Genomic DNA, 55,492 nt, shown 5'->3' on the forward strand with positions numbered 1-55,492 from the left:
TTTCGTGCTGTTCATGGGTGGCCTGCGCTGGCGCTGGATCCTCAGCGTGCTGGCAGCGGCAGTGCCGGTGGCGGTGGCGATGTGGTTCTTCGTGATGCACGACTACCAGAAGCAGCGGGTACTGACCTTCCTCGACCCGGAGAGCGACCCGTTGGGCACGGGCTGGAACATCATCCAGTCGAAGGCTGCAATCGGTTCGGGGGGAGTGTTCGGCAAGGGCTGGCTGCTCGGTACCCAGTCGCACCTGGACTTTTTGCCCGAAAGCCACACCGACTTCATCATCGCCGTACTGGGCGAGGAATTCGGCCTGGTCGGCATCTGCCTGTTGCTGATTGTCTATCTGTTGCTGATCGGCCGTGGCCTGATGATCACGGCCCAGGCGCAGACCCTGTTCGGCAAGCTGCTCGCGGGCAGCCTGACCATGACCTTTTTTGTATACGTGTTCGTCAATATCGGAATGGTCAGCGGCCTTCTCCCCGTGGTGGGCGTGCCGCTGCCGTTTATCAGCTATGGCGGAACATCGTTGGTGACGCTGCTGTCAGCGTTTGGCGTTCTGATGTCGATCCACACGCACCGCAAATGGATCGCACAGGTTTGAATAAGGTGAAGAATTTCATGCAAGCAGTGCGTAACTGGGCTGCCCGTTGTGCGCCGTGGATCGGCGCGGTGGGCCTGTTCGGCGCTGTACAGCTGGCCCATGCCGGCGATTACCAAGGCTCGCCGCAGGTGGCCCAGTTTGTCGGCGAAATGAGCCGCGACTATGGCTTTGCCCCTGAGCAGCTGATGGGCGTGTTCGCTGACGTGCAGCGAAAGCAGTCGATCCTCGACGCGATCTCGCGCCCGGCCGAACGGGTCAAACCGTGGAAGGACTACCGGCCGATGTTCCTCACCGACGCGCGTATCGCCCGTGGTGTGGACTTCTGGCGCCAGCACGAGGCGGTATTGGCCCGTGCCGAGCAGGAATACGGCGTGCCGGCACAGTACATCGTCGCCATCATCGGTGTGGAAACGTTCTTTGGCCGCAACACCGGCAACTACCGGGTGATCGATGCCCTGTCGACCCTGGGCTTCGACTACCCGCCTCGGGCTGAATTCTTCCGCAAGGAACTGCGCGAATTCCTGTTGCTGGCCCGCGATGAACAGCTCGACCCGCTCACGCTCAAAGGCTCCTACGCCGGCGCCATGGGCCTGCCGCAGTTCATGCCGAGCAGCTTCCGTAACTTTGCGGTGGACTTCGACGGCGACGGTCACATCAACATCTGGAACAACCCGGACGATGCCATCGGCAGCGTCGCCAGCTACTTCAAGCGTCATGGCTGGGTGGCCGGTGGGGGCGTGGTCAGCCGCGCCTGGGTGGATGGCGCACGCGCCGACGAAGGCCTGACCACAGGCATCGAGCCTGTGAAAACCGTCGGGGAGTTGCGCGCGCTCGGCTGGTCGGTTCATGATTCGCTGCGCGATGATCTGCCGGTTACCGCTTTCCGCCTTGAGGGTGACAATGGCCCCGAGTACTGGGTGGGCCTGAAGAACTTCTACGCGATCACGCGTTACAACCGCAGCGTGATGTATGCCATGGCGGTGCATCAGCTTGCGGAACAGCTGGTTCAAGTACGGGGCGTCAAGTAATGCGCGCAATCATCTCTGCCAACTCTTTCAAGCTGCTCACCTGCCTCGCCGTTGGCGTGGTGCTGGCCAGTTGCTCCTCCAATCGCCCGGCCCAGCAAAGCAGTGGCAACGTCGTTCGCAGCCAGCCAGGCCTGGACATCAACCGGGCACACAAGGACGGCGCACCGTGGTGGGACGTGGATGTGAACAAGATCCCCGATGCCACGCCGACCGTGCATACGGGCAACTACAAGGCCAACCCGTACACGGTGCTGGGCAAGACCTACTACCCGATGCAGGACTCGCGCAACTACCGCGCCGAGGGCACCGCGTCGTGGTATGGCACCAAGTTCCATGGGCAGAACACCGCCAACGGCGAGCTGTATGACCTGTACGGCATGAGTGCAGCGCACAAGACGCTGCCGCTGCCGGCCTATGTGCGGGTGACCAACCTGGCCAACGGTCGCAGCGTGATCCTGCGGGTGAACGACCGTGGTCCGTTCTATTCCGACCGTATCATCGACCTGTCCTATGCGGCGGCGAAAAAGCTGGGTTACGCCGAGATCGGCACCGCGCATGTGCGCGTCGAGGGTATCGACCCGCAGCAGTGGTGGGCCCAGCGTGGCCAGACGCCGCCGATGGTGCTCAAAGAACCGCAGGTAGCCCAGACCCAGGCGATCCCGGCCAACACCGGGCGTGTCGAGCAATGGACCCCGCCGCCGCAGCAGCACGCAGCGCCGGTGGTGCCGGTGCAGGTGGGAGGCAACAACGTGCCGGCGGGCAACGGCGGCAGCTTCCTGCAGGTAGGCGCCTTTGCCAACCCGGACGCAGCCGAGCTGCTGCGCTCCAAGCTCAGCACCATGGTCAATGCGCCGGTGTTCATCAGCTCGATCGTGCGTAACCAGCAGACCCTGCACCGCGTACGCCTGGGGCCGATCGGCAGCCAGGGCGAGATCCAGCAGGCACAAGACAGCATCCGCCTGGCGAACTTGGGGCAGGCCAAGCTGGTCACAGCAGACTGACCGTTTATATGGGGCGGCCATCAGCGTGGCCGCAACCAAACTGTCGGTTTTGTCATGAATTGCCGGGCGCGCCCATGTACAATGACGGCTTTTGCCCGCAGCGACATAAAGCCGCACGTTCGTGGGCCAGGCCGACGGCCACAAAACTAGACTGACTGGCGCTGGGCACACGATCTTGCCCAGGGAACATCTCAGACCATTAGCGATTTTCGAGAGACGGATGAACATCACCAACCTTGCCAAACGACTTTGCCTGCCTGTACTGCTGATGATCACGCCTGCCGCCTTCGCGGCTGAGCAGATGACGCCGGCACCACCTCAATTGGCAGCCAAGTCCTACGTACTCATGGACGCGTCCAGCGGCAACGTGCTGGTCGAGAACAACGGTGACGAGCGCCTGCCGCCGGCCAGCCTGACCAAGCTGATGACCGCCTACATCGCCACCCTGGACATCCGCCGTGGCCAGATCGGTGAAAACGACCCGGTCACCGTCAGCGAAAACGCCTGGCGTACTGGCGGTTCGCGCATGTTCATCAAGGTGGGCAGCCAGGTGACCGTCAGCGATCTGCTGCACGGCATCATCATCCAGTCCGGCAACGACGCTTCGGTCGCCCTGGCCGAGCACATCGCCGGCAGCGAAGATGCCTTCGCCGACATGATGAACAAGACGGCTGCCGACCTGGGCATGACCAACAGCCACTTCATGAACCCGACCGGCCTGCCGCACCCGGACCACTATTCGTCGGCGCACGACATGGCCACCCTGGCCCGTGCGATCATCACCGTCGACCCGGCCCACTACGCCATCTATTCGCAGAAGGAATTCTTCTGGAACAACATCAAGCAGCCGAACCGCAACCTGCTGTTGTGGCGTGACAAGACCGTCGATGGCCTGAAAACCGGCCACACTGACGAAGCTGGCTACTGCATGGTGGCTTCGGCCGTTCGCGACGGCCAGCGCCTGATCGCCGTGGTGTTCGGTACCAACAGCGAGCAATCGCGTGCTGCCGAAACCCAGAAGCTGCTGACCTATGGCTTCCGCTTCTTCGAAACCCAGACCTTCTACCAGAAGGGCACCGAGCTGACCCAGGCTCCTGTCTGGAAGGGCGCCACCGGCCAGATCAAGGCTGGCCTGGCCGACGACCTGACCATGACTATGCCTAAAGGCCAATTGAAGCGTCTGCAGGCTTCGATGACCATGAACCCGCAGCTCACCGCACCCATCGCCAAAGGTGACGTGATCGGCAAAGTGGAAGTCAAACTGGACGAGAAAGTGGTTCACAGTGCCGACCTGATCGCCCTCGATGGCGTCGAGGAAGGTGGTTTCTTCCGCCGTATGTGGGATAGCATCCGTCTATTCTTCTACGGGTTGTTCAACTGATACGTGACCTGCATGCCCCCGCGTATCTCGCGGGGGCGTTGTTGTTGCCACGGCTTACGAGGCCGTTTCCGCCATGAGCGAACCAGACGTCAAGTCGCATAAAATCGAATTCCCTTGCGACGATTACCCGATCAAGGTAATCGGCGATACCGTTGTCGGCTTCAAGGACACCGTGATCGAAATCCTCAGCAAGCACGCCAAAGTCGACCTTTCCACCCTGGCCGAGCGCCAGAGCAAGGAAGGCAAGTACACCACCGTGCAATTGCACATCGTTGCCGAAAGCGAGAACCAGCTGCACGATATCAACAGCGCCCTGCGCGCTACTGGCATCGTGAAAATGGTGCTTTGATGTCCGCCTGCCTCGGTTTTCGCGAGCTTGGTCTGCAGCCCTACGAACCGGTGCTGGAGGCCATGCGTCGCTTCACCGAGCAGCGCACCCCGGACAGTCAGGATGAAATCTGGCTGGTCGAGCATCCTGCGGTCTTCACCCAGGGCCAGGCTGGCAAGGCCGAGCACCTGCTGGTGCCGGGCGACATCCCGGTGGTGCAGACCGACCGCGGCGGCCAGGTGACCTACCATGGCCCCGGGCAGTTGGTGGCCTACCTACTGCTGGATGTGCGCCGGCTGGGCTTTGGGGTGCGCGAGCTGGTCAGCCGTATCGAGCAGACGCTGGTCGAGCTGCTCGCCAGTTACGACGTGCAGGCTTCTGCCAAGCCCGACGCCCCGGGCGTCTATGTCGATGGAGCGAAAATCGCCTCCCTCGGCCTGCGAATTCGCAACGGCCGTTCGTTCCACGGCCTTGCCCTGAACGTGGACATGGACCTTGCGCCATTCCGCCGAATCAACCCCTGCGGCTATGCGGGGCTGGCGATGACCCAGCTGCGCGACCTGGCAGGTCCGATCGAACTCGACGAGGTCAGGACAAGGCTGCGCGGACAGCTGGTCAAGCACCTCGACTACGCTGAGCAGACGACCCTCACGGGCGGAATCGACTGAATATGACAACTGTGCAAGAAGCCGTGCCGAACCTGATACCCACCCAGGATGTCACCCCGCGCCCAGCGCCGAAGAAGGTGGAAGCTGGGGTAAAACTGCGTGGCGCCGAAAAGGTGGCGCGCATCCCGGTGAAGATCATCCCCACCGAAGAGCTGCCTAAAAAGCCTGACTGGATTCGCGTGCGTATTCCGGTATCGCCCGAGGTAGACCGCATCAAGCAACTGCTGCGCAAGCACAAGCTGCACAGCGTGTGTGAAGAGGCTTCCTGCCCGAACCTGGGCGAGTGCTTCTCGGGTGGTACCGCCACCTTCATGATCATGGGTGACATCTGCACCCGTCGTTGCCCGTTCTGTGACGTGGGCCACGGCCGGCCGAAGCCGCTGGACCTGGACGAGCCGAAAAACCTGGCGGTCGCCATTGCCGACCTGCGCCTGAAGTACGTGGTGATCACCTCGGTGGACCGCGACGACCTGCGTGACGGTGGTGCCCAGCACTTTGCCGACTGCATCCGCGAGATCCGCGCGCTGTCGCCGGGCGTGCAGTTGGAAACCCTGGTGCCGGACTACCGTGGCCGTATGGACGTCGCGCTGGAAATCACCGCGCAAGAGCCGCCAGATGTGTTTAACCACAACCTCGAAACCGTACCGCGCCTGTACAAGGCCGCGCGCCCGGGCTCGGACTACGACTGGTCGCTGGACCTGCTGCAGAAGTTCAAGCAGATGGTCCCGCATGTACCTACCAAGTCGGGCCTGATGCTCGGCCTGGGCGAGACCGACGAGGAAGTGATCGAAGTGATGCACCGCATGCGCGAGCATGACATCGACATGCTCACCCTCGGCCAGTACCTGCAGCCGTCGCGCAGCCACCTGCCGGTGCAGCGTTTCGTGCACCCGGACACCTTTGCCTGGTTCGCCGAGGAAGGTTACAAGATGGGCTTCAAGAACGTCGCCTCCGGCCCGCTGGTGCGTTCTTCGTACCACGCTGACCAGCAGGCCCACGAAGCCAAGATCAAGCTCTGAGCCTGGTCTGAGGCACGCATGCCGATGCACGCCGAAGGGCGGCATCGGCATTTTTGTTTGTGTACCAAGCGCTGCAAGGAGCCGCAATGAACTGCGCCGAAACCTTACTACCGAGCCTGCCAGCCGCGTTGCCGGCTAACGCCTGCTTTGCCATTGTCGCCCCGGCAGGCGCGGCGCGGCTGGATACGCACAAGGTCAGCCAGTGGTTTGCCGACCGTGGCTACAGCTGCCGCCTGTACCCCGCTGTTAACCAGGCCCAGGGCTACCTGGCAGGCTCCGACCAGCAGCGCTTGCAAGACTTGCACGATGCCTTTGCCGATCCGGCCATCGACGCCATCCTGTGCATGCGCGGTGGTTACGGCAGTATGCGCCTGCTCGACCGGCTGGATTTTGACCTGATTCGGCGCAACCCCAAGCCGTTGATCGGCTACAGCGACATTACCGCACTGCACACGGCGATCTATCGGCATAGCGGGCTGGTTACCTTCCATGGTGGGATGCTCAATGCCGACCTTTTGGGGGCGAAGTTGCCTCCAACTGAGTCGTCGTTGCTGGCGCAGCTGGCAGGGCATGTGCGGGCAGGCGAGCAGATCGTGCACCCGACGGACTATCCCTTGAGCAGTGTATTGGCGGGTGTGGCCAGTGGTCCGCTGCTGGGCGGCAACCTGTCGATGCTGGGTGCGACCATGGGGACGCTGGCCGAACTGGATACGCAGGGGTGCATTCTGTTTATCGAGGACGTCAACGAGCCGTTGTACCGGGTGGACCGGCTGCTGACCCAGTTGCGTCTGGCGGGCAAGCTGGAAGGGGTTAAGGGCGTGCTGGTTGGGGATTTTGCCGGGATTACCACGGCGGCGCTTGCACCGTTGCTGGAGGAAACCTTTGCGCCTCTGGGGATACCGGTGCTGGCGGGGTGGCGCAGTGGGCATTGTGACCCGAATGTGTGCTTGCCGTTGGGGGCGCGGGTGAGGCTGGACAGTGATCGGCAGCGTCTGGTGTTGGAGCAGGATCTGTTCAAGGCTTGAGATTGCCGGGGCTGCAAAGCAGCCCCAGAAATTTCATTGGCCACGCAGGCTCTCAAGCAGCTTGTGGGTCGGATACCCATCCGCCGGCCACCCCAGCCCCTGCTGGGCATTGCGAATGGCCTTGCGGGTATTGGCGCCGATAATGCCATCAGCATTCCCGGCCTCATGCCCGTTGCTGTTCAGCAGGTTCTGCAATTCCATACGCTCGCTGCGGCTCAGCGGCAGGTCTTCCTTCGGCCAGCTGCCGGCAATGAAGCCCCAGCCGCTGAAGCGATCCCCCAGCAAGCTCACCGCCAGCGCGTAGGACGACGAGTTGTTGTACTTGAGGATGGCGCGGAAGTTGTCCAGCACCAGGAACGCCGGCCCACGCGCACCCGCCGGCAGCAGCAGGGCGGCAGACAACTGGTTGCTGTTGGCCGGCAGTTGCGTGCCTGCAGGCAGTTTCACGCCCATCGCCAGCCATTCGCTCACCGGTTTGCGCAGCACGCCATCGGCTTGCCAGAAATCGAAACCAGCCGGCACCTGTACCTCGAAGCCCCACGGTTGGCCACGTTTCCAGCCCGAGCTCTGCAGGTAGTGCGCGGTCGAAGCCAGGGCATCCGGTGTGCTGTTCCAGATGTCGCGGCGGCCATCGCCGTCGAAGTCCACGGCATGGGTGTTGTAGGTGGTCGGGATGAACTGGGTCTGGCCCATGGCGCCGGCCCACGAGCCGCGCATGGCTTCAGGCTGGATATCACCATGCTGGATGATTTGCAGCGCAGCGATCAGCTGGTCCTGGGCGAACTGTGGGCGGCGGCCTTCGTAGGCCAGGGTGGCCAGTGAGCGGATCACCGACTTGTTGCCCTGGAATTGACCGAAGTTGCTTTCCATGCCCCACACCGCGACCAGCACCTGGCGGTCCACGCCATAGCGTTGTTCGATACGTGTCAGCAGCTCGGCATTCTGCTCCAGCAGCTTCTTGCCATTGCGCACGCGCAGGGGCGACAGGGCGCCTTCGAGGTATTCCCACACCGGGCGGGTGAACTCCGGCTGGCTGCGGTCGGCCTTGATCACGTCCATGTCAGGGGTGACGCCGAGGAACGCGCGGTCGAAGGTGCTGGGTGAAATCCCGGCTTGCAAGGCCTGTTGGCGGAAGCCGGCCTGCCACTGGGCGAAGGTTTGCAGAGGCTGGATTTCAGTGCTGACGTCAGGCGTCGCGCCGGGCACGGTTACCACGGGAGCGGGTTGCGCAGGGGCCAGCGGCAGTGCGTCGGCGGCGGTGGGTTTTTCCGCGCAGGCCACAAGCAGGATGAAGCTGGAGGCCGCGATCAGCTGGCGGGTTTCCCAACGGGGGAGAAGACGGAAGAGCATGCACAGATCCAGAATTGCAGGTCAGGTGACGACCATACCATGCCTGCGCTTGCGATGCTTTCATGCAGCCAAAAAGTAGGAAGCCTCCCAATCTCTCGATTGGAAGGCTTCGCGGCGGTAGCTGCCTTTGCCCTTGGCCGGTTGTTCCTGGCGGCAGCGGAACAGCGGTTGGGCGATGATGGACTTGGCCTTGTTGGGGCCGTGCTTTTTCGGCTTTTTGCTCATAGTGCAGGTTCCCGGTGGGTGGTTTTGGGACGCACTGTAGGGCTTGGGGCGGGGGCGGGCCAATTGATTGTGTTTATGGTCGATCGCAGTCCTGTGGGAGCGGGCATGCCCGCTCCCACAGCGACCCCAGTTATTCCGGAGGTAGCGCCAGACGCTGGCCAGCCATCAGCAGCGACAGCCGCGCCAAACCCGTCCAAGGAGAGCCCTCGGCCTGCCCCTTGATCTGCGCGTCGATACGCTGGGCATCCTGCAGCAACTGCGCCCAGCGTTGCGCCGACAAGCGCTGCAGGGCTTTGCTGACCAACGGTCGGCGTTTGTCCCAGATCGGCGGGCGGGCCTGGCTGAAGGCCTTGTCCAGCGGTACACCCTGGCTGAACTGTTGGGCTAGCCCAGCCAGCTGGCGCAGCTCACGGGCCAGGGCCCAGAGGATGACCGGTGGTTCTACACCCTCACCACGCAATCCTTCGAGCATGCGCAGGGCATGCGCGGCTTCGCCATTGAGAATGGCGTCCACCAGGCCGAAGACATCGAAGCGGGCGCTATCAGCAACAGCGGCCTGCACGGTTTCCACGGTGATCTGGTTGCCGTCGGCCAGCAGCTTGAGCTTTTCGATTTCCTGCGCCGCTGCCAGCAAGTTGCCTTCCACGCGCGCGGCAATCAGGTCGATAGCGTCACGCTGTGCCGACAGGCCGGCCTGTTGCAGGCGCTGGTTGATCCACTGCGGCAGCTGGTGCACGTCCACCGGCCAGATCTGGATGAACTGGCAATGCGCGCCTTCGATCAACGCCTTGCCCCACTTGGTCTTTTGCGCACTACCGTCGAGCTTGGGCAGGCTGACCAGCAGCAGGGTGTCTTCGGCGGGGTTGGCGCAGTATTCCATCAGCGCCGCGGCGCCTTTGTCACCAGGTTTGCCCGAAGGCAGGCGCAGCTCCAGCAGGCGGCGTTGTGCGAACAGGGAAAGGCTGGCGCCAGCCTGGAGCAGGGTGCCCCAGTCGAAGTTGGCGTCGGCACTGAACACCTGGCGCTCGTCGAAACCTTGTTGACGCGCGGCATTACGAATGGCGTCTGCGGCTTCCTGGCATAGCAACGGGTCGTCACCGCTGACCACGTAGACCGGTGCCAAGGTACCTTGCAGGTGCTTGTTGAGTTGGGCGGGGGCGAGTTTCATGGGAAACAGGGGGGCACCCGAAGGTGCCCCACACGGGCTTAGTTGCCCGGTACTTCCAGCGGCGACTGCTGAGGCGTTTCGGCCTGCTGACGGCGGGCAGCTTCCAGCGCGGCGGCTTCGGCCTGGGCGCGTTCGTCGGCTTTGCGCTGCAGCTCGTCCAGTTGGGACGGGCTCAGCATCTGCAGGCGCACGACCATGGCGTTGACCAGATCGCGGCGCATTTCTTCACGGGCGCGGTTGGCTTCCTGCTCGGAACCGGTGATGTTCGAGCCGTCACGCAGGTAGATTTTGCGCACTTCCAGCTTGTCGCTCATCAGCTCCAGGTTGTTCAGGCCCTGAATGCTGTAGTTCAACACCGTGGTCAGCTCGTACTCGGCGGTACGGTTACCACTGTTGTAGGTGGCCGCGCGCTCGCGCTCCTGTTCGTTGGTCAGTACCAGGCGATACGGTGCGCCAGCATGTACGTTGACGCCGCTACGCTCCAGTACTTCACGCAGCTGGACCACGGTCGGGCCATAGGCGTTGCGCGCGCTGACGTCCATTTCCTTCACGCTCAGCTCGGTAGAGCCGGTGCCGCGCAGCTGGAAACCGCAGGCGCTGAGCATGACCGCCAGGCCGATTACCAGCAAATTGCGTTTGATCATGTTGTTGCTCCCTTGTGGGCCAGTTACGCCCGCCCGCAGTGACTGCGAGCGAGCGCTGCCATCAGTTGGCGACGATGTTGACCAGCTTGCCCGGTACCACGATGACCTTGCGGATGGTCAGGCCATCGATGAAGCGCAGGACGTTCTCGTTGCTGCGGGCAGCGGCTTCGACTTCTTCGCGGCTGGCAGCAGCCGGCATTTCGACCTGGCCACGCAGCTTGCCGTTGACCTGCACCACCAGGGTGATGGTGTCCTGCACCAGGGCTGCTTCGTCGACAGCTGGCCAGCCAGCGTCGATCACGGCCTGCTGGTGGCCCAGTTGCTGCCACAGCTCGTGGGAAATGTGCGGGGTGATCGGTGCCAGCAACAGGGTGACGGCTTCAAGGCCTTCCTGCAGCAGGGCGCGGTCCTGTTCGCTGGCCTGCGGGGCCTTTTCCAGCACGTTCATCACGGTCATCACCTGGGCGATGGCGGTGTTGAACTTGTGGAACTGGCCCACGTCGTTGCTGGCCTGCTTGATGGCTGCGTGGATGGCGCGGCGGATGACCTTCTGCGCGTCGTCCAGTGCTGTGACATCCAGTTTGCCCGGCAGGCCCTGGCTGACGTGAGCCTGAGCCAGGCGCCAGACGCGGCGCAGGAAGCGGCTGGCACCTTCGACGCCGGAGTCGGACCATTCCAGGCTCATGTCGGGCGGCGAGGCGAACATCATGAACAGGCGGCAGGTGTCGGCACCGTAGGCTTCGATCATCGACTGCGGGTCGACGCCGTTGTTCTTCGATTTCGACATCTTCTCGGTGCCGCCGATTTCCACCGGCAGGCCGTCGGTCTTCAGGCGAGCACCAATAATCTTGGCCTTGGCATCGCGCTCGATTTCGACATCGGCCGGGTTGAACCAGTCCTTGCCGCCGTTGCTGGCCACGCGGTAGTAGGTTTCGGCGACGACCATGCCCTGGGTCAGCAGGTTCTTGAACGGCTCGTTCGAAGTAACCAGGCCTTCGTCACGCATCAGCTTGTGGAAGAAGCGCGCGTACAGCAGGTGCAGGATCGCGTGCTCGATACCGCCGATGTACTGGTCGACCGGCAGCCAGTGGTTGGCGGCTTTCGGGTCTACCAGGCCCTTGTCGTAGTTCGGCGAAGCGTAGCGGGCGAAGTACCAGGACGACTCGACGAAGGTGTCCATGGTGTCGGTTTCGCGCTTGGCCGCAGTGCCGCATTTCGGGCAGGTGCACTCATAGAATTCCGGCATGCGCGCCAGCGGCGAGCCGGCGCCATCCGGCACCACGTTCTCGGGCAGGGTGACCGGCAGCTGGTCTTCCGGCACCGGCACGTCGCCGCAGGACGGGCAGTGGATGATCGGGATCGGGCAGCCCCAGTAGCGCTGGCGGCTGATACCCCAGTCACGCAGGCGGAACTGGGTACGCGACTTGCCCAGTTCCTTGCGGATCAGAGCGGCTTCGATGGCATCGAAGGCGCCGGCGAAGTCCAGGCCGTCGAACTCGGCGGAGTTGATCAGCTGGCCGTGCTCGCCATAGGCGGCCTGCCACTCGCTGCCCACTTCATCGCCCGCGCTGGTGCGCACCACGGCCTTGATCGGCAGGTTGTACTTGTGGGCGAACTCGAAGTCGCGCTCGTCGTGGGCCGGCACGGCCATCACGGCGCCATCGCCGTAGTGCATCAGCACGTAGTTGGCGACCCATACCGGCAGCTTCTCGCCGGTCAGCGGGTGCTCTACCAGCAGGGAAGTGGCCATGCCTTTCTTCTCCTGGGTGGCCATGTCGGCCTCGGCAACGCTGCCGCTCTTGCACTCGTCGATGAACGCCTGCAGCGCCGGGTTGCCCTGAGCCGCCTGGGTGGCCAGCGGGTGCTCGGCGGCGACGGCGACGTAGGTGGCGCCCATCAGCGTGTCGGGACGGGTGGTGAAGACCTTCAGGGTGCCTTCGTGGCCGATGGTGGCCTGGTCGTACGGGAACTGTACTTCCATGCCGCGCGACTTGCCGATCCAGTTGCGCTGCATGGTCTTGACCTGCTCAGGCCAGCCCGGCAGCTCGTCGAGGCTTTCCAGCAGCTCGTCGGCGTAGTCGGTGATGCGGAAGTAGTACATCGGGATTTCGCGCTTTTCGATCAGCGCGCCCGAACGCCAGCCACGGCCGTCGATGACCTGCTCGTTGGCCAGTACGGTCTGGTCTGCCGGGTCCCAGTTCACGGTACCGTTCTTGCGGTAGATGATGCCTTTCTCGAACAGGCGGGTGAACAGCCACTGCTCCCAACGGTAGTAGTCGGGTTTGCAGGTGGTGACTTCACGTGCCCAGTCGATGGCCAGACCCAGGCTCTTGAGCTGGGTCTTCATGTAGTCGATGTTTTCGTATGTCCACTTGGCCGGGGCGACGTTGTTTTTCATCGCCGCGTTTTCCGCGGGCATGCCGAATGCGTCCCAGCCCATCGGCTGCAGGACGTTCTTGCCCAGCATGCGCTGGTAACGGGCAATCACGTCGCCGATGGTGTAGTTGCGAACGTGGCCCATGTGTAGCTTGCCGCTCGGGTACGGGAACATCGATAGGCAATAGTAGGTGTCTTTGCCTGGCTGTTCGGTAACAGCGAACGATTGTTGCTCGTCCCAGAACTTCTGGGCGGCGGCTTCGATATCACGGGGCGTGTATTGTTCGTGCATGGCTACTTTTGGCTGAGAGAGAAGAGACCTTGTTCCAGGCAGCGGAACCTCGCTGCGTCCGGCACTCCGGTGTCGTTTAGAGTGAACGCCGTAGCATACAGCAGCGCTGCGCATCGTGGGAAACCTTCGTTGCGAATGGCCGCTGGTCGCAGCACCCGGCTGCTTTTCATGGCGCCGCTAAGCTCAGATGTGGGGGGAGATATTCTTTATCTTCAATTGAGGTGAACGGATGGGAGAGACGCAGCTACCCGCAATGAAACCGGAGCTTTACGAGCGCCTGATCGACCGGCTTGGCCTGGCACTGGAAGTGGCAAGGACCTCGGTACGATTGCGCGACGAGATGCCAGCCGAGCTGGAGTTGCGTGGCCTGAGCCACGCAGAGTTCGAAGTGATCAAGGCTTACCTGGAATCCCTCCCGGAGCGCCACAATGCCTCTGTCGGCAGTTACCCGCAAGCGGAGCCGACATCGGCCAAGATCCTCTGGCTCAAGGACAAGAAACGCCCCGCCAATCCGGCGAGATCCAGGACGCTGCCACATCGCTAGCCGTTCAGGACGCCAGGCGCGGGCTATCGCGCGCCGGTTCTTCACTATCACACAACTCACGATCGGCGCCGGCCGCACCCTTGTTGACCGGCGCCGATCCTTCTAGGCTGCACGCCTGCCAAGGAGGTGTGGCCGATGCCGATCCGATTCTTCATCAAACAATGGCTGATGCCGCCGGGCATCCTGTTTCTGCTGCTGCTTGCGGCGTGGTGGCTGCGTGCTCGACGGCCACGGTTGGCGGCGTTGTGCTTTGCCATGGGGCTTGGTGGCCTGTGGCTGATGAGTTTGCCGCTGGTGGTGCAGGAAACCGCGCATAGGCTGGAAAGCGAGCCTCCCTTGGCCGTAAACGACTGGACCGCGCTTGCGCGGCGGGCGGATGCCATTGTGGTGCTGGGCGCAGGGCGTGAGCGCGGCGATCCGGCCTGGGGCGGTAGCGACCAGCCCACGGCCACGGCTTTGGAGCGCATGCGTTTTGCTGCGCAGTTGGCCAAGGCGTCAGGCCTTCCGGTGCTGACCAGTGGTGGGTTGCACTATGGCACGCCGCCGAGCGAAGCGCGGTTGATGGCGGATCGCCTTCACGAAGACTTTGCTGTTGACGTGAAGTGGCGTGAAGAGGCCAGCCGCACGACCTGGGAAAATGCCCAGTTCACGGCCAAGGTGCTGCAGCCGTTGGGGATTCGTCGTGTGGTGGTGGTGACCCAGGCCTGGCACATGCAGCGCTCGCGCTGGAGCTTTGAGCAGGCGGGGTTCGAGGTGGTGCCGGCGCCGGTGGGGTTCCTGGGGCAGGATCATGCGCGGCCGTTTGGCGGGTTGCTGCCGGAGAGCCGGGCGATGTGGCAGAGCGGGCAGTTGTTTAATGAGGTGGTGGGGTTGGTGGGGTATCGGATTTTCTATTGAGCCTTGCACTGCCTGTACCGGCCTCTTTGCGGGCTTGCCCGCGAAGAGGCCGGTACAGGATAACTCAAACGGTTTTGGCGATGCGGCCTGCCAGCAATGCCCAGCCCAGCAGCAATGCACAGACAATCGCCAACGGCCACGAACGCCATTGCAGGTAAGGCGTCAGTTGCTGCATCGGCACCACCTCGCCATACAGCACCGCCTGCTGGAACTGCGGAATCTGCGTGGTAATACGGCCAAACGGGTCGATCAGCGCGGTCACGCCGTTGTTGGTGGCGCGGATCATCCAGCGTCCGGCTTCAAGCGCGCGCATCTGCGCCATCTGCAGGTGCTGCAACGGGCCGATCGAGGTGCCGAACCAGGTGTCATTGCTGATGGTCAGCAGCAGGTCGCTGCGTGCCGCCAGGCCAGCAGCAAACTCGGGGTAGACCACTTCGTAGCAGATGTAAGGCGCAATCTGATAACCCTTGGCCTGCAGCAGTGGCTGGTCTTCCGGCCCGCGGGCGAAGTCCGACATGGGCAGGTTGAAGAACTCGATGGCGCCACGCAGCATGTCCTGCAACGGGACGTACTCGCCAAACGGCACCAGCTTCTGCTTGAGGTAGGTGCCGTCACCTTCACCGGTCACGGTGATGCCGTTGTAGTAGCGGCGCTGATGGTGCACCACTTCCCGCACGGGCACGCCGGTGATCAGCGCCGAATGCCGCTCGGCAGCAAAACGGCCCATCACGTCGATGTAGCCTTGGGCCTGGTCCTTGAGCACCGGCACCGCCGTTTCTGGCCACACCAGCAAATCCACGGGCTTTGAGCTGAAACTCAAGTCACGGTACAGGGCCAGTTGCGCGTCGATGTGCGCAGGGTCCCATTTCAGGTCTTGCTCGACGTTGCCCTGAATGGCCGCCACTTTCAACGGGTCACCTACCGGTTTGGTCCAGGCGTGGCCCTTGAGCGCCAGGCCCAGTGCCCATGGGGCCAACAACAGCAGGCAGCCCACGGCCAGGAACGAGGGGCGGGCACGCAGGCGGTGCAGGTTGCACAGCAGGGCAGCAGTGAGCGCCAGCGTGAAGGAAATCAGCCACACGCCGCCCAGCGGCGCCAGGCCGGCCAACGGGCCGTCCAGCTGGCTGTAGCCGGCGTAAAGCCAGGGGAAACCGGTCAGGAACCAGCCGCGAAAGGCCTCTTGCAGCAGCCACAGCGCCGCGAAGCACAGGGCATCGGCCAGCGGCGCTTCGTTGCGCCGTAGCCAGCGTGCCCACAGCCAGGTGGGCAAGGCAAAGAACCAGGCCAGCGCGGCGAAGAACGCCAGCAGCAGCAGAATCGCCAGCAGCGGCGAGGCGCCGCCGTAGGTGTTCATGCTGACGTAAATCCACCAGGTGCCGGCGCCATACAGGCCAAAACCGAACCACCAGCCACGCCACATGGCCTGGCGCGGGCTGAGCTCGCGCAGGCCAAGGTAGAGCATGGCGATGGACAACACGGCCAGCGGCCAGATGTCGAATGGCGCCAGGGCCAGGAGTGTGGAGGCACCGGCCGCCAGGGCCAGCAGGTTACCGGGCCAGCCGGGGCGGGTGATCCAACGCATGTTTGTCCTTAACGGGTGATCGGGGTCAGGCGCAGCAAGTGTATCCGCCGGCTGTCGGCGTTGAGAATACGGAACTTGTAAGACCCGATCTCGGTAGTTTCGTTGCGCTTGGGCAGGTGGCCGAAGGCGCTCATCACCAGGCCGCCGACCGTGTCGAACTCGTCATCGGAGAACTCGCTGTCGAAGAACTCGTTGAAGTTGTCGATCGGGGTAAGCGCCTTCACCAGGAAGTCACCGCTGGGCAGCGGTTTGATGTAGCTGTCTTCCTCGACGTCGTGCTCGTCCTCGATGTCGCCAACGATCTGCTCCAGCACGTCCTCGATGGTCACCAGGCCCGCCACACCGCCATATTCGTCGATGACGATGGCCATGTGGTTATGGTTGGCACGGAACTCGCGCAGCAACACGTTCAGGCGCTTGGACTCGGGCACGAAGGTGGCCGGACGCAGCAGATCCTTGATGTTGAAGCTGTCGCCGTTTTCCTTGAGGATCAGCGGCAGCAGGTCTTTGGCGAGCAGGATCCCGAGTACGTCGTCATGGCTTTCGCCGATTACCGGGTAGCGCGAGTGCGCGGCGTCGATCACCGCCGGCAGGAATTCGCGCGGCGACTGGCTGGCCTTGATGCTGATCATCTGCGAACGCGGGACCATGATGTCGCGAACCTGCAGGTCGGCGACCTGGATGGCGCCTTCGACGATGGTCAGTGCTTCGCTGTCCAGCAGCTTGTTCTGGTGGGCTTCGCGCAGCAGCTCAAGCAGCTCCTGGCGGTTTTTCGGCTCATGGGCAAAAGCCTGGGTCAGTTTACCCAGCCAGGACTTCTGCCCGTTGCTCGATCGATCTTCGCTCATGGCGGTTCTCGTGATCCTTCGTGTATCAGTGTGTGATTGAGTCGGTTTCATCTTCGGCATACGGGTCGGGGTGACCCAGTTCTGCCAGCAATTCCCGTTCCAGGCCTTCCATTTCCTCGGCTTCCTCATCCTCGATGTGGTCGTAACCGAGCAGGTGCAGGCAACCATGGATGACCAGGTGTGCCCAGTGCGCTTCGAGCGACTTGCCCTGTTCGGCCGCTTCACGCTCGACCACCGCCACGCAGATGACCAGGTCGCCCAGCAGCGGGATATCGAGCAGGTCGTCAGGCACGTCGGCCGGGAACGACAGCACGTTGGTCGCGTAGTCCTTGTGCCGGTAGGTGTGGTTCAGCTCGCGGCCTTCGGCTTCGTCGACCAGGCGAATGGTCATTTCCGAGTCGGCACTGCGCTGGCGCAGGGCCAGTTCGCACCAGCGGCGGAAGGCGGCGTCATCCGGGGCGGCAGCGTCCGTGGCCCGTTGAATATCAAGTTCAAGCATCTTTGCCGGGCGCCTCGGGCTTGGCCTGGCGGGCTTCGAAGCGGTCGTAGGCTTCGACAATGCGCTGCACCAGTGGGTGACGAACCACATCTTTGGGTTGGAAGTGGGTAAAGCTGATACCCGGAACGTCTTTCAGCACCTCGATGACGTGCGCCAGGCCCGACTTGGTGCCACGCGGCAGGTCGACCTGGGTGATGTCGCCGGTGATCACCGCCGTGGAGCCGAAGCCGATGCGGGTGAGGAACATCTTCATCTGTTCCAGCGTGGTGTTCTGGCTTTCGTCGAGGATGATGAAGCTGTTGTTCAGGGTGCGGCCACGCATGTAGGCCAGCGGGGCGATCTCGATCACCTGGCGCTCGATCAGCTTGGCCACGTGTTCGAAGCCGAGCATTTCGTACAGGGCGTCGTACAGCGGGCGCAGGTACGGGTCGATCTTCTGCGCCAGGTCGCCGGGCAGGAAGCCGAGTTTTTCGCCCGCCTCGACCGCCGGGCGTACCAGCAGGATACGGCGTACCTGTTCACGCTCAAGCGCGTCCACGGCGCAGGCCACGGCCAGGTAGGTCTTGCCGGTACCGGCCGGGCCGATGCCGAAGTTGATGTCGTTGGCCAGGATTTCCTTCACGTAGCGCTGCTGGTTGAGCCCGCGCGGGCGAATGTTGCCCTTGCGCGTACGCAGCGACACGCTGACCTCGTTGACGGCCGGGTTGTCGATGTTCTCGACGGCCGACTCCTGCAGGTACAGGTGTACGGTTTCCGGCGACAGGTCGGTGGCCTTGGTCTCGCGGTAGAGACGGCGCAGCAGCTGTTCGGCAGCGGAAGTGGTCTTGGGTTCGCCGATCAGTTCGAACTGATTGCCGCGGTTGCGGATTTCGATGGCCAGGCGCTGTTCGATCAGGCGCAGGTGCTCGTCGAACTGGCCGCACAGGTTGGCGAAACGGTGGGCCTCGAAGGGTTCGAGGATGAAACGATGGGGTTCTATGGGTGCGTTCAAGGTCGTTTTTAGCCGCTCGACGGCAATGGATGTGAACTCAAGAATAACCCTTGAATGGCAGTGGCGAAAGCACTGAAACGTTCAACGGTATGTAGGGCCGTTACAGCCGACACAGATCAGCAAACCTGTCTGCTATGATGCCCGCCTTTTCTTACGCATGTGTTATCCCGCCGAACATGAGCAAACGCGAACCTGCCATCTATAAAGTGATCTTCCTCAACCAGGGGCAGGTCTTCGAGATGTATGCCAAGCAGATCTACCAGAGCGACCTGTGGGGCTTTCTGGAAATCGAGGAGTTCGTGTTCGGCGAGCGCTCGCAACTGGTGGTGGACCCGAGTGAGGAAAAGCTCAAGAGCCAGTTCGAAGGGGTAGTCCGCAGTTTTGTGCCGATGCACTCGATCGTGCGCATCGATGAGGTGGAGCGCCTGGGCACGGCCAAGATCAGCGAAGCCAAGGGCGGCGGCAATGTCATGCCGTTCCCGATGCCGATGCCGGAAAGGTAAGCCTCAGGGGAGCGGCGAGAACGGCGTGCGCCCTTCGGCGTTCTGCAGTTCCAGCAGGTACTTGCGGAAGATCTGGCCGAGCACCTGAGTGGCGTGCTCAAGCTCGTCGCGGGGCATTTGCTCGGTCACTTCGTCGGCCATGTCCAGCGCATCTTCTGCGCCGTTGACGGCGGCCATCTTCAGCAGGATGTAGGCCTGCACGTTGTTGGCCTTGACCCCTTCGCCATGGAAGAACATGGCCCCCAGGCGGTACTGCGCGTCGGCGTGGCCTTGCAGCGAGGCCTTCTGAAACCAGTCCAGGGCTTTGTCGAGGTTTTTCGGCGTTTGCGTGTAGAAGTACTCGCCCAGTTCGAATTGCGCCTGGGCATCCCCTGCGGTTGCCGTCTGCTCGCAGGCCTTGAGGGCGTTTGCCAGGTCTTCAGGCTGAACGTTCAAGGTGCAGCGGCCCGTCGCCGGAATGAGCAACGAGTTACCGCCCTCCGCCAGGGCCAGCAGGGGCTGAAGAAGCAACAGGCAGCCCAGGGTCAGGGCGCGGCCGGTGCGGTTCATGGGGATCGACTTACCTCTGCAAAGCTGCGGCCAATGTCTCTGGTGGCACATTATGGGATAAGCAGCGCCAACCTTACAAAGTTTTACTCGAATTTCTGCTTGGTTGGGGAAGTCAGCTGATTGTGCGGGGGTAATTATTTCCTGTGCCGGCCTCTTTGCGGGCAAGTCGGGGCGCCGAACCGCCGCTCCCACCGAGGCCGGTGCAGGCTAACCATTATTTCAGGGCTGCGAAGGCCTTTTCAGCCGCATCCAGGGTGATCTGCAACTCTTTGTCGCCATGGGCGATGGAGGTGAAGCCTGCCTCGAATGCGCTTGGTGCCAGGTACACGCCACCGTCCAGCATCAAATGGAAGAAGCGCTTGAAGCGCTCGGCATCGCTGGCCATCACGTCTTCGAAGGTGACGATGTCGTCGGCACCGCTGAAGTACAGGCCGAACATGGCGCCGGCCTGGGTGGTGACGAACGGTATGCCCGCGGCATCGGCGCGCTGTTGCAGGCCGTCGAGCATGCGGCTGGTGTAGTCGGTCAGCTCGGCGTGGAAGCCCGGACGGCTGATCAGCTTCAGCGTGGTCAGGCCGGCGGCCATGGCCAGCGGGTTGCCCGACAGGGTGCCGGCCTGGTAGACCGGGCCGAGCGGGGCGATGCAGCCCATGATTTCACGCTTGCCACCGAAGCAGCCGACCGGCATGCCGCCACCGACGATCTTGCCGAAGGTGGACAGGTCCGGCTTGATGCCGTAGTGGCCCTGGGCGCCGCCCAGGGAAACGCGGAAGCCGGTCATCACTTCGTCGAAGATCAGTACCACGCCGTGCTTGTCGCACTGCTCGCGCAGGCCTTCGAGGAAGCCCGGTGCCGGCGGTACGCAGTTCATGTTGCCGGCCACCGGCTCGACGATGATGCAGGCCACGGTCTGGCCGACGTCGGCCAGGGTCTTCTCGACGGCGGCGATGTCGTTGAACGGCAGGGTCAGGGTGTGCTTGGCGAAGTCAGCCGGTACGCCCGCCGAGCTTGGCACGCCCTGGGTCAGCAGGCCGGAACCGGCTTTTACCAGCAGGCTGTCGGAGTGGCCGTGGTAGCAGCCTTCGAACTTGATGATGGCATCACGGCCGGTGTAGCCACGGGCCAGGCGGATGGCGCTCATGGTGGCTTCGGTGCCCGAGCTGACCATGCGCACCATTTCCATGGACGGCACCAGCGAGCAGACCAGGTCGGCCATGTCGGTTTCCATGGCGGTCGGTGCGCCATAGGACAGGCCGTGCTCCAGCTGCTTGCGCACCGAGTTCAGCACGTCCGGGTGGCCGTGGCCGAGGATCATCGGGCCCCAGGAACCGACATAGTCGACGTAGCGCTTGTCGTCCTCGTCAACAACGTAGGCGCCTTCGGCATGCTTGAAGAACAGCGGCGTGCCGCCCACGCTTTTGAAAGCGCGCACTGGCGAGTTGACGCCACCGGGGATGTGCTTCTGGGCTTTGGCGAACAGGTCTTCGGAACGGGACATGAAAGTTCTCTCGAAATCAGGATGCGAACAAGGCGTTGAAGGCGCGGGCGCGGCGGGTAACTTCCTGCGCGCTGTCGGCACCGAACAGGCCGTGGATCACCGCCAGCAGGTCGGCGCCGTGGGCGACCAGCGGGGCGGCGTTGTCGAGGGTGATGCCGCCGATCACCGCGATCGGCAGTTTCACCTGGGCGCGTGCCTGCTCCAGCAGTTGGACGTTGGCAGCGGGCGCACCCGGCTTGGTGACGGAATTGAAGAAGCGGCCGAAGGCCACGTAGCTGGCCCCTTCGCTGGCGGCCTGGGCGGCCAGGTCGAGGCTGGCGTGGCAGGTGGAGCCGATGATTGCGCGGCGGCCGAGCAGGGCACGGGCCGGGGTCAGCGGGCCATCGGTCTGCCCCAGGTGTACGCCGACGCCCAGGCGTGCGGCCAGTTCGGCGTCGTCGTTGATGAGCAGTTGAGTGCCGTAGCGCTCGCAGAGCTTCATCAGCCCTTCGGCTTCGCGCAGGCGGCGCGCTGCATCGTCGCTTTTGTCGCGGTACTGCAGCAGGCACACGCCGCCTTCCAGTGCCGCCTCGACATGGGACAGGAAACGGCCGGCGAGCAGCTGGCTGTCGGTGATGGCGTACAGACCGCGTAGCTTCATGGAAGGCCTCGTATCAGGAGCAGAAGTCCAGGGGCAGGCGGCGCGGCACGTACTGGCCTTTGCCCAGCTGTTCGGCGTCACGCAGGGTGCGCCAGGTGTAGTCCAGTGCGCTGCGTACGGCGCTTTCCAGTTGCTCGCCAAGGGCCAGGCGGCCGGCCAGCGCGCTGGCCAGGGTACAGCCCGAGCCGTGATAGCTGCCCGGCAGGCGCTGGCAGGTCCAGGTGTGGTGCTTGCCGTCCTGGGTGTACAGGCGGTTGTGGATTTCGTCTTCGTCGCCGTGACCGCCGGTAATCAGCAGGTGTCTACAGAACGGCAAGAGTTTCTCGGCACACTCGTCGGCGGTGCCTTCGGGCAGTTCGGCGAGGATGCGTGCCTCAGGCAGGTTTGGCGTGGCGATGGTCGCCAGTGGCAGCAGGCGCTCGCGCAGGGCGTAGCCCACTTCGTCCTTGCCCAGGCGGCCACCGCCGCCGGCACGCAGCACCGGGTCGCACACCAGCGGCAGGTGTGGATGGGCAGCCAGCAGCTCGGCCACGGTGTCGACCATCTCGATCGAGCCGAGCATGCCCAGCTTGACGGCGGCCACCGTGGAGTCGGCCAGCACGGCATTGGCCTGGGCCAGTACCCACTCGCGGTCGAGCACGCGGAAGTCGGAAACGTTGACGGTATCCTGCACGGTCAGGGCGGTCACGGCGGGCGCAGCGTGACAGCCTTGGGCGATCAGGGCTTCGATATCTGCCTGCAAGCCGGCGCCGCCACTTGGGTCGTGGCCGGAGAGACAGAGGACAACGGGGCGGGAGCTGTAGGTATTCATGGTCGGCGAGCTTACCACCAAACCTGTTTGGGCGGATCGTCCGACAAACGAGTTTTGTTGATCGAACGGTCAGAATTATTTGTTTAGATCTTTTGAAAGCATTGATTTAGAGCCTTTTCTTTGATTTTTGATATGGCCGATTGCCAGGCTGCGAAGCTATGCTAGAGTGCTCGGATAACTCGACAAACGGGTTCTGCAGGATCACGTCGTCTCAAACGGATGGGAGGCAACCGCGACGCGACCGAGCAGGCCATGCTGGGGCTGTATGCGCTATTTGCTGATTGTGCTTCTGGGCTTGCTGCCCGTGCTGGCTGGAGCGGTCGATTTCGACAGCGCTACGCAGCACCTTCCATTGGGCAAGGCCATGCAGGTGTATGAAGACCTCGATGGCAGCGCCAGCATCGCCCAGGTCAGTGCCCCCGGGTTTGCCAAACATTTCCGCCCCCACGATAAAGACGTGCTGAATGCCGGTTACTCCACCTCGGTGTTCTGGCTCAAGGTCGAGCTGCGCCCGGTTGCCGCGCCCGGCGCTGCCCCACGGCAGTGGCTACTGGAGCTGGCTTACCCGCCGCTGGACCACCTGGAGCTGTATTTGCCTGATAGCGGCGGTGTCTACCGCCTGGCGCAGCGCACCGGCGATGCCTTGCCCTACGACAGCCGGCAGATCCGGCAGAACAACTACCTGTTCGAACTGCAGTTGCCGCCAGGCGAGGTGACTACTGCCTACCTGCGCCTGCACAGCCAGGGCTCGGTGCAGGCACCGCTGGCGCTGTGGTCCCCTGAAGCCTACATGGAAGAGCAGCCCACGCGCCTGTATGTGCTGGGGATGATCTACGGCGTGTTGTTGGTGATGCTGGTGTACAACCTGTTCATCTACCTCAGTGTGCGGGACGTCAGCTACCTCTATTACATCCTGTACATCGCCTCGTTCGGTTTCTATCAGGTGTCGGTGAACGGTGCGGGTGTCGCTTATTTCTGGCCGGACAGCCCCTGGTGGGCGAATGCCTCGACACCACTGTTCATCGGTGCGGCAGGCTTGTTCGGTTGCCAGTTTGCCCGGCATTTCCTGCAATTGGGCAACATCAGCCGCGGCTTTGACCGTTTGCTGCAAGTGCTGATGCTGGCTGGCGCGCTGGTCATGGTAATGGCGGTGAGCGTGCCCTATGGCATTGCCCTGCGCATGGCCACGCTGCTGGCCTTGCTGTTTACCGTGAGCATCTTCAGTGCGGGGCTGTACGCCTGGTGGCGGGGCTTGCGCGTGGCGCGCTGGTTCATCATCGCCTGGACGGCCTTCCTGCTCGGCGGCCTGGTCAACACCCTGATGGTGCTGGGCTACCTGCCGAACCTGTTCATCACCATGTATGCCAGCCAGCTGGGTTCGGCGCTGGAGGTGGCACTGCTGTCGCTGGCGCTGGCCGACCGCATCAACAGCCTGCGCGAGCAGCAGGCGCAAACCTTGCGCGAATCCGGACGCACGCTGGAGCAGTTGAACCTGCAACTGGCCAGAAGCAACCGGTTGAAGGATGAGTTTCTGGCCAGTGTGACCCACGAACTGCGCACCCCGATGAATGGCGTGATCGGTTCGCTGGAACTGATGCACACCCTGCCGATGGAGGCCGAGATGGCCCAGTATCACCGCACGGCGGTGGGGTCTGCGCAGGGGATGATGGACATGGTCGATGCCATTCTCACCTTGTCTGAATTGCAGGCCGGCCGCCTACGTGCGCAGCCGGCGCCGTTCAGCCTGCGCACGCTGTTGCAGGGTTTGCGCGCCGGTTATGCCGGGCAGGCCTTGGGCAAGGGCTTGTACCTGAGCCTGGATATCCCGGCTGACCTGCCGGATGCGCTGGAGGGCGATGGAGAGAAATTGGCCCGCTGCCTTGGCTGTCTGGTGGAGAACGGGTTGAAGTTCACCCACCAGGGCGGGGTGATGATCCAGGTGCGCGGGCGCCGGGTAGGGCCGGGGGATCTGGCGTTGACCTTTACGGTCAGTGACAGCGGGATTGGTTTTGATGACCTTGAGCAGTCGACCCTGTACCAGCGGTTCTTCCAGGTGGATGGGTCGATGACCCGGCGCTATGGCGGGTTGGGGATTGGCTTGTCGATCTGCCGGCAGATGGGGGAATTGCTGGGCGCGCGGTTGGCGCATGAGTCGACGCGTGGGTTGGGGAGCCGGTTCGAGTTGAGCTTGAACATGGCGATTTCGCAGGTGCAGATGAGCCCGAGCATCCTGCAGGCGCGGCGTTCGCTTTGAAGGTGTGGGATTGGGGCAGGGCGGACACCTGTCAGCCCTGACACATCCTCAAATCATGCCCCCACCCCACGTTTCGTCATTAATGCCCCTTTGACTCCCCCGCAACCAGTGCTTCACTGGGTCTCTCAAGCCTACCCGGATCCAGGAGCCCCCGATGAACCTGCACCAGTACGCTGAAACCCACGAAGTCACCAACCAGCCTCCGCCCCTCGACGGCGTCAACCTCTACCGCCTCGACCTGCCGCTGCAGGAATGGTCCCGGCGTTTCGGCGCAGGCTGGGCCGAGTTGCGGATCGACGCCTACGGTGCCCTGGCTGGCGGCCCGCTGATGCAGGCCGGTTTCCTGGCCAACGCACACAAACCCGAATTCGTCAGCCACGACCGCTATGGTCATCGCATCGACCTGGTCGAGTTCCACCCCGCCTACCACGAGCTGATGCGCACCGCCGTCGAACACGGCCTGCCTTCTTTGCCCTGGGCCGAGCCCCGTGCTGGCGCCCATGTGGCACGGGCTTCCATGACCTACCTGCACAGCCAGGCCGAGGCCGGGACCGGCTGCCCGCTGACCATGACCTTCGCCGCCGTGCCGGCGTTGCGCCTGCAACCCGAGCTGGCCGAGTACTGGCTGCCGAAAATCCTGGCTTGCGAATATGACCCTCGCAACATCGGCGACCGGCACAAGGCCGGGGTTACCCTGGGCATGGCCATGACCGAGAAGCAGGGCGGCACCGATGTGCGCGCCAATACCACGCGGGCCTATCCGGTGGGCGCAGCCGGCCCGGGTCAGGCCTACGAGCTGGTGGGGCACAAGTGGTTCTGCTCGGCGCCCATGTGTGATGCCTTCCTGACTTTGGCCCAGACCGAAAAGGGCCTGAGCTGCTTCCTGCTGCCGCGCCATCGGCCGGACGACAACCGCAACCAGTTCTATATCCAGCGGCTGAAGAACAAGCTGGGCAACAGCTCCAACGCCTCCAGCGAAGTGGAGTTCCGGGGGGCACTGGCGTGGATGATTGGCGAGGAAGGGCGGGGCGTGCCGACCATCATCGAGATGGTGGCCATGACCCGGTTCGACTGCATGGTCGGCTCCAGCGCCTTGATGCGCCAGGCGCTGACTCAGGCGGCTCACCACTGCGCGCACCGCAAGGTCGGTGGCCGGGTATTGAACGAACAACCGCTGATGCAGAACGTGCTGGCCGACCTGGCGCTGGAAAGCGAGGCCGCGCTGGCCCTGAGCCTGCGCATGGGGCAGGCGCTGGAGCAGCTCGACGACCCGCAGCAGGCGCATTTCGCCCGGCTGGTCACGGCCGTAGGCAAGTACTGGATCTGCAAGCGAGCGCCGGCCATGGTCAACGAGGCAGCCGAATGCCTGGGCGGTGCGGGTTATGTGGAGGACAGCATCCTGCCGCGGCTGTACCGCGAAGCACCGGTCAACTCGACCTGGGAAGGCTCGGGCAATGTGCAATGCCTGGATGTGTTGCGGGCGTTGTCCAAGGAGCCGGGCGTGCTGGACGCGTTGTTTGCCGAGTTGGGTGATGGGCATGGTGACCCACGGTTGGCCGCGCACATCGGTAGCCTCAAGGGGGCGTTTGCCGACACGGGCGACCTGCAGTACCGGGCGCGGCAGTTGACTGAGGACATTGCCCTGGCGTTGCAGGCCAAGCTGTTGCTGGAGGCAGGGAATGCGGTGGTGAGTGATGCCTTTATCGGTAGCCGGCTGGCGGGGAGCGGCCGGGTGTACGGAGCGTTACCACGGGGTGTAGATGTCGAGGCTCTGGTTACAAGGGCTACGCCCACCTGGCCGCTGTAGGAGCGGACGTGCCCGCGAATGCATGCAACACCGATCAATGGGGATGTTTTTACCCAAGAAGGCAGGCAAGATGGTTCACATGCATGTCCAGACAGGAAGCACAGTGTGAGCCACGCTTTTGTAGTCGTTGATACTCCCGAACAGGCCGTCGACCGTCTGGCGGCCTTGCATGAACAGGCCACCGGGGCCCTGAGCCAGGCCCTCAAGCGTTACTTGAAGGACCGTACCGAGCCGGGCGCCGATGAGCGGGACCTGTTCCGCTACCCGGCACTGCGCCTGACCTACCACAGCCACGGCGAAGTGGCCGCCACCACGCGGGCCTATGCCAAGGTCCAGGTGGCCGGCACCTACAGCGTTACCGTCACCCAGCCAGCCGCGTTCCGTAGCTACCTGCTGGAGCAACTGCGCCCATTGATGCACGACTACACCGTCACGGTAGAGGTCGGCGTCAGCGAACAGAACATTCCTTACCCCTACGTGGTCGACCAGGGCGACGAGCTGGCCGGTAGCGGTATTACCGCCGCGCAACTGGCGCGGGTGTTCCCCAGCACCGACCTTTCGGCCGCCACCGACAACATCGCCGATGGCCTGTACGACTGGGACCGTGCCGAAATTTTTCCGCTGGCGCTGTTCGACGCCGCCCGCGTCGACTTCTCGCTGCGCCGCCTGGTGCACTACACCGGCAGCGACTGGCGCCATGTGCAGCCATGGATCCTGCTGACCAACTACCACCGTTATGTTGATCAGTTCATCAGCCATGGCCTGGAGCAGCTGCGTGACGACCCGCGTTTCGTGCGCATGGTGCTGCCGGGCAATGTGGTGATCGAAAAGGGCATGGACCACGGTGAAACCCAGGCGCTGGTAGCCAGCGTGATCTGGCACCGCTACCAGATGCCGGCCTACCACCTGATCGCCGCCGATGGCGACGGCGTTACCTTGGTCAACATCGGTGTCGGCCCGTCCAACGCCAAGAACATCACCGACCATCTGGCCGTGCTGCGCCCACACTGCTGGCTGATGATCGGCCACTGCGGCGGCCTGCGGCAGTCGCAAACCATCGGCGACTATGTGCTGGCGCACGCCTACATGCGCCGTGACGGCATTCTCGACCGGGTGGTACCGCCGAACATCCCGATCCCGGCCCTGGCCGAAGTGCAACTGGCCTTGCAGGAAGCCGCAGCCCAGGTCACCGGTGAGCGTGGCGAGCAGTTGAAGAAGCGCCTGCGCACCGGCACCGTGCTGACCTACGACGACCGCAACTGGGAGTTGCGCTGGGCTCAGGAACGCCCGCTCATCAACCTGTCGCGTGCCGTGGCGGTAGACATGGAAAGTGGCACCATTGCCGCCCAAGGGTATCGCTTGCGCGTGCCGTACGGCACCTTGCTGTGTGTGTCCGACAAGCCGCTGCACAGCGAGATCAAGCTGCCGGGTTCTGCCAACGCCTTCTATAACCGGGCGGTCAGCCAACACCTGAAGATCGGTATCGCCGCCCTCGACTTGCTGCGCACCGAGCTCAACTCGCTGCACTCGCGTAAACTGCGCAGCTTCGATGAGCCGCCGTTCCGCTGAGGATCCATGTCACTGCCACCCCGTAACAAGCCGCGCCGTCCCGAGGCGCGGCCTGCCACCGGCCCACGCCGCCAGCCCAAGGCGCCACCCGCCGAGCCGCGCCTGATCCTGTTCAACAAACCGTTCGACGTGCTGACCCAGTTCAGCGACGGCGACGCTCAAGGACTTCATCGACATCCCGGGCGTGTACCCGGCCGGGCGGCTGGACCGCGACAGTGAAGGCTTGCTGTTGCTCACCAACGATGGCGGGCTGCAGGCGCGCATTGCCGACCCCAAGCACAAGCTGGCCAAAACGTACTGGGTGCAAGTGGAGGGTGAACCGAGCGACGAGCAGTTGCAGCGCTTGCGTGATGGCGTGGAGCTGAACGATGGGCCTACCTTGCCCGCCGAGGCACGGCGGCTGGACGAACCCGAACTGTGGCCGCGCAACCCGCCGGTACGGTTTCGCAAGAGCGTGCCGACCAGCTGGCTAGAGCTGGTGATACGCGAAGGGCGTAACCGTCAGGTGCGGCGGATGACGGCGGCGGTGGGGCTGCCGACCTTGCGCCTGGTGCGGGTACGGATCGGGGATTGGGCGCTGGATGGGCTGGAGCAAGGCTGCTGGCGCGAGGTCCCGGCGAAATTGCAGCGCTAGCAGGAGCGCAAAGCGCTCCCGGCATTCCTGAGCCTTAGACCCCTTCCAGAAACCCCACCACCACGCTCTTGATGATAAAGGCCAACACCCCTAGCCCCAACACGAAGAACAGGATCAACGTACCGAACTTGCCTGCCTTGGACTTTTTCGCAAGGTCCCAGACGATGAAACCCATGAAACCGATCAGCACGGTGACCAGGATGATCATCATCCATTCTTCGAATACGGCGGGATCCATCGGTGTTCTCCAGACAATCTGAGCAGCCGATCATACGCCGGCTGCCATGGGCAATTAACGCAGGTGGGTCAATGGCATCTCGGTACTGGCCAGCACCTGGTTGAGCACGAAACTCGAACGCACGCTGGTAACACCTTCGATACGGGTCAGGCTGCCTAGAAGCAGTTTCTGGTAGTGGTCCATGTCGGGTACCACCACTTTAAGCTGATAGTCGGCATCCATGCCGGTGACCAGGCTGCATTCGAGCACCTGTGGCAGGTTGCGGATGGCCGCCTCGAAGGTTTCGAAGCGCTCCGGGGTGTGGCGGTCCATGCCGATCAGCACGTAGGCGGTCAGGCTCAGGCCCAGCTTTTTGCGGTCGAGCAGGGCCACCTGGCGCGAAATGTAGCCGTCGTCCTCCAGTTGCTTGACCCGACGCGAGCATGGCGAAGGTGACAGGCCGATGCGTTCGGCCAGCTCCTGGTTGGAAATGCGCGCATCGCGCTGCAATTCGGCGAGGATGCTCAGGTCGTAGCGGTCAAGTTTGCTCATGGCATTTGCCTTTTCTGTTCGTATTGCGGCGAATTATCAATCCAGGGTTAAAAATTGCGCAAGTGCTATTTATCCAAGCAATCTTAGCAATCCTCTGCCGCAACCTGTCCGGTATCTTTATCACCAGAATCACTGCCCGGACATCAGTCCACGGCGACGCGCCCTAGGCGGGCGGTCGCGGCCAGCCATCCAACAGGATCTGCAGGCCCCCGGGCTACACACCCTCCAGAAGACGGTGTGAGGTGAGCCGGCACCACAAGTGCCGAGCACGGACGACAATTCCTGAAGGGAGGCCCTGCGGCCTCCCTTTTTTCATGTCTGGAAATTTAATTGGCCTGTGTGACGGGCGCGGTAGACTGGCTGTGGTTGCAGTATTTTCTACCGAGAGGAATACCATGAAGTCGCGCATCTGGCAGTTGGCAGGTGTTGGTTTGCTGGGTTTGAGCATCAGCCTCGGGGCCCTGGCCGAAGGGCCGGGCGAAGGGCATGGCGAACGCGGCCAGCAGATGCAAGGCGAGGGCGGGCCAGGCCGCTCGCTCAACTCGCGCGATGAAGTGCGCCAGACCCAGCCGCCGCGCCAGGGTTATTACCAGGACATTCCCCATCGCCATGGCGACGACCACCACTGGCAAGCCGGTGGCCCACGGCCCGGCGGTGACTGGCAGGGGCGCCCGGATGGCCATGGCAATGGCTGGGGGCCTGGGCCGCAGTATCGCCCGGGCCACACCATTGATCATTTGCCCGACCGTTACTGGAAGGTGCCCTACCGTGGCGCGGATTACTTCTATTCCGGTGGCTACTGGTACCGCCCACACGGTGGCAGTTACATCGTAGTGGCTCCGCCCTACGGCGTACGGGTCAGTTACCTGCCTTCCTATGCGCGTGAGGTCTGGCTGGGAGGGGCGCTGTTCTTCCTGGTGGCCGATACCTATTACCAGTACCTGGCGGACAGCCAGGAGTACGTGGTGGTCAACCCGCCGGTCGGCGTACCGGCGCCCGTGCCGGTGGCACCGGCAAACGGCGGCTATGACGTGGTGGCTTACCCGATGTATGGGCAGGGGCAACAGCAGCAGGACCAGGACCGCTACCAGTGCCATCGCTGGGCGGTGAGCCAGTCTGGCTTCGACCCCGCGACGGCGACGTATGCGCCACCTGCCAATGTGCTGGACAACTACCGGCGGGCGCTGGGGGCTTGCTTCAGTGGGCGAGGCTACAGCATCAACTGATCGCTATACCGGGTCTGCGTGCACCATCACATCCGCCTGTGGGTAACGCTGGCGGATTACCTTTGATGCCTCAACACACAACCCGTGCGCCTCATGTAGCGGCAACTGCCCCGGCAGCTCCAGGTGCAATTGCACAAACCACTGGTTGCCCGATACCCGCGTGCGCAAGTCGTGCACGCCTTTCACGCCGGGAATGGCCAGTACCAGTGCGGCCATGCCTTCACCAACATCGCCGGGCAGTTCCTTGTCCATCAGGATCGCCGTACTTTCGCGGGCAATCTGCAGCGCGCTCCAGAGGATGTAGCAGGCTATGCCAAGGCCGAACAGCGCATCCAGTTGCGGCCAGCCAAAACGCGCCAGCAACAGGGCCAACAGGATACTGCCGTTCAGCAGCAGGTCCGAGCGGTAGTGCAGGGAGTCGGCCCGCACGGCGGTGGAGCCGGTCAGGCGAATGACCTTGCGCTGCAATGCCAGCAGGGCAAGGGTCAGCACCAGTGACAGCAGCATCACGGCAATGCCGATACCGGTATCGCCCAAGGGTTGCGGGGTGTGAAGGCGTTCGGCTGCCTGCACGCCTATCAGCACCGCACTGACGGCGATGAACAGCGCCTGCGCCATGCCAGCCAGCGCTTCGGCTTTGCCGTGGCCAAAGCGGTGGTCGTCGTCGGCCGGTCGCAGGGCGTAATGCACGGCCAGCAAGTTGAGAAACGAGGCAACGGCATCCAGTGCCGAGTCGGTCAGCCCGGCCAGCAGGCTCACCGAGCCGCTCAGCCACCAGGCCAGGGCCTTGCTCAGTACAAGGATGCTGGCCACCGCCAGTGATGCGCGGGTGGCCAGGCGTAGCAGGCGCTGGTGTTCAGCTGGGGTGATCATCCGTGGTCAATGTCCGTGTGGGTTTCAGGCTGCCGGCACCAGGCCAAGGCTGGCCAGTTGCTCGACGCTGCCGCGGTGCTGGATCAGCCTCGGGTCGTTCAGCGGCAGGCGTTGGCCCAGCTCGCTTTCAAGAATGGCCTGCAACTTCAGGTTGTCGACCTTGCCGTCGGGGCTGACGGCTTCTTGCAGTTTGGCCGGGTCGACCTGGGCGGTGCGGCCACCCGGGTAGTAGATGGCGCCCGTGGCGAAGTCGATGCCGAAGGCGATCAGGCCCGGGATCACGTAGAACAGGATGCCAATGGCGTCCATTGCGGCAACCACAGGGTCGATCTTGCCGCCGATCTGGCCGCGCCGGTCTGGATAGAAAATGGTGCCGCAGGCCGTCAGTTGGGTCAGCAGGGTGGCGATGAGGGCGCCACCGATGACGCGGGTCGAGATGCGCATGTAAATCTCCGAGAAGGTATTCAGCAGGGCAAGCGAAGCGCCTGCGCCTGAAGCTTAAGACCATGATAGAGCAGGCTGGGTTCGCCGTTATACTCGCGAGACTGTTCGAGGACCACCATGATTTCATTACCGATCGATGCCGTCTTGCCCGCCTTGCGCCAAGCCCTGGAAAAACGTGACGAAGCGGTGCTTGAAGCACCACCAGGCGCCGGCAAGACCACCCGCGTGCCGCTGGCGCTGCTGAACGAGCCGTGGCTGGCCGGGCAGACCATTCTCATGCTTGAACCCCGGCGTCTGGCGGCGCGAGCGGCCGCCGAAAGGCTGGCCAGCGAACTGGGCGAGCAGGTGGGCCAGACCGTCGGTTATCGCATTCGCCTGGACAGCAAGGTCGGGCCGAACACCCGCATCGAAGTGGTAACCGAAGGTATCCTCACTCGCCGCCTTCAGGCCGACCCGGCGCTGGAAGGCGTAGGCTTGCTGATCTTCGATGAGTTTCATGAGCGCAGCCTGGACGCCGACCTGGCCCTGGCGCTGAGCCTTAATGGCCGCGAACTGCTGCGTGATGACCCGCCGCTGAAAATGCTGCTGATGTCTGCCACCCTGGAGGGCGAGCGGCTGTCGCGGTTGCTGGGCGATGCCCCGGTGGTCCGCAGTGAAGGGCGCATGCACCCGGTGGACATCCGCTGGGGGCGGCCGTTTCAGCCGGGCGAATTCATCGAGCCACGGGTGGTGGACAGCGTGTTGCAGGCGCTGGCCGACCAGGCTGGCAGCGTGCTGGTATTCCTGCCCGGCCAGGCGGAGATCCGCCGGGTGCACCAAAGCCTTCAGGAGGCGCTGGGTGAGCGCCCCGAGATCCTGTTGTGCCCGCTGCACGGCGAACTCGACCTCAATGCCCAGCGCGCCGCCATCGACCCGGCGCCCAAGGGCCTGCGCAAGGTGGTGCTGGCGACTAACATCGCCGAGACCAGCCTGACCATCGACGGCGTGCGTGTGGTGATCGACGCAGGCCTGGCCCGCGTGCCGCGCTTCGACCCCGGCAGCGGCATGACCCGCCTGGACACCCAGCGCATTTCCCGCGCCAGTGCCACCCAGCGCGCCGGGCGTGCCGGCCGCCTGGAGCCTGGTGTCTGCTACCGCCTGTGGTCCGAGGCCCAGCATGACCAGCTGGCCGCCTACGGCAGTGCCGAGATCCTTCAGGCCGACCTGGCCGGCCTGGCCCTGCAACTGGCGCGCTGGGGCGTTACCCCCGAGCAACTGTGCTGGCTCGACCAGCCGCCGCCTGCTGCATTCGCCCAGGCCCAGGACCTGCTGGCGCGGCTCAATGCTTTCAAGCCCGGCAGCCGCGACAGCCTCAGCGAACATGGCCAGGCCATGGCCGAACTGCCAGCTCATCCACGCATCGCGCATTTGTTGCTACGGGGCCAGAACCTGGGCCTGGCACAGATGGCGTGCGATGTGGCTGCGTTGCTGGGGGAGCGGGATATCCAGCGGGGCGGTGGCGCCGACTTGCACAGCCGGCTGGCGCTGGTGAGCGGCGAGAGCAAGGCTGCGCGTAGTGGCCAGGGCGGCGTGCAGTGTGCCCGCCAGCTGGCTCGCCAGTACCGCGGCCTGCTGCGTGGCAAGCCTGGGGCTGCGGTCGCCGACCCCGAACACCCACGTTGGCTGGGCGCGCTGCTGGCGCTGGCCTACCCCGACCGTGTCGCCCAGCAGCGCCGCGAGGGCGGTGCGGAGTACCGGTTGGCCAACGGCCGTGCAGCGCTGTTCGCCGAGGTCGATGCATTGATGAAGTGCCCATGGTTGGTGATCGCCGACCTGGGGAGCCGCCAAGGGCAGCGCGAAGAGCGGATCTACCTCGCCGCCGAGTTCGATCCAGCCTTGCTCGACGGTGTGCTGGCCGAGCAGGTCGAGCGGGTCGATATCCTGGATTGGGACGAGCGTGAGCAGGTGTTGCGCGCAGAGCGTCAGGTCAAGGTTGGTGAACTGGTGCTCAGCCGTGAGCCGCTGCCGGGGCTGGATGATGACGCCAGGGCAAGGGCCCTGCTTGGCCTGGTCCGGCGTAAAGGCCTGAATCTGCTGACGTGGACCCCGGAGTTGCGCCAGTGGCAGGCACGGGTGGCACTGCTGCGTCAGCTCGACGTGGAAAAGACGGGCAACAGCGAGTGGCCCGACCTGGGGGACGAGGCGTTGCTCGCCAGCCTGGAAGACTGGCTGCAGCCTTATCTGGGCAAGGTATCGCGCCTTAGCCACTTCGCCGCACTGGACCTGCCGTCGATGCTGCGTAACCTGTTGCCCTGGCCGCTGCCACAGCGGCTGGAAGAACAGGCACCTGCGCACCTGGCCGTGCCTTCCGGCTCCCACATTCGGCTGGACTACAGTGAAAACCCGCCGATTCTCGCCGTGCGCCTGCAAGAGCTGTTCGGCCTTGCCGATACCCCACGCATTGCCAATGGCCGCCAGCAGGTCAAGCTGCACCTGCTGTCACCGGCCCGCCGCCCGGTGCAGGTGACCCAGGACTTGGCCAATTTCTGGCGTACGACTTATGCCGAGGTGAAGAAGGACCTGAAAGGGCGCTATCCAAAGCTATCATGTCTCGTTAAATGAAAGTGTTTATCGTGAAACATTCTGACATTGACTGATATCTTGTTTTTCTTACGCATAACATTCAGGCTTGACACTCGAAGAATGGGTGGGGCGGTTTGGTGGCAGCGTTTGAAAATCCGGCACACAAAGGCCGCATTGTAATAATCCCCGAAGTCAGCGAAGTTTTTGCTGAACTGCACGTTAGTAATGAACCTTCTAATTCAATGCCAGTAACTATTAATGGCATTAGTGAAAGTATCATTGCTTATCAAGTAAATGAGGCGGCGCTTCCTGATGCGCTCACTAGGGCTGTATATAATCTGCCGTTTATCTTTCATAAAGATGGCACTCCGTGGATAGAGGCAAATTCTTTCCTGCTTAGTTTGATTCAGAACAAGCATGCACAGAATCGCCCAACAGATGATGCGAGAAGAAAGGCAAGTCGCCTTCTCGATTATTTGATGTTTTGTGAAAGCCATGGTATCGACTGGCTGGACTTTTCTGGGCGACGCCTTCCGCAGCGACCAACATACAAATACCACAGATATCTGCTCGATAATCCAAATCGCGGTGCGGCGGTTGCCAATCAATATACGGGTGTGGTTTATCAGTTCTACAAGTATGTGTCTAGATTTTGGCATGATCTAGATATAGAACGTGTTGATACAGTTAAGCAAATAAGTATCTATATTGAAGGGGCTCACGGGTTCCAAAAGAAGGTAACTGTAGAAAAACGTAGCCAAACCAGAGCATTAGCGCCGAAAGCCCCTACGCCAGCTGGATTTGTTAATGATGAAGGTGAGCTTCTACGGCCTTTAACGAATGTTGAGCTAGCGCATGTTGTGAAAGTAATTGAAGGCGACGCTTGGACAGCTCAAGAGCGACTGATCGTCTTGTTCGCGCTTATGACAGGCGCGCGCAAACAAACCGTGCTGACGCTGAGAGTGAGGCATGTTGAAGCGCTAGCGAATGGGTTGCTACAGCCAGATGGCTCCTATCTTTTGAAGGCTGGCCCTGGTACTGGGATCGACACTAAATTTAGTAAGGCTCAAAACCTATATGTCCCTCAGCAATTGGCTCAGGACTTGCTGACGTATTTGCGAAGCCCCTTTGCTATAAAAAGGCGTGAAAAATTCCAATCTGAGTTTACCCTAAACCATCCAGGGCTTGAAAAAATTGATGATAAGGATATGTATGTTTTCTTGTCTGAGCAGTGTAATTGTTATTACATGGCGTCGACGGATCCGAGGTACATGTACGCGAAGTCACGACCAGTAGGTGCTGTTGCGAACACATTGAAGAAAAAACTTTTAAGAAAAGCGAATAAAGAGCTTTCCACGGAATTTACATACCATTGGCTTCGTGCGACGTATGCATATCAGATTTATCAACGACTAGTTCCCCGGATAGCTGACGGTACACTTCAGCCCGGAGAAGAAATCACAATTATTCAAGCTCGGCTTCATCATGAAAGGCGTGAGACGACGGAGAACTATCTTAAATTGTTCTTGATGACGTCCGAGAAGATCAGTGCTCAAGAAAGCTACGAGAATGTGCTTTTCAAAATGTCTGGTTACAGTGACTTGATTTTGGATAATGTTGATGTCGGCTAATCGTGTGCCTCGTAAAATCCACGCTATTGATTTGTCCTATGTTGGTCAAGAACATGAGATTCTCCATCCTGAGAGTTTAGCTCTTTCACTGTCAAATCGAGTTTCGGCCTTAGATATCGGCGTGTTCGTATATTCTGTGCGTGAAAAAATACGGGGAGCTGGATATTGGGTGGATGAGAGCTCGCTGATTCCTAGTCGACGGAAGATGGTCATCGCCTGGCTTGACAAAATGTGGTCGTCAGGCACTAAAGGGAATAGCATTGAGACTGACGTAAAGAATTTTGAGTACGCAATAAATTGGTGCGATGGGTATGGTTACCGTGATGTAATGTGTACGCCTGAAGGCGCTCAGCGTGCATATATGGCGTTCACCAGCTATCTGTATCAGGAAATCGCCAGTGGCCAAGCGAAGCCACTAAGTTGCCAAGCCCGTCAAACTATTCTTCGTAGAGTTCTGGCGTTGCAATTTCCGGAAGACTATGGGTACATAATCGCAAGTGCTCCACCAATAAAAAATCGTCGTGAAGGTCTGGAACCGCCTGATGAAGACGACGTAAAGCTATACATAGACATCACACTAAATATTGCGCTATCTGTATCAAGGTTCTTGGTGGGTTTTCAAGCCTTCCCTCTAAGATTCGATACCAACGAATATCATACGTATTTTTTTCCAGGTACCGGTAAATTCATTACTCCATTGACAGAGGGTGAACATGGTTATTCTGCGTACGATTACCGAGAGGGCCGCCTCCTTACTATCGAAGAGCTAAGTATAGCTAAACCTGAGGCTAGACTAGCTGACCTGCGCGAAACTCTTAAGCGAGCTCAGCGTGTGATTGATGATGCAAATGCGGATTCCCATCATCAATTTAGGGTAAGGCTGGCAGGCCTCGCCATGAAGGCTTACGCGTGTCTTATAAACTTAGTGGTCGGAGCCAACTCCGGTGAGGTTATACAGTTTCTTTACGAAGACGCCCTTGAAGTTGTCCGTTCTCCTTTGAAAAAAGAGCTGTCAGCAGTGAAATTGAGAGCGAAGGGGTTAGTAGTTAACTACTCTATAGGCAGAGGGCCTGGCATGAAGCTTCTGCGCGAATATCTTGAGTTTCGTAGCTGGATCCTGAACGGCCGCTCATCAGAACTGCTTTTCTTTCATGTAGTTGATGGTCGAGGGCTGCCGTCCACTGATTTCCCTAGTCTCGAAAATAATTTCTCCACGAAATTTTATAACAAATTGCAAGGGGTTTTTGTTAGTAATAGTTCGAAGAATATTCCACCTAGGCTTGTCCGCAAGTTTAAGAGTTTGACTCTGCACCATCTGCGTCATTCGCCAATGCTGGTGAGTGCAGTGCTTAACCATACTGAGCGCACGAATGCGCAGTTTTACAGTGGAGTAACTGATAAACAGCAGAAGGAAGAGTTTGGAGGGTTCTGGGCCTCAATGCTGGAAGCAGCCAAGCGCTTTAGTTCTGAAAGCCAAGTGGGAGGGATACCTATTGCTGCAGGCCACTGTGACGGTTTGAATGATCCAGTGGCAGAAATTCCCGTGGTTACTATTGAACCTGATTGCAATAGCCAGTATGGATGTTTGTACTGTATACATTACTTGGTGCACTCTGATGAGGCTGATATCCATAAGCTGATGAGCTTCAAATATGTAGTCGAAGCCATTAGGGAAAATGCTCCGAATTTTGAATTCTCCGAAGAAGTTTTAAAAGGCGTAATCGTCCGTATTAGTTTTATTTTGGAGGGGATTTCAAAAAGATCCAAGAGTGCGTCTGATTTGATAGGGGTTATGAATAAGAAGGTTTTTGAACTGGGTATCCTCACTCCTTTCTGGGAGCGCCGCTTACAACGCTATGAGAAAATGGGGATCTACATCTGATGAAAAACTTTTTTGATGAATTGAATCAGGGGTTACAGGTTGCAGAAGTTATTCAGCAATCGCATGGCAAAAGCTGGAGGCCTTCGGCGGACTTTGTTCTTTGTAGGGATCTTGAGGGAAACCCGACAGCTGTCTTTGGTAAGCCTTATTGGGACTTCAATCCAATGCGGCTTAGAGCTAACAAAATCTGGGCCATTCGCTTTGATGGCGTGTTTGGCACAAGTGGCACAGCTCAAAACTCACTGACCGAGGAGATCAAGTGGATTCTTTTTTGTTTGCTTTTTTTTGTCAGCACTGGCCATATTGGTCGGATGAGCGTAAGTATGCTGTCACAGTATTTTCTAACACTGCGTACCGCTGCGCGATTTTGCTATGAGAAGGGTGCTGGTGAACTGGCGGGAGTGATTTCCCTACAAGAGCTTCTTACCACGCCTGCCTACTTGACGGCATACGCTCGCTGGATGAAGGTTAATGAGGTTGGAAGCACGCAGCGCAAGCTGATGCGAGCCCTTCTCGGCCATCTGGTGAGCGTGGGCGAGGATCGGCTTGGCTATAAGTTACAGGGGGTATTTGATATCGATTTCGATATTGATGAAGACGCTAAACAGCACCCTGTGATTCCGACCAAAATCTATCTTGCTGTAATCAATGCACTTGGTCTGTCTCTTGATGTTCTTTATGATCATCGCGAGCCGCTTGAGCAGTACTTGGGCGAGTTCGATAATCCTCGTTACGGGTATACTCATTATCACCAAAAAAAGGTCAATGGAAACAAAGCCCCTAAATCTTATGAGCCAGTCTTCGAAGAAACTTTGAAGATTCATAAGATAGAGTCTCTGTTCAGTGGTGATTTCTCATGCTCAGGAAGAGGCGTTTTGTCATCAACTGTTTTGAAGATGCAGTGGGTAGCTAAGACGGTTATTCATTTGTATACAGGCATGAGAGACCAGGAGGTGTTGCGATTGCCTTACGATTGTATCGATCAAGACGAAGTGGTGTCAGCTACGCTCGATGAGGGTGGCTTGGCACGGGATAAGCCCATCATAGTCAAGGTTTTGTCTACCACTACTAAGTTTACCGGGTATCGTAAAACAGTATCTTGGTTAGCCACTGATGAAGCTGTTCGCGCGGTAGAGGTGGCCCGTGCCATATGTCGTGGTATTTCCAAGTTGTACGGTGTTGACCCTAAAGCAATGCCGCTATTCTTAAATCCGGCCATCATTAATCGTGCTCAAACTGAAATCGGCGTACCGTTTTGGAATGATGTTTCGAAGCCGGACTTCCTGCTGGAAGGGTTTATTATAACTCCATCTGATTTAGAAGAGTTGCAGCTCACCGACCCCAGTCGTGATTTTTCAAATGAGAAATTTTTCCAGGTAGGGAGCCCATGGAATTTCACTAGCCATCAGTTTCGTAGGTCACTGGCATTCTATGGCAGCAGCAGTGGTTTCATATCCATGCCTAGCCTTAGGAAGCAGTTCAAGCATTTGTGTACTCAGATGACACGTTACTATGCCAATAACTTTGAGCTTCTCAAAACGATATTTGGATACTATGACGAGAAGAAGGGTGAGTACGTACTTCCTAAGACTCACGTTCTCTTTGAGGTGCAGACCGGTGTGCCAATGAACATCGCATATGATCTTTTGGCACATGCATTTGGAGATGACGCTCCTCTGTTTGGTGGAGTTGGTAGCTATATTTCAAATCAACGTGGCAAATTAGAAAGCGGTGATGTGCATATAGTTGACATGCGAAAGGAAACGGAGAGGCAGGCTGCCGATGGCAAGATCTCATACCGTCCGACCTTGCTAGGTGCATGCACACGAACTGGCAAATGTGAGCACTTCCTACTCGGTGCGGCTGTGAGCTGTCTAAGTTGCGCTGATGGCATTATCGAGAAGGAAAAACTCGACGAAGCTATCGAGGATAACGAGCGTGATCTCGAATTGTATGAGCCCGGAAGTGGTGAGTATCAAGTTGTACAGTATGAGCTGAGCAATATGAGAAAATTCAGGGAGCGTCTCATTCCAGCAGTGGAGGTAGCCTGAGATGGCGAGTGATGGTGTAAAAGCCTGCGTAGAGGCATTTGAGCGTCTTAAGGCTGGGAAGCCTCACGTTGCTGCTCACGTTGGACTTGATGGCACGAAGATCACTGCTGGGATCGTCAGCTTTGAGGCCGGTTTCGACAGAGGCTACCTCAAGAGAAAGAGACCCAGTCACCAGGCATTGATTGCTCAGATTGAGGCGTTCCGCACTAGCTTCGGTAACTTGGCTGCCTCAAAAACTCTTCAGATAAAGCGCGCTAACGATAAGGTCGTCAAGGCTCGTAGTGAGCTGGATGTAGTGCGGGAGCAGTTGTATCAAGTGATGACGCACAACATCCAGCTTGTAGAGCGGGTGAGGCTTTTGGAGGATCAGTTGAAGCGTCTATCCAACGTCAAGACCATGCCGAAGCGAGAGTAGCGCCGGCTAGGCGAGGCGCCCCTAGCAAGGTCGCCTTAGCTTTTCCAAGGTCGCCCTTTTTCACCGACTTCACCTGCCCTCTGTCTCCTATCGAACGCTTGTATACTGCCGAGCATTAAGCAGGAGTACACATGAGTTCGTTGCCAATTGACGCTGCGTTGCCAGCTCTTCTCAAAGCCCTTCGCGAACGCAATGAGGTGGTGCTGCAGGCGCCACCTGGTGCAGGTAAAACGACGAAAGTCCCGCTCGCTTTGCTCGAGGAGTCCTGGCTGCAGGGCCAAACGATCATCATGCTCGAACCACGTCGTCTTGCCGCACGCGCCGCTGCGGAGCGAATGGCCAGCGAGCTTGGTGAGAAGGTTGGCGAAACGGTGGGCTATCGGATTCGCCTCGATAGCAAGGTCGGGCCGAAAACCCGTATCGAGGTGGTGACTGAGGGGATTCTTACGCGCCGCCTGCAGAGCGATCCTGCCCTCGAAGGTGTCGGCCTGGTGATCTTCGACGAATTCCACCTTCGAAACTTGGATGCCGATCTCGGTTTGGCGCTGACGCTCAATGGGCGCGAGCTTTTCCGGGACGATGCTCCATTGAAGGTGCTGCTGATGTCGGCAACGCTCGAAGGTGAAAGGTTGTCGCGCCTGCTGAATGACGCTCCGATCGTGACGAGCGAGGGTCGAATGTTCCCGGTCACCACCATCTGGAGCAAGCCGCAGCAACCGGGTGAGTACATCGAGCCCCGGGTCATCAGCGCATGCCTGGACGCCCTCACCGATCAGGCCGGCAGCCTTCTGGTTTTCCTTCCCGGCCAGGCCGAAATTCGCCGCGTGTTGTCAGGGCTTGAGGAAGGGCTCAATGCCTCACCGTCGCTGCAGAAAAACACGCTGCTTTGCCCGCTGCACGGCGAGCTCGATCTTAATCATCAGCGAGCTGCAATCGATCCCGCCCCTCCAGGCATGCGCAAGGTTGTGCTGGCCACGAATATCGCAGAGACCAGTGTGACCATCGACGGTGTGCGTGTGGTCATCGACGCTGGCCTTGAGCGTGTTCCGCGTTTTGATCCTCGCAGTGGCATGACCCGGCTGGATACTCAGCGGATATCCAAGGCCAGTGCCACCCAACGGGCAGGGCGTGCCGGTCGACTGGAACCGGGTGTCTGCTATCGACTCTGGTCTGAAACCCAGCACGACCAAATGGCGGGTTTCAGTTCGCCCGAAATTCAACAAGCGGATCTCACAGGTTTAGCCCTGCAGCTTGCTAAATGGGGCGTTCATCCAAGTGACCTGAAGTGGCTTGATGCCCCACCTGCAGCTGCTTACTCGCAAGCGAACGATTTGCTTCGACGGCTCTGCGCCTTGCAACCAGATGGGCAACTTACTAAGCACGGCCAAGCGATGGCCGAGCTGCCGAGTCATCCACGGATTGCTCATCTCCTGCTGCGAGGTCACGAGCTGGGACTGACTGAGACAGCGTGCAACATCGCAGCATTGCTCGGTGAGCGCGATATTCAGCGTGGTGGCGGAGCAGACCTTCATAGTCGTTTGGCCATCCTATCTGGTGAGCAACGTGCGCAAAGAGGTGAGCAAGGTGGTGCTCAACGTGCGAAGCAACTCGCCAGGCAGTATCGGTCATTCTTGCGTGGCTCAGGATCGCAATCAGTCGCTGATTCAGACCACCCGAGGTGGGTGGGCTGCCTTCTTGCGTTGGCGTATCCCGACAGGGTCGCTCAACAGCGTCGTGCGGGTGGAGCTGAATATCGATTGGCAAATGGTCGTGCAGCGATGTTCACCGAGACCGATGCACTGATGAAGCATTCTTGGCTGGTGATTGCCGACTTGGGTAGCCGGCAAGGCCAGCGTGAGGAACGTATATACCTCGCTGCCGACCTAGACGAAGCGTTGTTCGACACTGTCTTGAAAGACCAGGTCAGCCAAGTAGATGAACTTGAATGGGATGAGCGGGAGGGGGGACTCCGCGCTGAGCGACAAGTGAAAGTAGGGGAGTTGGTTCTGTCCCGCGCGCCGCTAACGAACCTAGGTGATGAAGCGCGAGTTCAAGCGTTGCTCAACTACGTGCGTCGAAAAGGGCTGGAGCTTCTGCCGTGGACACCTGAGCTCCGTCAGTGGCAGGCGAGGGTCGAATTGCTGCGCGTGCTTGATGAGGAAGCTGGTAGTAAGAGTGCGTGGCCTGATTTACGTGATAAAACATTGCTGCAGTCGCTGGAGGAGTGGTTGGGGCCATACGTGGGAAAGGTGACCCGGCTCAGTCATTTTGGCCAGCTCGATCTGTCCAGCATCATTCGCAACTTGTTGCCCTGGCCTCTGCCGCAACAGTTAGACACACAGGCGCCTCAGACGATTGCAGTACCCTCGGGATCGAACATCCGTGTGGACTATGGTGAGCGTCCCCCTGTACTTGCCGTGAGGCTACAGGAACTCTTCGGGCAAGCGGATACGCCGCGCATTGCTAATGGTCGCCAAGTGCTCAAGCTGCACTTGCTATCGCCTGCTCGCCGACCGGTTCAGGTTACTCAAGACTTGGCGAACTTCTGGGCTTCCACTTACGTTGAGGTGAAGAAGGATTTGAAGGGTAGGTACCCCAAGCATTTCTGGCCTGACGATCCCCTTGTCGCACAAGCAACTGCAAGAGCTAAGCCTAGGGGGACATGATCTAGATGTGAGGCATGACCACGTCTCAATGTCGCATACGTGAAGTGGCGGTCGACCTATAGCGTTCCGCCATCTTACGTCACTGATCTGCAACTGGCATGTGCCAGAACTTGTGGACTGTGGAATATGGCATTTCCAGCTTCACTGAGGTCTCTTTTTGAGTGAGGCCCTCTGCCTTGCAGTCGAGGATTGCTTGAATTCTGTCTGGTGGGATTGGCGGCTTACCTGATTTCGCTGCGATCAATGCTTTACCCGAGAATTGCGCAGGCAGGCTTTCCATCACACGCATCTCACCCAGCTTGCCCAGCTCCGCCCAGAGGTGGGTCATAAACTCTTCGAGTGATTCCTGGCGTTCGTAGGAGGCGGCAGCGGCGAGGAGTGCCACCGAATCGACGTCCAAGCGCTTACTGATGTCTTCGAGCATCTCGAGGCTGACATTGGATTTCGCGTGCTCGATCTTGTGCAAATGACTAGGCTCCACCGTGGAGGCGAGCTGTTCTTGGGATAGGCCACGAGCGGCACGCGTGGTGCGAAGGACTGCTGCCAGAGTGTATCGCGTTGGCATGGGAGAGCTTCCCGCAAAGGGAAGCATAAGGCCACACTGAAAACTCTACATCCACGTACTATAGGCAGTGAATGTGGAATGGTGGTATGGTGGTCTCACTAGCTCCCACAGATGACTTGCGTTCTGCATGGACATTTACTGCTGGGCGCAAAGTTGTCAATTTATATGAATCGTTTCTGGGCGAAGTGCTAGCTAGTTGCCCCGATTGATAGGTGGAGTGTGTTGTGCTGGTCACCCAAAGAACCAAACTCCGAGGGCAGTTTTTAGCTCTGGACAGCCTGAATCTGTTTTGGGATTCAGCAAGTCTCAATCCCGATTGCTATTACTTTGTCGTTGAAGGAAGTGGCTTCGTGAATGGATGCCTAGGCCCGTCTGTGCGTTTGGTGTCGAGCGTTGAGGTGGTTGACTCCCTGTGCAAAGGGGATGCGGTGGATTTCCTGAGTGTCAATCGAGTTCATTTGCTTGCTCCACCGGCGATGACCAATCAATCCGAGTTTTCGATGAAGCTGCTTTCCGAGATTCGGATCAAGGATGGTACCCAGCCGACCCCGGTTTACGAATTTGTCACGTCTGAAGGACACGTCTACTCGAGCGCGAGAGGTTGATTCATGGCGGTCACGTTGGATGAGGTTACAGAGTTTCTTTACGGCGGCGGCGAGGTTGTCCATGGTTGGGCTGACGATAGAGGAGAGCTGGTTCAAGCAGCAGAGCAGCGCTTTCCAGGAAAAGCGTTTTGCTTGGTGAAGCGTTGGATCATCGTTGAGATTCCCGCGAATGAGGTTGAGCCGTTGCCGGACGGGATCGCGCCGATGATTGTGCTCGCTCATGAGGTCATATACGACAGCCGTGGACGGTTCGTACCTGGTTGCTGGGTGAGATCTACGTACGCGATCTCGCATGAGCATCCTTGGATTTTTGAGACTCGCAACACCGTCTATCTGCTTATCGGCGACGGATACAAGAAGCAAGCCTCGCTCGAGATGGTTCTGTCATTTCGTCCGTGATGACCCAGTTCTTGAAGCCCGGGCGTCCGTCGGACGGGCCCGGGATTAGCGACCCAGCCCTTGTATCATGGAGCGAGGTATGAAGATTGCGGTTTACTCCGACCTACACAACGAGTTCTCCGAGTTCGTGCCACCTATGCTGGACGTCGAGCTGGTCGTGCTCGCGGGTGACATCTCTGTGCGCGGTCAAGGGGTCGAGTGGGCAAACGCGGCGTTCGACTGTCCAGTGATCTACGTCCCTGGGAATCACGAGTTCTACCGGGGGCACTTAGACCGAACGCTGACGAAGATGCAACAGGCGGCAGCTGGGCATGTTCATGTTCTGGATAACCATACACTGATCGTTGGTGATGTGAGATTTTTAGCGGCGACGGGGTGGACAGATTTTACGTCCACAGGGGATTACCGCGTAGCGATGTCGTTGTGCTGGGAGTGGATGAGCGACTTCACGCAGATCCGAATCGGCGAGGGCTTTAGGAAGCTTCGCCCTGTCGATCTCATCGCTCGCAACATTTGTGCGCGGGACTTTCTGGCTACGGAGTTGGCTAAGGACTTCGGTGGCAAGACGGTCGTCGTCACGCATCATTGCCCGATTGAAGCGGTCGCTGGTGATGCTCATGAGGGCCACCTCGGTGCTGCGTACTTCAACCAGTGGGGTGACCTAGTTTCGCAGGCTGATGCCTGGATCTTCGGCCATACCCATTACGCGGTCGACACGATCGTTTCGGGATGTCGGCTCATATCGAACCCCAGAGGGTATCCAGGTGAAAAGACCGGCTTTGTACCGGACTTCATCATTGAAATCTAAGCACCTCTAGGAGCGAAACCTCTCAGAGGGGTATTGAATTGGACGCAGGAGCGCATGAACACATGACAGATGAGATCGTCAGGTACCCAGGTGAAGAACCATCGATTTTTCAGCTCACGCGCATCATACAAGCGATGGGTCAGCAGTATTCTGTGCCGATCACTGCCTATCTGAGCGACGTCGAAATTTTGAACGATTGCGCAGTGGGGGTCGTGGTTGGTCAGATCGTTCCAGGGCTTATTGAGAAGCGCACAGGGGCATATTTGCTTACGACCACGCCGATCTTCTCGTTGAAAAGGGTAGGGCGCTTCTGGGTGGTTGATACAAAGGCAGGAAATTTTGTTCTGACTTCATTCAAGCGCGGAGCGGGCCGGAAGAGTCTTCGAGCATTCATTACAAGCGCAGACCAACCTGACGCTTCGCCAACGAGCGAGCCAGGCGCCTTTGCGGGCGCCTGAAAGGTCGATTATGCGGATCAGGTGAGCGTCGCGAGGAGTGTACGCAAAAAATCCTGACGGCGATGAATCGAGCTAAGAATCACGTAGTCGCGTTCGCCATCTGGTGGTAGATGACCACTTTCCATTAGGCCGATGATGTAACCCTCCGCCTTCCCTCGGGCCTCACGCAGGTCTTGCTCTGTCGTGGATTTGTGAATGTCATCCACCAGGCGTTTCCAACGCTCGGCTTGGCGTTTGCCGGCAGGGTCGCTGGAGAAAGTAGGAGCGTGAAGCAGTGAATCGTAGTAGCCGGTAGCAGGTTGCGTGCTCAAGCGGGAAGCTCCACAGATTAAATCTGGAGCGATTTTATCATGCGTACACTCAATCGCCTGTTACTGCTCCGCCAGGGCCTGGCGACCCGTGCCTGGCTTAAAGCTGTGGAGCATTAGGTTGGGGAGTCTGGATGGGTTGAGATCGGGAAGGTGCGACTCATGATGGCAGATGGTGACGGAGGCTCAGAATGAAGGTCACACAAGCAGGTGAGTCCGATGTAGTTGTCGACGTGGTATGCGATGTCTGCGGTATGTCTACGCGAGATGGCGAAGGTGAGCCCCAGTACGGAACGATGCATGCGGCATGGGGCAAAGGCTCAGCGCATTGCGGCCAAGAGTACGAGCTTCACCTCTGCGAAGGCTGCTTTTTCTCTCAAATAGCTGAGATGAAGAGGGCGCGGTGGCTCGCTGTGATGTTTGATCAGGAAGGCGACGCGATTTTAGGTGATGACACCTACGGTCGGATCAGAACACCTATCTCAGATGGTGGTTGCGAAGATACATGACCGTTTGCTCGATCTCGTTTTAGGGCAAATTATGGAATACCAATAATTATTGCCCTAGAATAATTTTCCGTAATTCTGAACCCGTTGTCATGCTTGCGCTCCGCCTTTTGGCTCCACACGGCTGCGTACTGCACTGCTCCAGCAGTGGTTTTACGGAAAATGCGCGGTGAGCCTCACATCTCAAGGGGATGCGGAGCTCCTCTAAAAATGCAGTCAATGGAGTCTTAGCTTGAGCACTCTGCGCACTCTGCTTGCTAAGCCGCTTCGCGAAAATGCGACCCTCATACCTAGCGCGGTTTATCGTTGGGGATGACTGGCGTGGCCAGACCCTCTATTCGCGTTTGACTTCGGAGCACCATGCAGCGTCAGGGGGATTGGGCCTTGGCCTGTTCATCGTCGGTGAAATTGTTGCCCGACATGGTGGTGCCATCGATGTCGAATCCAGTGTGCAGTATGGCAGTGTGTTCCGATTCTCGCTTCCAACCTCATAGTCCACGCGATCCCTGCTCCGGTGGGAGCGACAGCATTTAGCGCCACCGGTCTGCCTCTACCATCAACATGCTGAACGTACTGACGCTGCATTCACCTGAACAGAGTAGGGCGCATTTCTGTAGCCCCTGACGATCGGGAGTTCAGCATGAAAGCAATCGTGTACAACGGCCCACGTGACGTCTCGGTCAAGGATGTACCGGACGCGAAAATCGAAAAGCCTATGGACGTGCTGGTACGCATTACCACGACCAACATCTGCGGTTCTGATTTGCACATGTACGAGGGCCGAACCTCGTTCGAAGCCGGGAGAGTTTTTGGTCACGAAAATCTCGGTGAGGTAATCGAGGTAGGGGCAGGGGTCGACCGGGTCAAAGTCGGTGACCGAGTCTGTCTACCTTTCAATATCGGCTGCGGGTTCTGTGAGAACTGTGAGAAAGGCCTCACTGGATTCTGCCTTACAGCGAATCCTGGTGCTGCGGGCGCGGCTTACGGTTTTGCCGAGATGGGCCCGTATCAGGGCGGGCAGGCCGAGCTGCTGCGTGTGCCCTATGCGGATTTCAACTGCCTGGTGCTGCCGGAAGATGCCCAGGAGCGTGAGGATGACTATGTCATGCTCTCGGATATCTTCCCTACAGGCTGGCATGCAACAGAGCTTGCCGGTTTGCTGCCGGGTGAAAGCATTGCGATTTACGGCGCAGGGCCTGTCGGCCTGATGGCGGCCCATTCGGCAATCATCAAAGGCGCGTCCCAGGTGTTTGTCATCGACAACCAACCGGATCGCCTGCAACTCGCCGCGCAGCTTGGCGCAACCCCTATCAATGCAGTCGAGCAGAAGGCCGTGGAAGAGATTATGAACCTTACTCACGGCAAAGGCACCGACAGAGGCTGTGAGTGCGTCGGTTACCAGTGCTGCGACAAGCATGGCCATGAAGCGAACTACCTCACCATGAACAACTTGGTCGCTTCAACCAAGGCCACTGGTGGCATAGGCGTGGTTGGAGTGTTCGTGCCAGAGGATCCTGGAGCGAAAAACGAACTGGCGAAGCAGGGCAAGATGGCCTTCGACTTCGGTGCGTTCTGGTTCAAGGGCCAACAGATCCGGACAGGCCAGGCGAATGTGAAGGCCTATAATCGCCGCCTGGCAGAGCTCATCCATCATGGGCGCGCCAAGCCCTCGCAGATCATTTCCCATCGTTTGAAACTGGCCGAAGGCCCAGATGCCTACAAGCACTTTGATGCGCGGGATGATGGCTGGACGAAAGTGGTGCTCAAGCCTGCGGCCTGATCTGCTCTCACTGCTTCCAGGGACGGAAGCGTGGTGAGGAGTGCAACCTGTATATTTTAGAAGCAACCTTTACCGGCTTGTCAGTGCGTTATCACCCGGCAATTTCCAGTTGCGTGTTCTTGCGCCACCCTCGCAGATTCATGGCGCAGAGACAGAACTGCAGGATGATCAGAGCCCAGGCATGTGCTTGCCAGCCCCACACAGCCCACAGCACGTTGCTTGCGATGAAGCAGCAAAATCCTATCTTCCTTCTACCCGGACGACGCGAACCAATGCACCAGGCTGCCAGTACGGTCATCACCATGGCGGGCCATTCAAGTAATCCAATCCAATATTCCATGAAACCTTCCAACTGATGATGGGGTATCTGAAGCTGATCACCTGCCAGCGTCCTGAGCGCTGGCAGGTGATCGCTCGACTAAGCCGCTCGCTGCTCGCCCTTGAGCATCTTTTTCTGCATTTCCATCGTTCGCCCCAGCTCCTCGAGGGTGTCCTTGCTGAGCAGCTTCTTCGCCGTGGGGAACAGCTCGCCTTCTTCTTCCGCGATGTGATGCTCCAACAGCTCTTTCATGACCTTGACCCGCCCGGCGAATTCGACGGTGCCAGTTTCGGTATGCAGCAGGTCGGGTAGGACGAGCGAATCGACAGTCCGGTGCTCCTCCTTGGCCTCGTAGTACATCTTCGCTTCTTCCTTGCCTCCCGCTTCCTTGATGGCCGGATAAAGAATTTCTTCTTCGAGCGCGGTGTGAATCTGCAGTTCCTGCTCGATCCTGTGGAGTAACTCGGCCCGTTTCTTCACCGCTCGCTCGGTGGTGGTCGACAATTCTTCGAGTAGCTTCTTCACCAGCTTGTGGTCTTGAATCAGCAAGTCGATAGCGTTCATTGGCGTTACCTCATCACGGATGGGATGTAAGAACTTGCCTCTGGTTGAGTCCCCGCCAAACGACACGGTTCAATGGAGATGATGTCTGGCGTCACCGTTCAGGATGGCAACCACTGATGGCCATCGCAGCTCTGAGGGCTGCCAGGTGAGTCAAGCCCTGCGGAAGGTTGCCCAGATACTGCCCCGTCTGCGGATCGACCATCTCCGAGTAGATGCCTACTCCATGTGATAGCCCTTTCAAAGCGTCTGCATAGGCGGCTTCGGCGCGTTCCTGGTTACCCAGAATGGCCCAGGCTTCGATTAACCAGAATGTGCAGGCTAAGAAGCAACCTTCCTCTTCCTGTGCATCGGTGCAGCGATAATGGAAAGCGCCGGCCCCTAGATCATGATCAATTGCTTCCAGCGTGCTGCGCATACGTTCCTTGCTTGGGTAGCCGAACCTGACGGCCAGTGCCAGTGAAGCGTCCAGTCGGTCGCTGTCTGGATAGAACAGGTAAGCCTGGCGTTCTTCGCTCCAGCAGTGCGCCTCGATCCATTGTTGGATGCGCTGTCGCTCGCGATCCCAGCGTTCACGGCAGGTGGTGGGAAGGTGGCCGCCATCTGCCAGTTCGATGGCCCGGCTCAAGGCTTGCCAGCAACTGACCTTGGACATCGTGTAGTGCTGTTTTTCCGGCAACTCCCAGATACCGGCATCCTGCTGACGCCAACAGTCGGCGCACTGGTCGGCAAGGCCTGAGAGGAGCATGGCGCTCGGGGAATCAAGAATGTTGCCGCTGTCGATGAAGCAGCGCGCTGTTTCGAAGATATCGCCGAACACACCGTGTTGGAGCTGGTCGCGGGCATCATTGCCGACGACTGGAGGGGAGTTCTTGTAGCCAGGCAGATCGACCGGGCGCACGCAATCACCGATTGCACCGTCCAGGGTATAGAACACCCGTGGCCCATGTTCATCCAACCGGCGCAGTAGCCAGGTGAATGCAGCCTTAGCCTCTGGCTGTGCGCCGATGCCCAGAAACGCCTCGATGGTGTAGCCGGCATCGCGTATCCAGGCGAACCGGTAGTCGTAGTTCTTGCAGCCGCCAATCCGTTCGGGAAGGGACGAAGTCGCTGCCGCCATGATCGAGCCACTTGGAGAGGACAGCAGAAGCTTGAGGGCCAGCGCATTTCGGATGACCTGAGTCTGGTACGGGCCGTCGTAGACCAGTCCCTTCGACCATTGGCACCACTCCCGGTGCGAGCCGTCGATGCGTTCATCGATCAGGGCCAACGGCGGTGCCACCAGGGGCTCATCACGCCCTGCGATAATTGCAACCACTGAGCGTTGTCCAGCTGCAAGGCTAAGGACAGCACGGACGCCCATGTCGTCTTTGCGTTCGATGTGCACATGATGGTCGTGCAGGAACATGCCGAGTATTCGCCCCGCATGAAAAACGCAGGCATTGTCATTCGGCGCCACGTAGGGGCTTACCGTGTCGGCTTGGGTTCCGAAGTCGATGGCTAACTCGAAATCGACCGCACCCTCGACACACTCAATGCGCCTGGCGAGTTCGGCCCAAGGCAGGCGTCCGGCTGGCCCGCTGTTCAAGGATTCCGTCAGCCGGGCACGACCCTGAGTGGTGATGAAAATTGTCTCAAGGACGTTGCTGTCTGCTAAGTAGCGGCGCTCAGCAACGAACGGCTCGCTAGGGGTAATGGAAAAGAAGCCTCCTGTTTCAGGGGCCAGCAGCTTGTCGAATAGGGGTGGTGAATCCATGTGCGGCACACACCACCAGTCGATGGAACCGTCCAGGCCAATCAGTGCCACGGAACGCCCATCGCCGAGCGCACCATACTGCTCCAAGGGCAACCATCCACCCTCATCTCGTTGAGGTGCACCCTGTTGAGCTTCTACCGGTTCTCTTTCCATCAGCATGCCTTCGAGATCACGTGTTCTCATTCCGACAGGGCTATCTGGCGTCTGGTTCGTCTTATGTGAGCGCTGCGTAAATAGAGGGAATTTAGAATTGGCATGGATATCTCATGTAAAGCGAGACACAAGGGAGCTTCGTTGCCTCGCATTTACCCTGCAGGGAACAAGAACAAAAGGGGGCTTACATGAGTTGTCTGATTTGCGCGGGGCAAGCTGAGTCCGTTGAATGCACCGGTGGCTGGGAAGAGCGACACTGTTCTCAATGCGGCTGTTACCGAATGTCCCAAACGCTCATTCTGGTGATGATGGAAGAGGGTCAGATTTTTGATACCGAGCGGATGCGGGCCTGGCTGGTATCTCGGCGCGAACTGATGCCCATCCCTACCATCGACCATAGCCAGGCGATATTGGCACTCTAAACGGACATGGGTTCTACCACTGACAGCCTGTTGTCTTACTCGGCAGGAATGATTGAAATCTTTCCATTGCGTTCGACGATAGCGAACTTCACTTGCTCAATTTTTTCGATGCCTTGGCTGTCTCGTGCTGACTCGAGGATATCGTCCTCCGTGAGTCGTGCCCGACGCATGCGGTGATGCAGAAAGCGCCCATTCTCAACAACCAGGGTAGCGTGCCCGTCCAGAAGTCGGGCCAAGGGCTTGGAGTTCAGCTTTGCTAGTGAAAGGCCGACGTCCAGTACGATCAGCGTGGCGATCACCAGCGTGGCATTGGTGAATGAAAAATCGTCACCCAGAAGCGCCTGCTGGGTGGCTTCCCCGATGATCAGCAACAACACGAAGTCGAAGGTCGTCAAATCGGCCAGCGAGCGCCGCCCGGCCACGCGAAACAGCAGCATGAGGGCGACATACATTCCGGCTGCGCGGAGGATCGAATCCATGACGCACTCCTAGGGGTAAAGAAATGTGGAGAAGTGAACGGCGCTTTCAGGGCCAGCCCTGACGCTGCCCTCCAGAGTGCCTACGTGCTCACTTCGAAGGGTCAAGTACAAGGTGGCGACCCCATCTTCTTTAGTACCCAATTGGAACAGCAGGGCCTGGCCATGCGACATCGACTGTTGTGGCTCCGGTTGCAACGTCTCGATACTGGCGTCACGGAGCAATGATCCCTCGATTTGCACTTCCACCGGCTGACCAGGGATACCCTGAACGGTGATGAATAGACTGTCTGTCGTGCCGCTTCGGCTGAGGCGCTGGTACTCAACCCGTACCCGGCCATCCTGGCTCACCACCTCGGCATCGCTCAACGGGCCATTACCGAACAGGCCTGCCAAGGCAAGCAATACGATGGCCACGAGCACGTACCAGCCCACGCGCTCGAAGCGCCAGACGCGCTGCTGCATCGGTATATCTTCATGAACAGGGTGACGCCTGGATAGCAGTTCATCTTCCGACATGATCACAGCCCTCAGGCGCGCTCGCCGCGTAACCAGCGCTGGTGATAGTGGGAAAGCCGGGTCAACCCGAAAACGGCGCCTTGGCGCATCACTTCAGACCGCTCGCCGAAGAAACGCTGAGTGCGCGTGAAAACGGCAATTGGCTCGCCGGCGAAAGCCCACGCAAAGCACATCGTCCCCGGTGGTATCCCGGATTCGGGTGCCGGCCCGGCTACCCCGGTGGTGGCGATCACCACGTTCGCATCGCTGTCTCTCAAGGCGCCCAAGGCCATTTCCCAGGCTACTGCTTCGCTGGTCAGGCCATATCGTTCGATGGTTTCGGCGCTGACGCCCAGCAAGCGCTTCTTGGCGCTGGGCGAGTAGACGACATAGCCGCTTTCCAGCACCTCGCCGGTACCCGGTACCGCCGCCAACAAAGCCACAAGGCAGCCCGCAGTGCACGATTCTGCTGTGCTCAAAATCAGTTTGTTGTTTTTGAGATAGCCGAGAGCGGCCAGTACAGGGTCGTTTTCCATTTCAGAATCGACTCGCTTGTTTTGCGGTGGACGCGATGCTGGGGTATTTGGTTCATCGCATCTAATGCCCGGCTATCTCGGGGAGTGAACCTGACCTGAACTTTGCCTCGTACATTGGCTTCTTTTATTCAAAGACAAGGGTAGGAGAGCAAGATGAAGAATGAGAGCGATAGGCAAAATGCAGGTGCGCAGACGAGGCCGCATGGGGAAGAGGAGCGAGACAACGATGCTCATCGTCCGGACGGATCAACGGGGACAGCCCACGACTCCACGGCGCAAAAAACGGCCCGTGATCACGATCAGCAAAAACGCTGAAACTGCCCACGAAAAGGGTTTGAGGCTCGCCAACTCGGCGAGCCTCTTTTCGCTAAAGGATCGGTTTACCGCCAGTCACTGCGTAACGTGAGCCACTGATGTAGCTGGCCTCGTCGGAGCCCAGCAGCACGTAGATCGGCGCGACTTCGACCGGCTGCCCCGGGCGCCCCATCGGGTAGCTGGAACCGAAGTTCTTGACGGCCTCGTCCGGCATGGTTGCCGGAATCAAAGGCGTCCAAATAGGGCCTGGCGCGACGCTGTTGACCCTGATGCCTTTCTTGGCTAGCAACTGAGCCAAGCCAGCAGTGAAGTTGGCAATGGCTCCCTTGGTCGTGGCATAGGCCAGCAGGCTGGGGGATGGATCGTCGGAATTGACCGAGCTCGTATTGATGATCGAGCTTCCCTTGGGCATGGAAGGCAGAGCCGCCTGGCAAATCCTGAAGATCGCGGTGATGTTGGTATCGAAGGTCTTCACCCATTCGTCATCGTCGATTTCTTCCAAGGTCTCGTGGGACATCTGGAACGCCGCGTTGTTGACCAGGATGTCGATGCGCCCGAACTGGCTAACGGTCTTTTCGACGATGTCGTAGCAGTGCTGTTTCTGCGCCAGGTCTCCGGGCAACAGCAGGCATTGACGGCCTGCGGACTCAACCCAGCGCGCGGTTTCTTGGGCGTCTTCATGCTCATTCAGATAAGCGATGGCGACGTCGGCTCCTTCACGGGCATAGGCAATCGCTACTGCCCGCCCGATGCCGCTGTCTGCTCCGGTGATGAGTGCAATCTTGCCTTCGAGTCGATTGTGGCCGGTATACGATTGCTCACCACAATCCGGGTAGGGCTCCATCTTGCGCTGTGAGCCGGGGACATTTTGAGGCTGTGAAGGGAAGGGCGGGGTAGGGAAGTCTCGCATGGTGGAAGCTCCTGCAGTTGAGAACGCTTGTTATCGTTCGAACGGAGCTAAGGGCCGACGTTGAGATGAATTCAGGGTTTGAACGACGGGCGGTCACTCCTTCTATCTCCATTGAATTATCGGGAATTGGTCGGCTCTACCGCTGACCCGTGTCGCGCTTTCTGTGTGAGGCTCCACTACATCCAGCTGGCGTGACCCGCGCCCTCCAGGTGCCTGAGGCATCACCGGAGGGCGCGAAGCAGAAAGCTGGACTCAGCCTGCCAGCGCTTTGATCAACTGTTCGTTGAAAGCCGGAATATCGTCTGGCTGGCGGCTGGTGATCAGGTTGCCGTCCACTACAACCTGCTCATCCACCCAATTGCCGCCCGCATTGCGAATGTCGTCCTGCAATGTCTTGTAGCTTGTCATCCGCTTGCCTTTGGCCAAGCCACTGGACACCAGGAGCCAGCCTCCGTGGCAGATGACGGCCAGCGGCTTGCCAGCCGCGTCGTGGCTCTTCACCAGGTTCTGCGCACCGGGGATCAAGCGAATCGTGTCGGAGTTCTGAACGCCGCCGGGCAGCACGAGGGCATCATAGAGATCGAGTTGGGCACCTTCGAAGGTTGCATCCACGGCAAACTCGTCGGCGGGCTTGTCGTGATTCCAACCACGCACAGTGCCTTCCTTATCAGCGAGGATGTCGATCACCGCACCAGCTTTCTCCAAGGCCTCACGAGGCCCTGTTAACTCGACTTGTTCAAAACCATCAGTCACCAGGAAGGCAACGCGCTTGCCACTCAGTTGTGTACTCATCTTTGAATCTCCATTTTCGATAAAGCTGACAGGGGAGGCCTCAACGGCGTCGACGTTGGGCATGAGCGATGAGAAGT

Annotated in this window: 56 protein-coding genes and 1 pseudogene (1 of these 57 only partly in view); 30 read left to right on the top strand and 27 right to left on the bottom strand. The window is 59.9% G+C overall.

The window, feature by feature from the left end:
- The 8 genes from rodA to PM2_RS12840 all read left to right on the top strand — a co-directional run.
- A protein-coding gene (gene rodA, locus PM2_RS12805) for a rod shape-determining protein RodA (protein ID WP_042131952.1) crosses the window boundary here: on the top strand, positions 1-598 show its 3' portion. It extends 506 nt beyond the left edge of the window; the window shows 598 of its 1,104 coding nt (coding positions 507-1,104); the start codon falls outside the window, past its left edge; its stop codon occupies positions 596-598.
- Positions 599-615: 17 nt separating this feature from the next.
- Positions 616-1,626: a lytic murein transglycosylase B gene (gene mltB, locus PM2_RS12810; RefSeq protein ID WP_028698510.1), complete on the top strand. Its 1,011-nt coding sequence runs from the start codon at positions 616-618 to the stop codon at positions 1,624-1,626.
- Positions 1,626-2,627, top strand: coding sequence for a septal ring lytic transglycosylase RlpA family protein (locus PM2_RS12815; RefSeq protein WP_016712185.1), 1,002 nt, complete (start codon positions 1,626-1,628; stop codon positions 2,625-2,627). The genes mltB and PM2_RS12815 overlap by 1 nt, the downstream gene beginning before the upstream one ends.
- Positions 2,628-2,847: 220 nt before the next feature.
- A complete protein-coding gene (locus PM2_RS12820) occupies positions 2,848-4,008 on the top strand; it encodes a D-alanyl-D-alanine carboxypeptidase family protein (protein ID WP_016712184.1) in 1,161 nt (386 codons plus the stop codon).
- Between the two features lie 73 nt (positions 4,009-4,081).
- Positions 4,082-4,357: a DUF493 domain-containing protein gene (locus PM2_RS12825; RefSeq protein WP_003249736.1), complete on the top strand. Its 276-nt coding sequence runs from the start codon at positions 4,082-4,084 to the stop codon at positions 4,355-4,357.
- The gene (lipB, locus tag PM2_RS12830) at positions 4,357-5,004 is read left to right on the top strand and encodes a lipoyl(octanoyl) transferase LipB (protein ID WP_016712183.1); all 648 of its coding nucleotides are present in this window, start codon (positions 4,357-4,359) and stop codon (positions 5,002-5,004) included. Before PM2_RS12825 ends, lipB begins: the two co-directional genes overlap by 1 nt.
- Positions 5,005-5,006: 2 nt before the next feature.
- Positions 5,007-6,023 carry a lipoyl synthase gene (gene lipA, locus PM2_RS12835; RefSeq protein ID WP_016712182.1) on the top strand — a complete coding sequence of 339 codons (1,017 nt, stop codon included), beginning with the start codon at positions 5,007-5,009 and terminating at the stop codon, positions 6,021-6,023.
- An 86-nt stretch (positions 6,024-6,109) separates the two neighbouring features.
- Positions 6,110-7,048 (top strand): S66 peptidase family protein, encoded by a 939-nt coding sequence (locus PM2_RS12840; protein WP_016712181.1) that lies wholly within the window; start codon positions 6,110-6,112, stop codon positions 7,046-7,048.
- Between the two features lie 33 nt (positions 7,049-7,081).
- Here the strand turns inward: PM2_RS12840 and PM2_RS12845 are convergent, their stop codons facing one another.
- The 5 genes from PM2_RS12845 to leuS all read right to left on the bottom strand — a co-directional run bounded on the left by PM2_RS12845 (position 7,082) and on the right by leuS (position 13,103).
- Positions 7,082-8,398: a lytic murein transglycosylase gene (locus tag PM2_RS12845; protein WP_028698511.1), complete on the bottom strand. Its 1,317-nt coding sequence runs from the start codon at positions 8,396-8,398 to the stop codon at positions 7,082-7,084.
- 60 nt (positions 8,399-8,458) lie between these two features.
- Complete coding sequence (arfA, locus tag PM2_RS12850; RefSeq protein WP_016712179.1) at positions 8,459-8,623, bottom strand: alternative ribosome rescue factor ArfA; 165 nt, start codon at positions 8,621-8,623, stop codon at positions 8,459-8,461.
- Between the two features lie 130 nt (positions 8,624-8,753).
- A complete protein-coding gene (holA, locus tag PM2_RS12855; protein WP_028698512.1) occupies positions 8,754-9,791 on the bottom strand; it encodes a DNA polymerase III subunit delta in 1,038 nt (345 codons plus the stop codon).
- Positions 9,792-9,829: 38 nt separating this feature from the next.
- Positions 9,830-10,435, bottom strand: a complete 606-nt coding sequence (locus tag PM2_RS12860; protein WP_016712177.1) for an LPS-assembly lipoprotein LptE — start codon at positions 10,433-10,435, stop codon at positions 9,830-9,832.
- A 61-nt stretch (positions 10,436-10,496) separates the two neighbouring features.
- Complete coding sequence (gene leuS / locus PM2_RS12865; RefSeq protein WP_016712176.1) at positions 10,497-13,103, bottom strand: leucine--tRNA ligase; 2,607 nt, start codon at positions 13,101-13,103, stop codon at positions 10,497-10,499.
- A gap of 229 nt (positions 13,104-13,332) precedes the next feature.
- Here leuS and PM2_RS12870 point away from each other — a divergent pair, with 229 nt between their 5' ends.
- Together PM2_RS12870 and PM2_RS12875 are read left to right on the top strand one after the other, a co-directional pair.
- On the top strand, positions 13,333-13,647 hold the full coding sequence (locus PM2_RS12870) for a hypothetical protein (RefSeq protein ID WP_016712175.1): 315 nt from the start codon (positions 13,333-13,335) through the stop codon (positions 13,645-13,647).
- A gap of 135 nt (positions 13,648-13,782) precedes the next feature.
- Entirely contained in the window at positions 13,783-14,544 is a 762-nt protein-coding gene (locus PM2_RS12875; RefSeq protein WP_016712174.1) for a YdcF family protein, read from the top strand.
- Between the two features lie 64 nt (positions 14,545-14,608).
- Here the strand turns inward: PM2_RS12875 and lnt are convergent, their stop codons facing one another.
- The 4 genes from lnt to PM2_RS12895 are packed head-to-tail and all read right to left on the bottom strand — an operon-like array spanning position 14,609 to position 18,464.
- Positions 14,609-16,126 (bottom strand): apolipoprotein N-acyltransferase, encoded by a 1,518-nt coding sequence (gene lnt / locus PM2_RS12880; RefSeq protein ID WP_028698513.1) that lies wholly within the window; start codon positions 16,124-16,126, stop codon positions 14,609-14,611.
- 8 nt (positions 16,127-16,134) lie between these two features.
- Complete coding sequence (locus PM2_RS12885; protein ID WP_016712172.1) at positions 16,135-16,974, bottom strand: CorC family transporter; 840 nt, start codon at positions 16,972-16,974, stop codon at positions 16,135-16,137.
- A 25-nt stretch (positions 16,975-16,999) separates the two neighbouring features.
- Positions 17,000-17,473 carry an rRNA maturation RNase YbeY gene (gene ybeY, locus PM2_RS12890; protein WP_016712171.1) on the bottom strand — a complete coding sequence of 158 codons (474 nt, stop codon included), beginning with the start codon at positions 17,471-17,473 and terminating at the stop codon, positions 17,000-17,002.
- On the bottom strand, positions 17,466-18,464 hold the full coding sequence (locus PM2_RS12895) for a PhoH family protein (protein ID WP_016712170.1): 999 nt from the start codon (positions 18,462-18,464) through the stop codon (positions 17,466-17,468). The genes ybeY and PM2_RS12895 overlap by 8 nt, the downstream gene beginning before the upstream one ends.
- 176 nt (positions 18,465-18,640) lie before the next feature.
- Here PM2_RS12895 and PM2_RS12900 point away from each other — a divergent pair, with 176 nt between their 5' ends.
- A complete protein-coding gene (locus tag PM2_RS12900) occupies positions 18,641-18,967 on the top strand; it encodes a DUF1820 family protein (RefSeq protein ID WP_016712169.1) in 327 nt (108 codons plus the stop codon).
- Positions 18,968-18,970: 3 nt separating this feature from the next.
- Here PM2_RS12900 and PM2_RS12905 read toward each other — a convergent pair whose 3' ends face one another.
- The 4 genes from PM2_RS12905 to PM2_RS12920 form a co-directional block, all read right to left on the bottom strand.
- Positions 18,971-19,516, bottom strand: a complete 546-nt coding sequence (locus PM2_RS12905) for a tetratricopeptide repeat protein (protein WP_016712168.1) — start codon at positions 19,514-19,516, stop codon at positions 18,971-18,973.
- Between the two features lie 214 nt (positions 19,517-19,730).
- Positions 19,731-21,014, bottom strand: coding sequence for a glutamate-1-semialdehyde 2,1-aminomutase (hemL, locus tag PM2_RS12910; RefSeq protein WP_028698514.1), 1,284 nt, complete (start codon positions 21,012-21,014; stop codon positions 19,731-19,733).
- 16 nt (positions 21,015-21,030) lie between these two features.
- On the bottom strand, positions 21,031-21,654 hold the full coding sequence (gene thiE, locus PM2_RS12915) for a thiamine phosphate synthase (RefSeq protein ID WP_028698515.1): 624 nt from the start codon (positions 21,652-21,654) through the stop codon (positions 21,031-21,033).
- A gap of 13 nt (positions 21,655-21,667) precedes the next feature.
- Positions 21,668-22,465, bottom strand: coding sequence for a hydroxymethylpyrimidine/phosphomethylpyrimidine kinase (locus tag PM2_RS12920; protein WP_016712164.1), 798 nt, complete (start codon positions 22,463-22,465; stop codon positions 21,668-21,670).
- Between the two features lie 265 nt (positions 22,466-22,730).
- Between PM2_RS12920 and PM2_RS12925 the strand changes: the two genes are divergently transcribed.
- From PM2_RS12925 to PM2_RS12940, 4 genes and pseudogenes are all read left to right on the top strand, one after another.
- Positions 22,731-24,719, top strand: coding sequence for a sensor histidine kinase (locus PM2_RS12925; RefSeq protein WP_028698516.1), 1,989 nt, complete (start codon positions 22,731-22,733; stop codon positions 24,717-24,719).
- Between the two features lie 154 nt (positions 24,720-24,873).
- Positions 24,874-26,526, top strand: a complete 1,653-nt coding sequence (locus tag PM2_RS12930; protein ID WP_028698517.1) for an acyl-CoA dehydrogenase family protein — start codon at positions 24,874-24,876, stop codon at positions 26,524-26,526.
- Between the two features lie 105 nt (positions 26,527-26,631).
- Positions 26,632-28,095, top strand: a complete 1,464-nt coding sequence (gene amn, locus PM2_RS12935) for an AMP nucleosidase (RefSeq protein WP_016712161.1) — start codon at positions 26,632-26,634, stop codon at positions 28,093-28,095.
- A gap of 6 nt (positions 28,096-28,101) precedes the next feature.
- Positions 28,102-28,729, top strand: a pseudogene (locus PM2_RS12940) (pseudouridine synthase).
- Between the two features lie 34 nt (positions 28,730-28,763).
- Here PM2_RS12940 and PM2_RS12945 read toward each other — a convergent pair.
- The gene (locus PM2_RS12945) at positions 28,764-28,967 is read right to left on the bottom strand and encodes a DUF2788 domain-containing protein (protein WP_003249787.1); all 204 of its coding nucleotides are present in this window, start codon (positions 28,965-28,967) and stop codon (positions 28,764-28,766) included.
- A gap of 54 nt (positions 28,968-29,021) precedes the next feature.
- Positions 29,022-29,498: an Lrp/AsnC family transcriptional regulator gene (locus PM2_RS12950; RefSeq protein WP_016712159.1), complete on the bottom strand. Its 477-nt coding sequence runs from the start codon at positions 29,496-29,498 to the stop codon at positions 29,022-29,024.
- 395 nt (positions 29,499-29,893) lie between these two features.
- Between PM2_RS12950 and PM2_RS12955 the strand changes: the two genes are divergently transcribed.
- The gene (locus PM2_RS12955; RefSeq protein ID WP_016712158.1) at positions 29,894-30,724 is read left to right on the top strand and encodes a DUF6515 family protein; all 831 of its coding nucleotides are present in this window, start codon (positions 29,894-29,896) and stop codon (positions 30,722-30,724) included.
- A 3-nt stretch (positions 30,725-30,727) separates the two neighbouring features.
- Here the strand turns inward: PM2_RS12955 and PM2_RS12960 are convergent, their stop codons facing one another.
- Positions 30,728-31,597 (bottom strand): cation diffusion facilitator family transporter, encoded by an 870-nt coding sequence (locus tag PM2_RS12960; RefSeq protein ID WP_028698518.1) that lies wholly within the window; start codon positions 31,595-31,597, stop codon positions 30,728-30,730.
- 24 nt (positions 31,598-31,621) lie between these two features.
- On the bottom strand, positions 31,622-32,041 hold the full coding sequence (pmcY, locus tag PM2_RS12965) for a periplasmic Zn2+ metallochaperone PmcY (RefSeq protein WP_016712156.1): 420 nt from the start codon (positions 32,039-32,041) through the stop codon (positions 31,622-31,624).
- Between the two features lie 117 nt (positions 32,042-32,158).
- Here pmcY and hrpB (PM2_RS12970) point away from each other — a divergent pair, with 117 nt between their 5' ends.
- The 6 genes from hrpB (PM2_RS12970) (at position 32,159) to hrpB (PM2_RS12995) (ending at position 43,248) form a co-directional block, all read left to right on the top strand.
- A complete protein-coding gene (gene hrpB, locus PM2_RS12970; protein ID WP_042131940.1) occupies positions 32,159-34,642 on the top strand; it encodes an ATP-dependent helicase HrpB in 2,484 nt (827 codons plus the stop codon).
- Positions 34,643-34,740: 98 nt separating this feature from the next.
- Complete coding sequence (locus PM2_RS12975) at positions 34,741-36,234, top strand: site-specific integrase (RefSeq protein WP_028698519.1); 1,494 nt, start codon at positions 34,741-34,743, stop codon at positions 36,232-36,234.
- On the top strand, positions 36,224-38,116 hold the full coding sequence (locus tag PM2_RS12980; RefSeq protein WP_028698520.1) for a hypothetical protein: 1,893 nt from the start codon (positions 36,224-36,226) through the stop codon (positions 38,114-38,116). Before PM2_RS12975 ends, PM2_RS12980 begins: the two co-directional genes overlap by 11 nt.
- Positions 38,116-40,167, top strand: a complete 2,052-nt coding sequence (locus tag PM2_RS12985; protein WP_028698521.1) for an integrase — start codon at positions 38,116-38,118, stop codon at positions 40,165-40,167. The genes PM2_RS12980 and PM2_RS12985 overlap by 1 nt, the downstream gene beginning before the upstream one ends.
- A 1-nt stretch (position 40,168) precedes the next feature.
- A complete protein-coding gene (locus PM2_RS12990; protein ID WP_028698522.1) occupies positions 40,169-40,582 on the top strand; it encodes a hypothetical protein in 414 nt (137 codons plus the stop codon).
- Positions 40,583-40,713: 131 nt separating this feature from the next.
- The gene (gene hrpB / locus PM2_RS12995; protein ID WP_028698523.1) at positions 40,714-43,248 is read left to right on the top strand and encodes an ATP-dependent helicase HrpB; all 2,535 of its coding nucleotides are present in this window, start codon (positions 40,714-40,716) and stop codon (positions 43,246-43,248) included.
- Between the two features lie 79 nt (positions 43,249-43,327).
- Here the strand turns inward: hrpB (PM2_RS12995) and PM2_RS13000 are convergent, their stop codons facing one another.
- Complete coding sequence (locus tag PM2_RS13000; protein WP_080693987.1) at positions 43,328-43,840, bottom strand: helix-turn-helix domain-containing protein; 513 nt, start codon at positions 43,838-43,840, stop codon at positions 43,328-43,330.
- 197 nt (positions 43,841-44,037) lie between these two features.
- Between PM2_RS13000 and PM2_RS13005 the strand changes: the two genes are divergently transcribed.
- From PM2_RS13005 to PM2_RS13020, 4 genes are all read left to right on the top strand, one after another.
- Positions 44,038-44,418, top strand: a complete 381-nt coding sequence (locus PM2_RS13005) for a hypothetical protein (protein ID WP_028698525.1) — start codon at positions 44,038-44,040, stop codon at positions 44,416-44,418.
- Between the two features lie 3 nt (positions 44,419-44,421).
- Positions 44,422-44,817: a DUF6957 family protein gene (locus PM2_RS13010; RefSeq protein WP_028698526.1), complete on the top strand. Its 396-nt coding sequence runs from the start codon at positions 44,422-44,424 to the stop codon at positions 44,815-44,817.
- Between the two features lie 79 nt (positions 44,818-44,896).
- A complete protein-coding gene (locus tag PM2_RS13015) occupies positions 44,897-45,625 on the top strand; it encodes a metallophosphoesterase family protein (protein ID WP_028697835.1) in 729 nt (242 codons plus the stop codon).
- Between the two features lie 62 nt (positions 45,626-45,687).
- Positions 45,688-46,083 carry a hypothetical protein gene (locus PM2_RS13020; RefSeq protein ID WP_042131944.1) on the top strand — a complete coding sequence of 132 codons (396 nt, stop codon included), beginning with the start codon at positions 45,688-45,690 and terminating at the stop codon, positions 46,081-46,083.
- 17 nt (positions 46,084-46,100) lie between these two features.
- Here PM2_RS13020 and PM2_RS13025 read toward each other — a convergent pair whose 3' ends face one another.
- Positions 46,101-46,394, bottom strand: a complete 294-nt coding sequence (locus PM2_RS13025) for a hypothetical protein (RefSeq protein WP_042131946.1) — start codon at positions 46,392-46,394, stop codon at positions 46,101-46,103.
- 188 nt (positions 46,395-46,582) lie between these two features.
- Between PM2_RS13025 and PM2_RS13030 the strand changes: the two genes are divergently transcribed.
- The 3 genes from PM2_RS13030 (at position 46,583) to PM2_RS13035 (ending at position 48,677) form a co-directional block, all read left to right on the top strand.
- Entirely contained in the window at positions 46,583-46,900 is a 318-nt protein-coding gene (locus PM2_RS13030; RefSeq protein WP_028697834.1) for a hypothetical protein, read from the top strand.
- A 272-nt stretch (positions 46,901-47,172) separates the two neighbouring features.
- On the top strand, positions 47,173-47,391 hold the full coding sequence (locus PM2_RS30000; protein ID WP_080693989.1) for an ATP-binding protein: 219 nt from the start codon (positions 47,173-47,175) through the stop codon (positions 47,389-47,391).
- 146 nt (positions 47,392-47,537) lie between these two features.
- A complete protein-coding gene (locus PM2_RS13035; protein ID WP_028697833.1) occupies positions 47,538-48,677 on the top strand; it encodes a glutathione-independent formaldehyde dehydrogenase in 1,140 nt (379 codons plus the stop codon).
- Between the two features lie 91 nt (positions 48,678-48,768).
- Here the strand turns inward: PM2_RS13035 and PM2_RS13040 are convergent, their stop codons facing one another.
- From PM2_RS13040 to PM2_RS13050, 3 genes are all read right to left on the bottom strand, one after another.
- The gene (locus PM2_RS13040; RefSeq protein ID WP_028698527.1) at positions 48,769-49,017 is read right to left on the bottom strand and encodes a hypothetical protein; all 249 of its coding nucleotides are present in this window, start codon (positions 49,015-49,017) and stop codon (positions 48,769-48,771) included.
- Positions 49,018-49,095: 78 nt separating this feature from the next.
- The gene (locus PM2_RS13045; RefSeq protein ID WP_028697831.1) at positions 49,096-49,560 is read right to left on the bottom strand and encodes a PA2171 family ribosome-binding persister protein; all 465 of its coding nucleotides are present in this window, start codon (positions 49,558-49,560) and stop codon (positions 49,096-49,098) included.
- Between the two features lie 91 nt (positions 49,561-49,651).
- The gene (locus tag PM2_RS13050; RefSeq protein ID WP_028698528.1) at positions 49,652-51,406 is read right to left on the bottom strand and encodes a glycoside hydrolase family 15 protein; all 1,755 of its coding nucleotides are present in this window, start codon (positions 51,404-51,406) and stop codon (positions 49,652-49,654) included.
- 341 nt (positions 51,407-51,747) lie between these two features.
- Here PM2_RS13050 and PM2_RS31180 point away from each other — a divergent pair, with 341 nt between their 5' ends.
- Positions 51,748-51,888, top strand: coding sequence for a hypothetical protein (locus PM2_RS31180; protein ID WP_167398654.1), 141 nt, complete (start codon positions 51,748-51,750; stop codon positions 51,886-51,888).
- Between the two features lie 35 nt (positions 51,889-51,923).
- On the opposite strand, the gene PM2_RS13055 is transcribed toward PM2_RS31180, so the two are convergent.
- The 5 genes from PM2_RS13055 to PM2_RS13075 all read right to left on the bottom strand — a co-directional run bounded on the left by PM2_RS13055 (position 51,924) and on the right by PM2_RS13075 (position 55,415).
- Positions 51,924-52,367 (bottom strand): DUF421 domain-containing protein, encoded by a 444-nt coding sequence (locus PM2_RS13055; protein WP_028698529.1) that lies wholly within the window; start codon positions 52,365-52,367, stop codon positions 51,924-51,926.
- 9 nt (positions 52,368-52,376) lie between these two features.
- Entirely contained in the window at positions 52,377-52,883 is a 507-nt protein-coding gene (locus PM2_RS13060; protein WP_028697828.1) for a hypothetical protein, read from the bottom strand.
- An 11-nt stretch (positions 52,884-52,894) separates the two neighbouring features.
- Positions 52,895-53,398, bottom strand: a complete 504-nt coding sequence (locus PM2_RS13065; RefSeq protein WP_028697827.1) for a CinA family protein — start codon at positions 53,396-53,398, stop codon at positions 52,895-52,897.
- Positions 53,399-53,765: 367 nt separating this feature from the next.
- A complete protein-coding gene (locus PM2_RS13070) occupies positions 53,766-54,623 on the bottom strand; it encodes an SDR family oxidoreductase (RefSeq protein ID WP_028697826.1) in 858 nt (285 codons plus the stop codon).
- Positions 54,624-54,875: 252 nt separating this feature from the next.
- Positions 54,876-55,415, bottom strand: a complete 540-nt coding sequence (locus tag PM2_RS13075) for a type 1 glutamine amidotransferase domain-containing protein (RefSeq protein WP_028697825.1) — start codon at positions 55,413-55,415, stop codon at positions 54,876-54,878.
- Between the last annotated feature and the right edge of the window lie 77 nt (positions 55,416-55,492).

The sequence above is a fragment of the Pseudomonas monteilii NBRC 103158 = DSM 14164 genome (genome assembly GCF_000730605.1).
GTDB classification, from domain to species: domain Bacteria; phylum Pseudomonadota; class Gammaproteobacteria; order Pseudomonadales; family Pseudomonadaceae; genus Aquipseudomonas; species Aquipseudomonas monteilii.

What these genes read in the sequence shown, in the direction of transcription:
- PM2_RS13010 (WP_028698526.1), top strand. Translation starts at nt 44,422, where the DNA reads ATGGCGGTCACGTTGGATGAGGTTACAGAGTTTCTTTACGGCGGCGGC.
- PM2_RS12820 (WP_016712184.1), top strand. Translation starts at nt 2,848, where the DNA reads ATGAACATCACCAACCTTGCCAAACGACTTTGCCTGCCTGTACTGCTG.
- PM2_RS12870 (WP_016712175.1), top strand. Translation starts at nt 13,333, where the DNA reads ATGGGAGAGACGCAGCTACCCGCAATGAAACCGGAGCTTTACGAGCGC.
- PM2_RS12925 (WP_028698516.1), top strand. Translation starts at nt 22,731, where the DNA reads ATGCGCTATTTGCTGATTGTGCTTCTGGGCTTGCTGCCCGTGCTGGCT.
- holA (WP_028698512.1), bottom strand. Translation starts at nt 9,791, where the DNA reads ATGAAACTCGCCCCCGCCCAACTCAACAAGCACCTGCAAGGTACCTTG.
- PM2_RS12815 (WP_016712185.1), top strand. Translation starts at nt 1,626, where the DNA reads ATGCGCGCAATCATCTCTGCCAACTCTTTCAAGCTGCTCACCTGCCTC.
- PM2_RS12985 (WP_028698521.1), top strand. Translation starts at nt 38,116, where the DNA reads ATGAAAAACTTTTTTGATGAATTGAATCAGGGGTTACAGGTTGCAGAA.
- PM2_RS13040 (WP_028698527.1), bottom strand. Translation starts at nt 49,017, where the DNA reads ATGGAATATTGGATTGGATTACTTGAATGGCCCGCCATGGTGATGACC.
- lnt (WP_028698513.1), bottom strand. Translation starts at nt 16,126, where the DNA reads ATGCGTTGGATCACCCGCCCCGGCTGGCCCGGTAACCTGCTGGCCCTG.
- PM2_RS12920 (WP_016712164.1), bottom strand. Translation starts at nt 22,465, where the DNA reads ATGAATACCTACAGCTCCCGCCCCGTTGTCCTCTGTCTCTCCGGCCAC.
- PM2_RS12845 (WP_028698511.1), bottom strand. Translation starts at nt 8,398, where the DNA reads ATGCTCTTCCGTCTTCTCCCCCGTTGGGAAACCCGCCAGCTGATCGCG.
- PM2_RS12930 (WP_028698517.1), top strand. Translation starts at nt 24,874, where the DNA reads ATGAACCTGCACCAGTACGCTGAAACCCACGAAGTCACCAACCAGCCT.
- PM2_RS13020 (WP_042131944.1), top strand. Translation starts at nt 45,688, where the DNA reads ATGACAGATGAGATCGTCAGGTACCCAGGTGAAGAACCATCGATTTTT.
- hrpB (WP_042131940.1), top strand. Translation starts at nt 32,159, where the DNA reads ATGATTTCATTACCGATCGATGCCGTCTTGCCCGCCTTGCGCCAAGCC.
- PM2_RS12900 (WP_016712169.1), top strand. Translation starts at nt 18,641, where the DNA reads ATGAGCAAACGCGAACCTGCCATCTATAAAGTGATCTTCCTCAACCAG.
- PM2_RS12905 (WP_016712168.1), bottom strand. Translation starts at nt 19,516, where the DNA reads ATGAACCGCACCGGCCGCGCCCTGACCCTGGGCTGCCTGTTGCTTCTT.
- PM2_RS13000 (WP_080693987.1), bottom strand. Translation starts at nt 43,840, where the DNA reads ATGCTTCCCTTTGCGGGAAGCTCTCCCATGCCAACGCGATACACTCTG.
- PM2_RS13030 (WP_028697834.1), top strand. Translation starts at nt 46,583, where the DNA reads ATGAAGGTCACACAAGCAGGTGAGTCCGATGTAGTTGTCGACGTGGTA.
- mltB (WP_028698510.1), top strand. Translation starts at nt 616, where the DNA reads ATGCAAGCAGTGCGTAACTGGGCTGCCCGTTGTGCGCCGTGGATCGGC.
- pmcY (WP_016712156.1), bottom strand. Translation starts at nt 32,041, where the DNA reads ATGCGCATCTCGACCCGCGTCATCGGTGGCGCCCTCATCGCCACCCTG.
- PM2_RS12875 (WP_016712174.1), top strand. Translation starts at nt 13,783, where the DNA reads ATGCCGATCCGATTCTTCATCAAACAATGGCTGATGCCGCCGGGCATC.
- thiE (WP_028698515.1), bottom strand. Translation starts at nt 21,654, where the DNA reads ATGAAGCTACGCGGTCTGTACGCCATCACCGACAGCCAGCTGCTCGCC.
- ybeY (WP_016712171.1), bottom strand. Translation starts at nt 17,473, where the DNA reads ATGCTTGAACTTGATATTCAACGGGCCACGGACGCTGCCGCCCCGGAT.
- leuS (WP_016712176.1), bottom strand. Translation starts at nt 13,103, where the DNA reads ATGCACGAACAATACACGCCCCGTGATATCGAAGCCGCCGCCCAGAAG.
- PM2_RS30000 (WP_080693989.1), top strand. Translation starts at nt 47,173, where the DNA reads ATGCGACCCTCATACCTAGCGCGGTTTATCGTTGGGGATGACTGGCGT.
- PM2_RS13075 (WP_028697825.1), bottom strand. Translation starts at nt 55,415, where the DNA reads ATGAGTACACAACTGAGTGGCAAGCGCGTTGCCTTCCTGGTGACTGAT.
- PM2_RS12980 (WP_028698520.1), top strand. Translation starts at nt 36,224, where the DNA reads ATGTCGGCTAATCGTGTGCCTCGTAAAATCCACGCTATTGATTTGTCC.
- PM2_RS13045 (WP_028697831.1), bottom strand. Translation starts at nt 49,560, where the DNA reads ATGAACGCTATCGACTTGCTGATTCAAGACCACAAGCTGGTGAAGAAG.
- PM2_RS31180 (WP_167398654.1), top strand. Translation starts at nt 51,748, where the DNA reads ATGTCCCAAACGCTCATTCTGGTGATGATGGAAGAGGGTCAGATTTTT.
- PM2_RS12840 (WP_016712181.1), top strand. Translation starts at nt 6,110, where the DNA reads ATGAACTGCGCCGAAACCTTACTACCGAGCCTGCCAGCCGCGTTGCCG.
- PM2_RS12955 (WP_016712158.1), top strand. Translation starts at nt 29,894, where the DNA reads ATGAAGTCGCGCATCTGGCAGTTGGCAGGTGTTGGTTTGCTGGGTTTG.
- PM2_RS13065 (WP_028697827.1), bottom strand. Translation starts at nt 53,398, where the DNA reads ATGGAAAACGACCCTGTACTGGCCGCTCTCGGCTATCTCAAAAACAAC.
- PM2_RS12945 (WP_003249787.1), bottom strand. Translation starts at nt 28,967, where the DNA reads ATGGATCCCGCCGTATTCGAAGAATGGATGATGATCATCCTGGTCACC.
- PM2_RS13055 (WP_028698529.1), bottom strand. Translation starts at nt 52,367, where the DNA reads ATGGATTCGATCCTCCGCGCAGCCGGAATGTATGTCGCCCTCATGCTG.
- PM2_RS13060 (WP_028697828.1), bottom strand. Translation starts at nt 52,883, where the DNA reads ATGTCGGAAGATGAACTGCTATCCAGGCGTCACCCTGTTCATGAAGAT.
- PM2_RS12960 (WP_028698518.1), bottom strand. Translation starts at nt 31,597, where the DNA reads ATGATCACCCCAGCTGAACACCAGCGCCTGCTACGCCTGGCCACCCGC.
- PM2_RS12990 (WP_028698522.1), top strand. Translation starts at nt 40,169, where the DNA reads ATGGCGAGTGATGGTGTAAAAGCCTGCGTAGAGGCATTTGAGCGTCTT.
- PM2_RS12825 (WP_003249736.1), top strand. Translation starts at nt 4,082, where the DNA reads ATGAGCGAACCAGACGTCAAGTCGCATAAAATCGAATTCCCTTGCGAC.
- hrpB (WP_028698523.1), top strand. Translation starts at nt 40,714, where the DNA reads ATGAGTTCGTTGCCAATTGACGCTGCGTTGCCAGCTCTTCTCAAAGCC.
- hemL (WP_028698514.1), bottom strand. Translation starts at nt 21,014, where the DNA reads ATGTCCCGTTCCGAAGACCTGTTCGCCAAAGCCCAGAAGCACATCCCC.
- arfA (WP_016712179.1), bottom strand. Translation starts at nt 8,623, where the DNA reads ATGAGCAAAAAGCCGAAAAAGCACGGCCCCAACAAGGCCAAGTCCATC.
- PM2_RS12950 (WP_016712159.1), bottom strand. Translation starts at nt 29,498, where the DNA reads ATGAGCAAACTTGACCGCTACGACCTGAGCATCCTCGCCGAATTGCAG.
- PM2_RS12885 (WP_016712172.1), bottom strand. Translation starts at nt 16,974, where the DNA reads ATGAGCGAAGATCGATCGAGCAACGGGCAGAAGTCCTGGCTGGGTAAA.
- lipB (WP_016712183.1), top strand. Translation starts at nt 4,357, where the DNA reads ATGTCCGCCTGCCTCGGTTTTCGCGAGCTTGGTCTGCAGCCCTACGAA.
- PM2_RS13015 (WP_028697835.1), top strand. Translation starts at nt 44,897, where the DNA reads ATGAAGATTGCGGTTTACTCCGACCTACACAACGAGTTCTCCGAGTTC.
- PM2_RS13070 (WP_028697826.1), bottom strand. Translation starts at nt 54,623, where the DNA reads ATGCGAGACTTCCCTACCCCGCCCTTCCCTTCACAGCCTCAAAATGTC.
- PM2_RS13035 (WP_028697833.1), top strand. Translation starts at nt 47,538, where the DNA reads ATGAAAGCAATCGTGTACAACGGCCCACGTGACGTCTCGGTCAAGGAT.
- PM2_RS12860 (WP_016712177.1), bottom strand. Translation starts at nt 10,435, where the DNA reads ATGATCAAACGCAATTTGCTGGTAATCGGCCTGGCGGTCATGCTCAGC.
- lipA (WP_016712182.1), top strand. Translation starts at nt 5,007, where the DNA reads ATGACAACTGTGCAAGAAGCCGTGCCGAACCTGATACCCACCCAGGAT.